Source organism: Kitasatospora sp. NPDC057936, from assembly GCF_042887525.1.
Classification (GTDB): Bacteria; Actinomycetota; Actinomycetes; order Streptomycetales; family Streptomycetaceae; genus Kitasatospora.
This window is the reverse complement of the sequence record NZ_JBHVPD010000059.1, coordinates 1-56,210: the sequence shown is the minus strand read 5'-3', so window position 1 is coordinate 56,210 and position 56,210 is coordinate 1. Positions and strand designations below refer to the sequence as shown.

The window sequence follows — 56,210 nt, the reverse complement described above, 5'->3', positions numbered from 1 at the left end:
GCCAACTCCCGCGCCTCGGCGGCCAGTCCCCACCGTTCCCGGACGTGGGTGGCGAACGGTACGTGGATCAGCCCGCGCAGGCCGTCGCCCTCCCGGACGTACGCGCCCGCCGCCTCGCACTCCCGGGCGAGCACGAGCGCCGGGGGCGCAAGGCCCCACCAGAAGTCGAGCGCCATCCGCAGGCAGGCCACCCCGCACAGGCGCCACGACCACCAGCCGTACTCCTCCGGTGTGGCCGCCCCGGACTGCCCCCACCGCGGATCGTCGGCGGCGTCCAGTGCCCCGCCGACGATCTCCCGCACGAGCTCCGCCGACTCCCACTGCGCGTAGTACGGCACGTCGTGCACAACCGCCTCGTCACCCATCCCCCGACGCTCTCACGCCCCACCGCCCCACGCGAGCGCCACACGCGACGCCACACCGTCCCGCCCCGGCCGCCACGACCGGGGCGGGACCGCGCCGAGCACCTACCAGGCGTAGTCCTCCGGGGCCGGGCGGTGGCCCGGGAAGAGGTCGTCGAGGCGGTCGAGGGTCTTGCGGTCGAGTTCGACGTCCAGGGCCCGGATCGCCGAGTCGAGGTGCTCCGGGGTGCGCGGGCCGATGATCGGGGCGGTGACGGCCGGGCGGCCGAGGAGCCAGGCGAGGGCGAGCTCCGCGGGATCGACGCCGAGTTCGTCGGCGAGGTCCTCGTAGGCCTGGATGCGGTCGCGGTGGGTGGCCAGGAGGTCGTCGGCGTGCGCGAGCGCCGCCCGCACGCGGGTGCCCTCGCGCTCCTTGCGCAGCGCCCCGCCGAGCAGCCCGCTGCGCAGCGGGGACCACGGCAGGAGGCCGAGGCCGTAGTGCTGGAGGGCCGGCACGACCTCCAGTTCGACGGTGCGGTCGAGCAGGTTGTACAGGGACTGCTCGCTGACCAGGCCGAGGAAGTGGCGGTTGCGGGCGGCCTCCTGGGCCTGGGCGACGTGCCAGCCGGCGAAGTTGCTGGAGCCGACGTAGATGATCTTTCCCTGGGCGACCAGGACCTCCATCGCCTGCCAGATCTCCTCCCAGGGCGTGTCCCGGTCGATGTGGTGCATCTGGTAGAGGTCGATGTGGTCGGTGTTCAGGCGCCGCAGGCTCGCCTCGACGGCCCGCCGGACGGCGAGCGCGGAGAGCTTGCCCTCGTTGGGCCAGTCCCCCATCGCGGCGTAGGCCTTGGTGGCGAGGACGGTCCGCTCCCGGCGCCCGCCGCCCTGCGCGAACCAGCGGCCGATGATCTCCTCGGTGCGGCCCTTGAGGTTGCCCTCGGGGTCGCGGCCGTAGGCGTTGGCGGTGTCGAAGAAGTTGATGCCCCGGTCGTGGGCGGCGTCCATGATGCGGTGGGCGTCGGACTCCTCGGTGTGCGGGCCGAAGTTCATGGTGCCCAGGCAGAGGCGGGAGACGGTCAGGCCGGTGCGGCCGAGGTGGGTGTACTCCATGGCGTCCACCTTCGGTCGCACCGGCACGGGTGTCCAGCACCTTCACCGGACCGGCGGGTCAGCACCCGCCCGTGCTCACACTCTCGGCGCCCGCGCCGCCTCAGCGCCCATGGGTGGCGAACTTCCGTACGGCCAGCGGCATGCAGAGCACGAGCAGGGCCGCGCTCCACAGCAGCGAGGCGAGCACGGCGTGCTGCATCGGCCAGGCGCCGCCGGGCGCCGAGGGGTTGCCGAACAGGCTCCGGCTCGCCTCGACCACCGCGCTGATCGGGTTCCAGTCGGCGACGGTCCGCAGCCAGCCCGGCATGCCGCCGGTGGGCACGTACGCGTTGGTGATCATCGCCAACGGGAAGACGGCGACCGAGAGTTGACCGGCGGCCTCCTCCTTGCCGACGGCGAGTCCGAGGCACGTCCCCACCCACGTCATGACGAATCGGAAGAGCAGCAACAGCCCGAACGCCCCCGCCGCGTCCGCGAATCCGTGCCGGACGCGCCAGCCGGCGGCCAGTCCGACGGCCGCCAGCAGCGCGAGCACGACGGTGCTGACCAGCAGGTCGGCGAGGGTCTGGCCGAGCAGGAGGCCGGTGCGCGAGACGGGCATCGAGCGCAGCCGGTCGGTGACCCCGCGCCCGACGTCGCGGGCGGCGCCGACCATGGTGGGCATGATGCCGTTGGTGGCGACCATGGCGAACAGGCCGGGCATCAGGAACTCCCGGTAGTCGCCCCCGCCCGGCACCTGCATGGCGCTGCCGAAGACGTACCCGAAGACCACCACCATGATCACCGGCACGCCCAGCGAGGCGGCCAACAGGCCCGGCGAGTGGCGGTAGTTGAGCAGGATGCGGAGCATCGACGTCCCGGTGTCGGTGACGAGCCGGGACGGTCCGGCGGCGACCGGGCCCGCGTGCGTGGCGGCCATCAGGCGACCCTCCTCAGGTCGGCGGTGCGGGTGGCGGTGAGCGCGAGGAACACGTCGTCCAGCGAGGGCGCCCGGACCGCGACGTCCTCCGCGACGACGCCCTTCCCGTCCAACTCCCGCACCAGCGCCGGGAGCAGGACGTCGACGCCCGGCGGTGTCACCACCGTGACCAGGCGCTCGGCGACGTCCACCTGCGCGTCCCCGCCGGACAGCCGGGACAGCACGACGGCGGCGGAGCCGAGTTGGGAGGCGTCCGCGATGGTGACGGACACCCGGCTGCCGATCTGCGCCTTGAGCCGGGCCGGCGGGCCGGTGGCGATCGCGGCGCCGTGGTCGACGACGACGATGTCGTCGGCGAGCCGGTCGGCCTCCTCCAGGTACTGGGTGGTGAGCAGCACGGTGGTGCCGTCGTCGGCCAACTCCTTGACGGTGTCCCAGATCTCCTGGCGGCTGCGCGGGTCCAGCCCGGTGGTGGGCTCGTCGAGGAAGAGCACCGGCGGGCTGGTGACGAGGCTGGCGATCAGGTCGAGGCGCCGGCGCATGCCGCCGGAGTAGGTGCGCACGAGCCGGTCGCCGGCCTCGGCGAGGCCGAAGCGGTCGAGCAGTTCGTCGGCCCGGGCGCGCGCCCGGCGGCCGCCGAGGTGGTGCAGCCGGCCGAACAGGTGCAGGTTGTCGCGCCCGGTGATGCCCTCGTCGACGGCGGCGTGCTGCCCGGCCAGGCCGATCGCGCGCCGGACGGCCTCGGACTCGCGGGCGACGTCGAACCCGGCGACCCGGGCGGTGCCGCGGTCGGGGGCGACGAGGGTGGCGAGGACGCGGACGGCGGTGGTCTTGCCGGCGCCGTTGGGGCCGAGGAGGCCGCACACGGTGCCGGCCGGGACGGTGAGGTCGAGGCCGCGCAGGGCCTCGGTGGCGCCGAAGCGTTTCGCCACGCCCGCCATCTCGATGGCGGGCCCACGGTGGTCGGAGCGGTCGGACATGGCTGTCTCCACCCTTCTCTAGGTACAGCGTACGTAGAAGCGCGTGCGGGCTCATCGTACTACGTACGCCGTACGTATCTAAGATGGGTGAGCGAGGTGATCTTCAGTGCCGTCCAGCAACACCCCCGACAACCGCGACACCCCGGGCCGCGGCGAGCCCCCGACGCCCCCCGACGCGCCCGAACTGATCTGGCTGCGCCCCGAGCGCACCGGCCGCGGCCCCCGGCCCGCCCACAGCCGGGCGTCCATCGCCGCCGCCGCGATCGCCATCGCGGACGCCGAGGGCCTGGACGCCGCCTCGATGCGCCGCGTCGCCGCCGCCCTCGGCGCGGGCACGATGTCGCTCTACAACTACGTGCCGAAGAAGGAGCACCTCCTCGACCTGATGCTCGACGCGGCGGCCGGCGAGTACGACTTCGCCACCCTCGCCCCCACCGGCGACTGCCGCACCGACCTCGTCCGGCTCGGCCGCCGGCAGCTCGACCTGTGCCGCCGCCACCCCTGGCTGCCCGCCCTGGTCCTCGCCCGCCCCGGCATCGGCCCCAACGCGCTGCGCTACACCGACCACTACCTGGCCATCACCGCCCCGAGCGGCCTCAGCGGCGGCGACCGGATGGAGGCGATGGCCCTGTTCAACGGCTTCGTCTGCCAGTACGCCCAGTACGAGCGGACCGCGGCGGCCGGCGCCAAGTGGCAGGCAGAGCTGGCCGGTTACCTCACCCAGGCGGCGATGAGCGGCGAATACCCGCACCTGGCACAGGCCTTCACCACCCCCGGCCCGCCCTCGGACCCGTCCACCGCCTTCGAGCGCTCACTGGATCGGGTGATCACCGCCATCCTGGCGCCGCCGTCGTAAGACGCTCGTAGCCCCCGCAGCCGCCGTACCTGCCGCGCCCACCACGGCGACAACGGCCCCGGGGCGCCCGCAAGGCCGGGTCGATCCGGGTACACAGTGTCGGCGACCCGTCAACCGGTTCGGCGGAAGTCCCTCGCCCCGCCCGGTTCCCCCATAGTCTGCACGGGTGCGGTCACGCCCGGCGCCGGTGCGGGCGTCCTCCGTGACGGCCGCCCCCGGAGGGAGAACACGTCATGAGCGAGCTGGTGCACCCGTCCGACCCCGGTCTCGACGGACGGGCCGTCGGCGCCGCCGAGCGGACCTACGCGCGGAACGGATTCGACCCGGCGACGACCGACGGCCGCCTGTCCCACACCCCCTGCCGGGTGGCCAAACCGGTGTTCAACTCCTACCGCCGCAACGGCTCCCAGACCGTGTCCGGGTTCCTGGACACCTCGTGGGCCTACGACGCCCGCCTGACCGAAGCCCCCGACGACCCGGAAGGCCGTGCGGTCCAGGACGGCGGTCCGGGCGCCGACCTCGCCCGGCTCGACGCGGCACCCGGTGCGTTCGACGAGATCGTCCTCGGCCTCGTCGGGCTCGTCGGCGACCAGGGCGGCCTGGCCGCCGCCACCGCCCAGGCCGCCCAGGACTTCGGGATCCCCGACGCCGAGCGCGGCGCGGTGGTCTTCGTCGACCCGTGGAGCGCGGTCGCCGCCTACCAGGGGTACGGCTTCGCGGGCTGGGTCTCCAACGGCTACCGGGACCTCTTCGACGAGCGGAAGGCGCAGGGACTGCTGGGTGCCGCACGGCGCCTCAAGGACCGCGACCCGGCCCTCGCCGTCGGCCTGCACGTCGGCGGCTGGGAGCTGGGCGAGGCGTTCCGCCGCCTCACGCCCGACCCCGCCGCGCGGAAGCGGTTCGCCCGGTCCGTGGTCGAACTCCTGGAACAGTTCCCCATGTTCTCCACCCTCCACCTCGACTGGCGCTGGCCCGGCCTCGGCAAGGAGGCCACCGACTACGCCGCGCTCGTCGGCGAGACCAGGTCGGCCCTGTCCGCCGCCGGCCTGCCCGCGACGATCGCCGTCGCGGTGCCCGCCGCCGTCGCCCAGCTCAAGGCGATGAACGTCCCCGTCCTGGTCGAGGAGGGCGCCGAGCGCTTCGACGTGATGTCCTTCGACGCCTTCGGCAGCCCCTGGTCCCCCGGCCTCGGACACCACGCGGCCCTGCACCACGACCCGGCGGGCCCCCTGGCGGACAGCATCGACGGGGCCGTCACGTACCTCCTCGACGAGGCCCGCGTGCGGTCCACCCGCGTCCACCTCGGCTACGCCACCACCACGCGCAACGCCCGCCGGGCCCGGATCGACCGCGTCTCGCCCCTGAAGGGCCGGTACGACGCGGGCCCGGGCGAGGTCGTCGGGTCCTTCCGGCCCGGCGTGAGCCACTTCGCCGACGTGCTGCGCAACTTCCTGGACCTCGAACGCGGCCGGGGGCGCAACGGCTTCGAGCTGTACACGGACACCACCGCCGACGCCGACTACCTCCACAGCGCCGACAGCGGCGTCTACGTCTCCCTCGACACCCCGCGCTCCGTCCGCGCCAAGGCCGAGTACGCCCGCGCGCGCAACCTCGGCGGCCTGTTCGCCGAGCACGCCGAGGCCGACCCCGGCCTGCTCACCAACGCCGCCCACGAGGGGCTGGGGCACATCGCGACCTCGACCGTCATCGACATGAAACCGCTCTACGTCACCGGCCGCACCGCCTAGCACCGCACCGCCTGGCACCGCTGCCCAGCGGCGCCCGCCCCACGCACCGAGCCCCCCATCCGCCCCGCGCGCCCCACTCCCGACAAACCCGTCGCACCCGCACGCCGCCTCCCGTACGGTGGATCCGTAGACGATCTTGGCCGTACGACGAGGGGCACCATGCAGCAGTACGAGGGTTGGGCCGACGAACGCTTCGGCCCCGTCGCGGACGAGTTCGCCCGCAACTTCGCCGAGTTCCCCGAGCTCGGTGCCGCCGTCACGGTCTACTCGGGCGGGCGCAAGGTCGTCGAGCTGTGGGGCGGCACCGCCGACGAGCGCACCGGCCGGGCCTGGACGCGGGACACGGTCGTCCCGGTCTTCTCCGTCGCCAAGGGCGCCGTGAGCATCGCCGCGCACCTCCTCGCGCAGCGCGGCCGGCTCGACCTCGACGCCCCGATCGCCCGCTACTGGCCGGAGTTCGCGCGGAACGGCAAGCAGGACATCACCACCCGCATGGTCCTCGGCCACCGGGCCGGTGTGCCCGCGCTCGACGCCGTGCTCCCGTTCGAGGAGATCGCCGCGTGGGCGCCGGTCGTCCGGGCGATCGAGGAACAGCCGCCACTGTGGGAGCCGGGCACCACGTACGAGTACCACGGCCACGTGCTCGGCTTCGCGGTCGGCGAGGTGATCCGCCGGATCACCGGCCTCACCCCGGGCGCCTTCCTGCGCGAGGAGATCGCCGGGCCGCTCGGCGGCCTGCCGGTCTGGATCGGCCTGCCGCAGGAGCAACTCCCGCACCTGGCAAGGCTGGTGGAGGCCGACGGCCGCCGCCCGATGCCCGGCCCTGAGCACCTGCTCACCCGGATCGTGACGATGAACGGCGCCCTCGTCTTCCCCGGCCTCGACGCGCCGCACGGCTGGAACGACCCGGCCCTGCACGCGATCGAGCTGCCGGGCGCGGGCGCCGTCGCCTCCGCGACCGGCCTCGCGGCCCTGTACGCGGCGGCCGTCACCGGCCTCGACGGCGGCAAGCGCCTGCTGTCGCACGACACCGTGACCGACGCGGTGCGCGAAGTCTCCTCCGGCGCGGGCTTCCTGGGCTTCGACATGGGCGCCCGCTGGGGCTCCGGCGTCCTGCTGGACTCCCCCGCGTTCCGCCCGCTGTACGGCCCGCGGAGCTTCGGCAACGACGGCGCCGGCGGCCAGTTCGCCTTCGGCGACGACGAGTTCGGCATCGGCTTCGGGTACGTGGCGAACCGGATGATCGGCCACGGCGACGCCCGCGCCACCCGGCTGATCCAGGCGGTCCGCGGGTGCCTGGGGTGACGGCGTTCCTCGCCGGGCTCACCGAGCTGGCCGCCACCGGCGGCCTCGGCCCGCTGCGCTACGACGCCCCGCTGCCCGAACTCGCCGCCCGCTACGGCGATCCGTACGACTGCGGGCGCGTCCACAAGGACACCCGCTGGCCGCACGCCTTCGGCTGGGGCGACGCGTGGACGGTGTTCTGCAGCTGCCGCCGGCTCCGCTCGCTCTCGCTCCCGGCCTGGCACGGCGAGCTCGAACTCCCGCTGCCTGATGGCGGGTTGCGCACGATCGACACGCACGTCACGGAATCCGCGCTGGTCGCCGCGCTCACCGCGGCCGGCTGCACGTGGGAGACGGTGACGTACGAGAACATCCCCGGCCAGCGCACCCTGGAGGTGGCGCCGGCCGAGGACGTCCGCGTCGCGTTCGTCCTCACGGAGGGCGGAGGCTCCGATCGCGCCGGCGAACCGCCGTCCGAGGACTGGCTGTTGAACAAGGTCGGCCTGTGGGGCTACGACCACCCCGACTGCCCCGGACCCGACCGCACCGCGCCGGACGACGGCTGGGGCGCGTAGGGCGCGTCTTTCGGCTCGGGGCCCGACGACCGGCCCGGACCGTTCCGCCCCCGCGCGGAACGGTCCGGGATCCCCTGCCCCTGCGGCTCAGCCGCCGAGCAGGAAGTCGTACACCGCCTGCCGCCCGATGTCGCTGGGCGCCCGGGTCTGGACCCCGTGCGCCGCCCCGGGGACGACCACGACGCGCGCGTCGTGCGCCATCTCCGCCTCCCGGTACGTCCAGGCGAGCGGCGTGGACAGGTCGCGGTCGCCGCCGAGCAGCAGCACCGGCACGTTCGGCAGCCTGTGGTGCTCCGACGGCGTCGCCGGCACCTCCTCCTGCGGCCAGTCCAGGCAGGTGAGCAGGGTGCCCGTCCCGGTCGCGGTGGCCGGGTCGAACGGCCAGGTCTCCTCGGGGGTCAGCTCGTCCCTCGCCTCGGCCAGTGCGGCCGCCCGTCCCTCGACCGGGGTGTCCGAGGTGCCCCACGGGAAGTGCCCGTCGGCGCACAGGGTGCTCGCGTGCAGGCCCTGGCTCAGGAACTCGGCGGGCGCCGCGTTGCCCTGGTGCGCGCCGTCGATGTAGCGCTGGAGCATGGCGGGCCGCCCGGCGGCGGCCTCGTGCAGCGCCTCCGGGACCCCGTGGTAGTCCGGGTCGACGAACTCGAAGCTGGTGATCGCGTCGAGCACGTCGGGCCCGTCGTGGTAGCGGCGGACCGTCTCCGCGAGGTCGGCGGCCGGGTCGGTGGTGCACCCGGTGGCCGCGCAGGCGGCGGTGAGCACCCGGGCGGTGGCCTTCAGTGGGACGGGGTCGAGCGGGTCGTAGCCCTGCTGCGGCACCACGGAGTCCAGCACCAGCCGGGCGACGTGCGCGGGGTGCGCCATCGCGTACCGCTCGGCGGTGAAGGTGCCGTACGAGACGCCGTCCAGCGTGAGGCGCTTGTCGCCGAGGACGCGGCGCAGCTGGTCGATGTCGGCGACGGTGTCGGCGGTGCCGTAGAACCGCCGGTCCGGGCCGAGCGCGGCCGCGCAGTCGGTGACGGCCTTCGGGGTGGGCGGGGCGAGGTCGGAGGCGCCCATCTGCTCCTGGAGCTCCGGGCACCGGAGGGCGTTGCCGCCGGTGCCGCGCTGGTCGAACATCACCAGGCGGTAGTCCTTGAGGACCGGTGCCAGCCGGCCCACGATCCGGTTGACCAGCGGGACGCCGGGCTGGCCGGGACCGCCGGTGAGGAACAGCAGGTCGCCCTTGGGCGCGTCGGTGTTGCCGCCGACGGCGACCCGGAGGTCGAGGGTGCCCGGGGTGTCGCCGCCGTGGTCGAGCGGGACGGTGAGCGTGCCGCAGGTGAAGCCGGGGCTGCCCGCACAGGGCGCCTGCCCGGTGAGCCCGCCGCCCGCACCGCCCGGGGCGGCGACCGCCGGGGAGCCCAGCGTCGTCCCGGCGACCACCGCGACGGCGCCCAGCAGGGCGGCGACGCGGCCGCGCGTTCTCGTCATGTTCGTTCGTCCTTCCCCGTACCGGTTGTCGAGGACGAGCTTGTGCCGCGGGGGCACCGCGGCGCGACGATTCCTGCAAGGATTCGAGCAGGTTCGAAACGTCGGCCCCCGGAAGCGGCCCCGGACGGCGGCGATTCGATCGAGGCCGACGCCGCCCGAGCCGCTGCCGCCCGGAGCCGGCGGAACCGTCCGACGGGGGAAGGACACCGATGATCACGCTCACCATCGACTCGACCGGCCTGGCCCGCTCGCGGTTCGTCGTCTCGCCGCTGCACGAGGCGGTCAACACGCTGATGTCCTCCGGGCTGACGTCCCGCACCGGCCCGTACGCCTGGGTGAGCCGCACCCGCCGGGTGCTGCGCCGGGAGCGGCTGGACCTGCTCGCCGGGCTGGCCCTGGACACGGACGGCGGCTACCTGCCCGACTTCCTGTCACCGCACCCGAGCGGCCCGGCGCCCGAGGTCGCGGAGCAGCTGGCGGCCGTCCGCGCCACGCCGCCGGAGCGCGTCCTCGGCGAGCTGCTCACCGTCCGGTACGGCCGCCCGGAGGCCGGTCTGACGGGCCGTCCGCTGCCGGAGGCCGTCGAGCGGGCGATCGACCGCGGCGCGAAGTACTTCGCGCACCGGGCGGCGGACGAACTGGGCCGCTACTGGGAGCTCGCGATCGCGCCGTACTGGCCGGACGCCCGCGCGGTCATCGACGCCGAGATCGACCGGCGGGGCCGCTTCCTCGCCCGGTACGGCACCGGGGCCCTGATCAACTCCCTGGCCCCGCAGCTCTCCTGGGCGCAGGGGCGGATCCGGCTGGAGAGCCGGCTCACGGTGGCGCTGCCGGCCCGGATGGTGCTGCTGATGCCGACGCTGGTGACCCGCGAGATCCACGTCATCCTGGATCCGATCGACGGCGTGCACCGCGCGCCGACGCTGATGTACCCGGTCGCGGACCGCCGGACGGCCCGCCTGGAGCCCAGCCCGGCCCTGGCCCAGCTGCTCGGCCCGACCCGGGCGGACCTGCTCGCCGCGCTGGTCGGCCCGGCCACGACGGCGGTGCTGGCGGACCGGCACTACCTGAGCCCGGGCACGGTCTCCTACCACCTGGGCGTGCTGCACCGGTCGGGGCTGGTGAGCCGGGTGCGCAGCGGCCGGGAGGTGCTGTACCGGCGCACGCCGCGCGGCGAGGAGCTGGCGGGGGCGCGCCCGTAGCACCTCGCCGTCCCCCGTGTCCCGTCCCCCGTGTCCCGTCCCCCGTCCCCCGTCCCCCGTCCCCCGTCCCCCGCAACAGGTGTGTCACAGCAGCGCCCGCGGGAGCACCATCCGCACCCACTCCTCCGGCTGCGACAGGTGCGGAGCGTGACCGGCGCCCTCGTACAGGTGGCGCTCCGCCTTCGACAGGGTGAGGTCGATCAGGTCCAGCACCTCGCCGAACATCGGCGCGCTGTCGTCGCTCTGCGTGAGCAGCGCCGGGTCGCCGTAGCGGGCGAGGCCGGTGAGGTCGAGGTCCAGGGCGTCCGGGTCGCGCAGCTCGTCCAGGTAGGTGGGCGCGTTGCGGATGTAGGTGTGCCGCACGGGCGCCGGCAGCTGCGACCACGCGCCGGGGCCGAAGGCGAGGGTGTCGACGTACAGTTCGGCCGCCGCGGCCGACTCGGCCTGCTCCAGCAGCTCGCGGACGGCGGCGATCCGGTCCGCGAAGGCCGTCCCGATCGGGCGCAGGTCCGGGTCGGCGAGCAGGATGCCGGTGCCGGGCGGCTCGTGGACGGCGATGCCCCGCAGGAGGTCGGGGCGGGCGGCGGCCAGCCGCAGGGTGACCAGCGCGCCGTAGGAGTCCCCGCCGACGAACGCCGGGGCGAGGCCGAGGCCCTGGATCAGGCCGGCCAGGTCGGCCGCGTCCTCGTGCACCGAGCCCTGGGTGAGCAGGTCCTCGCTGCGGCTGTGGCCCCGGCGGTCGTAGGTGACGACGGTGGTCGACCCGACCAGCCCGGGCACGACGTGCGCCCAGGTGTCGCCGTCGCTCCAGGAGCCGTGCACCAGGACGACGCCCGGCCCCTCGCCACGGGCCTCGTAGTGCAGCGAGACCCCGTTGACCCTGATCTCGGCCATCACGAGCCTCCCGGTTTCGGCGGTGCTCCCCCACCAGCCTGACACAACCGGCCTGCGGGGTCAGATCAGCGTTCCGGGACCGCTGCCGTCACCCGGCGTGACGACCGGCGGGCGGCCGCGGTCGTCGCGCTGGGTGACGGCCGACGGTCCGGGGAACTTCCGGCGCCGCCGCCGTCACCGTCCGCGCCATGCGCTACCTTGATCGACTGTCAGTCGGCCGACTGACCACTCCCTGCACACGCGTATTCGGGGGAATACCTGCCATGCGTTCTCTGCGCATATCCGTCGCCGCCGGCGTCCTCGTCCCGCTCGCCCTGCTCTCCGCCGCCTGCGGGCCCAACGACGACAAGCCCGGCGGCACCACCGCCACCACGGCGGCCGCGTCCGCCTCCGCCGCGTCGACCACCGCCGCGTCGACCGCGGCCGCCACCGGCACCAAGGCCCCGGCCGCCGGCAAGGCCCTGACGCAGGAGCAGCTCGTCAAGGCCCTGCTCACCACCGCCGACCTCAAGGCCGACGCACAGCGCTCGTCCCTCGGCCCGACCCGGCCCGACCACCGGCTCACCGCCGGGAAGCCCGCCTGCCAGCCCCTGCTCGACCTCGTCGACGACGGCAGCGCGGCCACCCCGTCGCCGTCCGCCACCGGCGTGTACTACGCGACCAACGGCCGCGAGTTCACCTTCGTCCAGCTCACCCAGCTCGGCGCCGGCCAGGCCGCGAAGGCGCTGACCGCCGCCGACGGCGCGCTCGCCGGGTGCGCGTCGTTCACCGCGACCGGCGCGGGCGGGGCCCCGGTGAAGGTCACCTTCGCCAAGGCCACCGCCCCGGCGGCCGGCGAGGCGACGCTCGCCCTCAACGCCACGTTCACCGCCGACGACTGCGCCAAGGTGCTCTGCGAGGCGCGCGGCTACGTCGTCACGCACACCGGGGACGTGCTGACCCTGGTCTCCGACTCCGCGCTCGCCGACCCGGGCCTGCCGGAGCAGGCGCTGGTCAAGAAGCAGCTCGACAAGGTGCAGGCCGCCGCCAAGTAGCGCCCGTGCCGCGTGCTGCGCGGGAAGTCGGCCGGCCCGACGTCCTGCGCAGCACGCCGGCTACCGCCGCTGCCCCGCCGTCTCCTCCCACCTGCGCCCGATCGACCGCACGAGCGCCGGGTACACCCCGATGTACCGGAACGGCTTGATGCCCAGCATGTACGCGGCACCGAGCCGGCCGTTGGGCTTCACCAGCACGGCCATCTGCCCGCGGTACCCGCCCGCGCCGTCCGGGACCCAGCCCAGGTGCAGCACGGCGTGCACCGTCCGGTTCGCCAGTTCGGCCGCCCACTCGTCGTGCAGCAGGTAGACGGACCGGAACGGCAGCGAGTCCGAGTCCGGCCCGCGCGGCGCCGCGAGCAGGTCCTCGGGCAGCCGGTCGCGGAGCGACCGCACCCGGCCGCCCACGCCACCTTCGGCGTCGTCCAGGTGCAGCAGGCGCCCGAGCTGCCACCGGATCGCGAAGAGCGCGCGGTACACCCGCGAGGAGCCGGCCTTCCCGGGCTCCTCCCCCTCGGTGAACTGGCCCACCAGGTACGGGAGGTCGTCGGGCCCGCCCGGCGTGGGCAGCGCCCACACGTCCTCGACCCGGAAGTCCCCGGCGATCTCGTGGATCCGCCACGGGCGCGAGGTGTGCGCCGTGTTGGGGAGTCTCATGCGTCCGCCCCTTCGTCCGGGCGCCCGGTGCGGACGCCCTGTCTATACGATGCCGTATACAAGCAGGCTAGACCCGTTTATACGGCAACGTATAGACCGGGGTCGCGAGACGTCGCGTGATCGGAGACACCCGTGGCCAACCCCCGCACACCGCGCGAGGCGTGGATCGCCGAAGGCCTCAGGGCGCTCGCCGCGGGCGGACCCGACGCCGTGCGCGTCGAGGTCCTCGCCCAGTCGCTGGGCGTCACCAAGGGCGGGTTCTACGGCTACTTCCGCAACCGGGACGGCCTCCTCACCGAGATGCTCGACACCTGGGAGCACGCCGTCGCCGGTGACGTGATCGACGGGATCGAGCGCGACGGCGGCGACGCCCGCGCCAAGCTCACCCGCCTCCACGCGATCGCCTCCGCCCCCGGCGACCCGCTGACCGACATCTCCACCGAACTCGCCGTCCGCGACTGGGCCCGCCGCGACGACGCCGTCGCCGAACGCCTCCGCCGCATCGACAACCGGCGCATGGCCTACATGCGCACGCTCTACCGGGAGTTCTGCCCGGACGAGGCCGAGGTCGAGATGCGCTGCTTCATCACCCTCTCCCTCCGCATCGGCCGGCACTTCATCGCCGCCGACGAGGGCCCGCGCAGCCGTGAAGAGGTCTCCGCCCTGACCCGCGCGTGGCTCCTGAGCTGAGCGACGGCCCTACCACCTCGCCGCCACGCCCCGGGCACCCGGCGCCATACTGGACGATCACCGCACCCCCGCCCGACAGCGAAGCGAGGACGACCCGTGGACAGTCACCCCATCGAGGAGCCGCTGGTGCGCGCCCTCCTCCGCGCCCAGCACCCGGACCTCGCCGGCCTGCCGCTGCAGCGCGTCCCGGGCGGCTGGAGCAACCAAGTGTGGCGCCTCGGGGAGCAGTTGGCCGTACGGATGCCGCGCACCCCGGACGCTCCCGCACTGCTGCGCAAGGAGTGGCGGTGGCTGCCCGCGCTGACCGACCGGCTGCCGCTGCCGGTGCCCCGCCCGGTGCGGGCCGGGGAACCCTCCGAACGCTTCCCGCACCCGTGGACGGTCGTCGAATGGGTCCCCGGCGAACCGCTCGACCGCGCCCCGATCGACCGCCCGGCCGACGCCGCCGCACGGCTGGCCGCGTTCCTCCGGGCGCTGCACCGGCCGGCGCCCGCCGACGCCCCGGCCAACCCGCTGCGGGGAGTCGATCTCGCCGTGGTGGAAGGGGAGTTCGAGGAGCGCTTCCGCGCCATTGCCCCGACCGGCCTGGCCACCGCCGAGGTCCGGGCCGCCTGGGAGGACGCCCTCGCGGCCCCGGCCTGGGCCGGCCCGGCAGTGTGGCTGCACGGCGACCTCCACCCGGCCAACGCGGTCACCGCCGACGGCACGCTCGCCGGGGTGATCGACTTCGGCGACCTGTGCGCGGGCGACCCGGCCACCGACCTCTCCGCCGCCTGGCTCCTCCTGCCCGACGGCGCCCTCCCCGACTTCCTCCGCGGTTACCCCGACACCGACCCGGCGACGCTCCGCCGGGCCCGCGGCTGGGCGCTCCTGCGCGGCCTCTCCCTCGTCGACATCGGCCGCGCCGGCGAACGCGGCCTCCCCGGCGGCAAGGCGACGTGGGGCCCGGCCGGGCGCGCCGCCCTCCGCCGCGTCCTCGCGACCGGCTGACCCAACTGCGGTACGACGCAAGCGGCTTGTCCGCCGCATGGCCGGACGCCACACCCCGGCCGTTCCGCCGACCGGGTGGGCGTCGCGCCGGATCAGTGTGCACGCGAAGGGTCTGCTCGTTCTGCTGTACATGCCCCCCTGCTTCTTCACGTGCTCCCCTCCGCCCGCACGCGCCGCCGCGCCGGGGCTCCCGTGGCCCTGATCGGCCGGGCCACGGCGGCCGTCCTCTCCCTGACGATCCTGCTCGTCCCCGCCGCCGTGACCGGCGGCCCGCACCCGCCCGAGGTCGGGAGCGGGTGGTGGGAGGTCTCCGCGAACGCCGCAAACGTACGGCTCGACCACTCCGGCGGCGACACCGTGCTGGGCCTCGCCCACCACGGGGACCGCGTCGAGGTCGTGGACACCTGGACGTCGCCGCTCGGCGCCCGCTGGGCCCAGGTCATGGTCGTGCGCACGCGGGTCACCGGCTGGGTGCTGTGGTCGCTGCTCACCCACCACGACCCCGCCGCGGAACCGTAGAATCCGCCGACAGGCACCAGGAGGGATGCGCGTGTTCCGTATGCAGCGGGGGCTTCGTTCCGCACAGTTGACGTCATGGCAGGGCGAGGGCTTCACCGGGTCCGTGAACGAGTCCGCGGCTTCCGCAGGCGGCGCCGGGGACGCGCCCGAAGGCCCGGTGCGCGGGGTCGCGCTGCTGCTGCCGGGCGGGTTCGTCCGCGGGCACGGCGGTCCGCTGCGGATCGCCGAACTCGGCCTGCGCGACCTGGCGGCCGGACTCGCCGAGCGCGGACGCGCCCACGGCGTCGCCGTGCACCTGCTGCGCTACCGCCACAGCGGCTGGAACGGCGCGGACGCCGACACCGCCGTGGACACCCGCTGGGCGCTCGACGAGCTCGAACGCCGGTACGGGCCGGTCCCGGTGGTCCTGATCGGCAACTCGCTGGGCGGGCGCGCCGCGTTCTGGTGCGCCGGGCACCCGAACGTCACCGGCGTGGCCGGCATCGCGCCCTGGCTGCCCAGCGGGGACGGCGTCGCCCAGCTCGCCGGGCGGCGCGTGCTGATCGTCCACGGCACCCGCGACCACAGCGAGGCGAGTGCGGCCGGGTCCCTGGAGTACGCCCTGCGGGCCCGCGAGGTGGTGCCGGACCTCGCCCGCTACGAGGTCCCGGGCGGCAGCCACTACCTCGTCCGGCAGGCCGCCGACGTCGGCGCGCTGACCGCGGACTTCACACTGGCGGCGCTCGACGCCGAGCCGGCCGCGATCGCCACCGGCAGGGTCTGCACCCCGCTGCCCTCGCGGGCCTGAGGGGCTGCCGGCCGCCTACTCCAACCCTGCCGACCGGCAGGGATGATGACGGATATTCGGGCCGAGGATGTGCCGATCGGCACATGTCCCGGAGGGGGTGCGGCGGCCAGGCTTGGGGACATCGAAGCGGCGGCCGCCGGGGCCGCCGCAGGAGAGGAGCCCGCCATGTCCCGCACCCGCCTCCGCCCCCGCGTACGCGTCCGTACCGCGATCACCGCAGCCGCCGCGGCGCTCGCCGTCACCACCGTGACCGCCGCGGTCCCCGCCCAGGGCGCCGACGCGGCCCCGCACGCCCGTCCGGCGAGCGTCAGCGGATCCGGCCGCATCGTGTTCGACTACGCGCCCGACGACGAGATCCGGTTCACCGTCGACGCCCGGGCCGTCCCGTTCAGCCGCCCGTTCCCCGACGTCCCCGCGCTGGCGCACGGGCTGCCCACCGACGCCCGGGGCACCGTCACGATCTCCCACCGGGTCGCCGCCACCGGCCAGGTCGGCCACGCCGAGGCAGCGGTGGACTGCCTGGTCACCGGCGGCCCCGTCGCCACCCTGACGGCGATCGTCACCAGGTCCGACGTCCGGCCCGTCGGCGAGCGGATCGGCCTGAGCGTCTACGACAGCCACGGCAAGGGCAAGGACCGCCTCGGCTTCTCCTGGGGCGTGGTCAACACGGACCTGGATTCCGAGGGCCGCCCCCGGCCCGGCATAACCGGCACGTGCATGGCCCCGGCCCCGTTCAACCCGGTCGTCGAGGGCGGCTACCACGTCCACCACACCGAGCTGCCGACCCCGTGACCGGCCCGGTGCGCCACGGGCGGCGGCCACCGGAATCCTGTGGCCGCCGACCGCCCGTCCTGCCTATCGTCGGAGGATGACCACTCGAACCTTTCGCATCATGGTGCGCGGCGTCTTCGACGGCCTGAGCCCCGAACAGCGCGCGGAGCTCCTCGCCGACGCCGCCCGGCACGACGTCCTGCACGCGGCCTTCACCCGCGAGGGCCACCTCGCCTACGACCTCACCGCACGGGCGGCCTTCACCTTCCGGTTCCTGGACTCCGGCGAGGAGGAAGCGGACATCCTCGCCGCGACCGAGCGCGCCGAGCAGGCCGCCGAGGCCTGGCTCAGCGAGCGCGGCTACGGCTTCAAGAACCTCCGCGCCCAGGCCGAGGACCTCTCCCAGGCCCCCCTCGGCAAGCGCCGGCGCCGCGCCGCCACCACCACCAACTAGCCCCCCTCCCCCTCCGCCATCTCCTTGACCGCTCAGCACCGGTATATACTTGAGCGCTCAAGGAGGTGGCAATGACAACCCCGCAGTCCGACACGGCGCAGTCCGACACGCCGAACGCCGACGCCCAGCAGCCCGCCGCACCGAACGCCGGCACCCCGACGCCCGACCCCCTGGACACGGCCCTGCGCCTGGTCCGCGCGCAGGCCACGCTGGTCAAGCGCTTCGACGCGAGCCTCAGCGGCCTGCACGGCGTGAGCCTCTCCGACTTCACGATGCTCCTGCGCCTCGGCGAGGCCCCCGGCGGCCGCATGCGCCGCGTCGACCTCGCCGAGGCCCTCGGCCTGACCGCCTCCGGCGTCACCCGCGGCCTCGCCCCGCTCGAACGCATCGGCCTGGTCACCCGCGAGCCCGCCCCGCGCGACGCCCGCGTCGCCTACGCAGCCCTCACCCCGACCGGCCGTGAACGCCTCGCCGAGATGCGGACCACCGCCCGCCAGGTCGCCGCCGACGTCTTCGCCCAGTGGCCCGCGGGCGACCTCACCACCCTCGCCACCCTCCTCGGCCCCCTCACGGGCTCCCTCAGGTAGCGCCCGCACGGAACCAACAGAGGAACCACGCCCACGCGGAAACCCGAGTGCACCGCCCGACGCGGCTCTGGGATCATGCCCGAATGGCGCAGCACCTCGAACCCCTCGTGGTCCGGCACACGCACCGGATCCCCGTCCCCGCCGGCACCCCCGTCCCCGCCGGGGGCCAAGGGGCCGACGCGGCACGGCAGTTCGACGCCGCGCTGATGTCCGTGGGCTTCAAGCTGTCGGCGGGCCTGCTGGAGCACCTGTCCGAGCTGCCCGCGGCCGCCGTCGTCGACACGGCCGCCCGCACGCTGGACACCGTCCGTGCGATGGTCGGCGACCACGTCACGCACAACGCCTACTTCATCGACTTCCCCGCCAACGTCCCGGACACCTTCGACTTCTGGACGCGGTGCATAGCCGAGGCGCTCGCCGACGACGCCACCCGCGAGAACACGATCGCCCAGCTGCGGACCGGCGTGGTCGACCTCCTGACCCTCCCCACCTATGGCAACTACCGCCACACCTACGCCGAGTTGCTCGCCGCCCACGACGAGCTGATCGCCGCCGCGGGCGACCGCCTCACCGTCCTGCACCCGGGCAACCCCCTGGCCGACGAGGTCACCGCCCTCTACCTGGCCCTGGCCGGCAGCACCACCCCGCTCGGCGAGGAGGCCCTGGCCGACCTGCGCACGCTCGCCGCACACTGCGTCAACGGCCCCCAGCCCGAGGCGATCCCGGTCCGCGAGAACCGCGCCGTCGTCAACCTCGCCCGCCTCGACGCCGGCGCGGAGCTCCTCGTCGACACGGCCACCGACGTGCTGCGCCTCGCCTGCGCGCTGTCCGACGGCGACGTGACGCTCGCCGAGCCCACCCGCTTCCGCTCGTTCTCCCGGCGCGTCCGCCGCACCCTGCTCACCGGCCTCGACGCGGTCATCGCCGGGAACCCGGCCAAGCTGGCCGACATCACCGCCCACCGCGAGCAGTTCAAGCGCCTCGGCGAGCGCCTCCATCCCCACGAGTACCCGCGACTCCCACACGCCGCCGACGCATTCGCCGTAGCCCGCGGCGAGCAGGAGGCCCGCTCCTTCGAGAGCCGCGTCGAGGAGCTCCTCCGCGCCGACGACGTGACGGGGGCCGTGCGAGTGCTCGCGTCCGCCCCCGGCAAGCTGTTCCGCGCCCTGGACCGGCTGCTGTGCGCGTGCCGCACCCAGGACGAGCTCGACACCGTCGTGTCCGCCGCCGAATGGGCCGCCCCGGACACCGCCGGCCGCGTCCTGCTCTCCGTCCGCGAGCACCTCCACAACCGCGCCGACGACGGCCGCACCGACGACGACCGCGCCGACCACAACCACACCGACCACAACCACGCCGACGACAACGCCCGCGGGAGCACCGACCCCACACCCCCCGCCCGCCGCGTCTTCGCCAACCGCCTGGGCCGGGCGTGGGTCACCGGCGACACCCGCCCGCCCCTGCCCGCCGCCGTGCGCAAGCACCTGATCGACGTCCTCGACGCCGAGCTGCGCCGCCGCCTGCCCACCCCCGGCCACCTGCTGATCGACCCGGCCGTCCTCGACGTCGCCCTGCCCCTCAGCGGCAAGGCGACCGCCTCCGGCCTCGGCGTGCTCCCGCGCGGCTCCCTCTCCCCCGTCGACGGCGAGCTCCTGCGCTTCTTCGTCCACTGGAAGCAGACCAGCCGCACCACCGACTTCGACCTGTCCGCGCTGCTCCTGGACGACGCCTACCAGACGATCACCTGGCTCTCCTACACCCAGCTCCGCGAGATCGAGGGCGAGCACTCCGGCGACATCACGGACGCCCCCGACGGCGCCTCCGAGTTCATCAACCTGCGCCTGGGCGCGGTCCGCGGCAGCTACGTCGTGCCGCAGGTGAACGTCTACTCCGGCGAGGGCTTCGAGCAGGTCGAGGAGTCGTTCTTCGGCTACATGCTGCGCGAGGCCGAGCAGCAGGGCCTCCCCTTCGAACCGCGCACCGTCCGCATGAAGTCCGACCTGCGCGGTCCCGGCAAGGTCGCCCTCCCCCTCGCCTTCCTGCGCACCCCGGACGGCCTCTGGCACGCCAAGTGGCTGCACCTGTACCTCCAGGGCGACCCGGACGCCAACCGGGTCGAGGGCAACCGGGTCTCCGTCGCGACCCTGCTGCGCGGCATCGTCGAGCGCGACCACCTCACCGTCCGCTACCTCGCCGACCTCATGGGCGCCCCCACCACGACCCTGTGGAACACCGCTTCCGGCGCGACGCCCCCGCCCGGCCCGGTCACCTACATCGGCCTGGAACGCCCCGAGGGCCTGCACCCGGACTCGGTCGTCATCACCCCGGAAAACCTGCGCGACCTGATCCCCGCCTGACTGCTACGGTGATCCCCGGCGAGGCCATGGACGGGCTTCCTTCTCACTTCCCTGACCCTAGCCCGTCCGCTTTCCTCGCTCTCGACCTCACCGATGCCGGGGTGCCCACCACAGCACCCCGGCATCGTCGTTCCCCCACTCCTCGCCGCACACCCCACCCCCCGGCCCTCCCCGCGCGACGACCTAGGCTGGACACGCACCACCGACCCGGACCAGCGCGAGGGGCGCCCCATGACGCACGGCAGCGACGACGGCGAGGCGCTCGACCTCGCCGCCGCCCAACGCGAGCACTGGCAGCGGACGTACGGCACCCACCCGGGCATGTACGGCGAGCAGCCGTCCGACCCCGCGCGGCACGCCGCCCGTGTCTTCGCCGCCGCCGGGGCGCAGGAGGTACTGGAGCTCGGCGCGGGCCACGGACGGGACGCGCTGTTCTTCGCCCGCGAGGGCTTCACCGTCCTCGCCGCCGACTTCAGCCCGACCGGCCTGGAGCAGCTCCGGGCCACGGCCGCCGCACGGCAGCTCGCCGACCGCGTCACCACCGCCGTCCACGACGTCCGCCGCCCGCTGCCGTTCCCCGACGCCTCCGTCGACGCCGTGTTCGCCCACATGCTGCTCTGCATGGCGCTGTCCACCGAGGAGATCCACGCGCTCGTCGCGGAGGTCCGCCGCGTGCTGCGCCCGGGCGGGACGTTCGTCTACACCGTCCGCCACACCGGCGACGCCCACTACGGCGCGGGCACCGGCCACGGCGACGACATCTGGGAACACGGCGGCTTCGCCGTGCACTACTTCCCGCGCGTCCTCGTCGACGCCCTCGCCAAGGGCTGGCACCTCGCCGAGGTGCACCCGTTCGACGAGGGGGACCTGCCCCGCCGCCTCTGGCGCGTCACCCAGCACAGGGCCGCCACACCGAACACCCCCGTCTGACCACCCCGCCAAAGCAGCCATCCCAAGCCCCCAACCCTCCGGAGACCACCCGATGACCACCGCCCAGCACCCCGCCCCCGACCTGAGCATCGACGGCACCGGCCTGCTCTGCGTACAGCTGCTGCTGCGCCTGCGCGGCCGGATCTCGGGCCACCCGGCCGGCACGGTGGTCCACATCCACACCACGGACCCGGCGGCCCCGCTCGACCTCCCGGCCTGGTGCCACCTCACCGGTCACGAGTACCTCGGCCCGGTCCCGCACCCGGCCACCGACCGCGAGGTGTACGCCATCCGCCTCACCGCCGCCGCCCTCCCCACGCGCCCCGACCGCCCCTGGCACCCCGCGCCCGCCGACAGCGGGACGACTGGCTGACGACCGACGGTCGCGGCCCGCCCGCCATGCCGCCGACCCGGCCGGTGTGCCACCATGGGGAAATCGAACGACCAAGCGCCATAGGGAGGTTGACCACCTTGGACGCGAATCCGGGCCCGATCCTCGACTGCCAGTGGCACGATCCTCAGGGCGACTGGCACCTGAGCGTCATCCGCAACGGGTCGGCGTGGGAGCTGTTCGCCGCCGCGCCCGTCCACTCGGAAACGATCCCCTTCGACGGCCCCGACGACGTCCGCCGCCTCGCCCAGGCACTGCTGGACCTTCCGGCCGAGCCCGAGCCGTACGAGTTCGAGTGGCACCTCTCGCGCACCGAGGACACCAGGCCCGGGGACGGGCACACCCTGTTCGCGACCTTCACGGTCGGGCTCGACCCGGCGGACGACCACCGCCCGTACCTCGCCTACCAGTCGTACTACCACCGGGGCCACTCGACCGCCCTCGGGCTGGAGGTGATCTGCGAGGACCCGCCGATCGACCGCCTCCGGGCCCAGGCGCACGCCCTCCTCACGAGCCTCCCGCAGCCGCAGCCGCTCCCGCCGCACCACACCCGCCGGACACCCTGAGCCGACGGCCGCGAACAGGGCCCACCGGCCGGGAAAACGCGAGCGCCGCACGCCCGCCGAAGCGGTCGTGCGGCGCCGGAGGCTCGCGCGGGAGAGCGCGGGAGAGCGCGGAAGAGACAGGGTCAGGCCGTCCGCCGCAGCAGCGCCAGGTACATCGCGTCCGTCCCGTGCAGGTGCGGCCAGAGCTGCACGTCCGGGCCGTCCCCGAGCGCGGGCACGCCGGGCAGCAGCGGCCGGGCGTCGATCCACTCGACGCGGCCGCCCTCCGCGCGCAGCACGTCGTCGACGACGGCCCGCGTCTCGGCGAGGTGCGGCGAGCACGTCGCGTACCCGACGACGCCGCCCACCCGGGTGGCCTCGATGGCGGAGCGCAGCAGGTCCCGCTGGAGCGGCCCGAACGCGGCGACGTCCGCGGGGCGCCGCCGCCACCGCGCCTCCGGCCGGCGGCGCAGCGCGCCGAGCCCGGAGCAGGGCACGTCCACGAGGACGCGGTCGAAGCCGCCGGAGCGCCAGGCCGGCCGCGTCCCGTCCGCCGCGATCACGGTGTACGGGCCGGGGTTGCCCTCCAGCGCCCGCGCCACCAGCCGGGCCCGGTGCGGCTGCTTCTCGCTGGCGACGAGGGCCGCGCCGCGCTCGGCGGCGAGGGCGCCGAGCAGTGCGGCCTTGCCGCCGGGGCCGGCGCAGCCGTCGAGCCACAGCCGGTCGGGGCCGTCCAGCGGAGCGGCGGCGAGGGCGAGGGCGACCAGCTGGCTGCCCTCGTCCTGCACACCGGCCCGGTTCTCCCGGACGGCGTCCAGCGAGCCCGGGTCGCCGCCCTCGGCGAGCCGCAGCGCGAACGGGGACCAGCGGCCGGGCTCGGCCTCCGGCAGGGCGTCGGCGAGTTCGCCGACGGCGACCCGTCCGGGCCGGGCGACGAGCGTGACCTCGGGCCGCTCGTTGTCGGCGCGCAGCAGGTCCTCGATCGCGGCGCGCCCGGAGGCGTCCGGCTGCCAGCGGCCGAGGGAGTCCCAGAGCGCGGAGACGACCCAGCGCGGGTGCGAGTGGACGACGGCGAGGTGGTCCTCGGCGTCCTGGTCGTACGGCGGGGCGACCTGCTCGATCCAGGCATCGAGGTCGCGGGCGCTGATCCGGCGCAGGACGGCGTTGACGAACTTCGCCTTGCCGTCGCCGAGCACGACGCGGGCGAGCTCGACGGTGGCCGAGACGGCCGCGTGGCTCGGGATGCGGGTGGCGAGCAACTGGTGGGCGCCGAGCGAGAGCACGTCGAGCACCGGCGGGTCGACCTTGCTCAGCGGCCGGTCGATGCAGGCGGCGATGATCGCGTCGTAGGTGCCCTGGAGGCGCAGGGTGCCGTAGACGAGCTCGGTGGCGAGGGCGGCGTCGCGCCGCTCCATGCCCTTCTGCTCGGCCTCGCGCAGCAGCGACGGCAGGATCAGGTTGGCGTAGGCGTCGCGCTCGTCGACGGCACGCAGGGCGCGGAAGGCGACGATCCGCGCCGGGTCCTTCTTGGGCCGGCGGTGCGGACGGGGGGCGCGGTTGGCGCTGGGGGTGCTCACAGGTGCCTCAAAGTGCTGCGGTGGTTATCAGCTGCGGTCGTTGTCAGCTGCGGTGGTTGTCGGACGAACAGTCGAACAGTAACGCCAAACCGGGTACCCCGGCCTCTTAGCCCCCGAAGCGCTCCCCGGCCTCCAGGCGCGCCCCGCGCGCCCAGTCCGCGGCCCGCATCTCCTTCTTGCCCTGCGGACGGACCTCGCCGAGCTCGATGTCGTGGCTGCCGGTGCCGACCCGGACGCTGTTCTTGCCCACCATGGCGACCTCGCCCGGCGCGAGCCCGGTCTCCCCGGGCAGGAGCTTGACCGGCCCGGTCACCTTGAGGCGCTCGCCGCGGAACTCCGTCCAGGCGCCGGGCGCCGGGGCGCAGCCGCGCACGACGCGGTCGATGCGCAGGGCGGGGTGAGTCCAGTCGATGCGGGCGTCCTCGACGGAGATCTTCGGGGCGAGCGTGACGCCCTCGGCCGGCTGCGGCACGGCGTGCAGGGAGCCGTCCGCGATGCCGTCCATGGTGGCGGCGAGCAGGCGCGCGCCGGACAGCGACAGCCGGGTGAGGAGCTCGCCGCTGGTGTCGGCCGGGCGGACCTCCTCGGTGATCACGCCGAAGACCGGGCCGGAGTCAAGGCCCTGCTCGATCAGGAAGGTGGACGCGCCGGTGACCTCGTCGCCGGCGAGCACCGCGTGCTGGACCGGGGCGGCGCCGCGCCACGCGGGCAGCAGCGAGAAGTGCAGGTTGACCCACCCGTGCTTGGGGATCTCCAGGGTGCCGGGGCGCAGCAGGGCGCCGTAGGCGACCACCGGGCAGCAGTCGGGGGCGAGTTCGGTGAGCCGGGCGACGAAGTCCGGGTCACTGGGCTTCGCCGGCTTGAGGACCTCGATCCCGGCCTCCTCGGCGCGCTGGGCGACGGGGCTGGCGACCAGCTTGCGGCCGCGCCCGGCGGGGGCGTCGGGGCGGGTAACCACCGCGACGACCTCGTGCCGGTCGGAGGCGAGCAGGGCGTCCAGGGCGGGAACGGCGACCTCGGGGGTGCCGGCGAAGACGAGACGCATCAAGTGCCTTTCTGAAAACGGGGATTCAGGCCAGTGGGGAGCTCAGCGCGCCGCGCCGAAGGTGCTGTGCGGGGAGACCTTGACGACCGGCGCCGGCCCGGTGCCCCACTCCGCCTCCCGGATCGCCCTGAGCGCGGCCTTGCGCTGCTCGGTGTCGAGCCGGTCGATGAAGATGATCCCGTCGAGGTGGTCGGTCTCGTGCTGGATGCAGCGGGCGAGCAGCTGGGTGCCCTCCAGGGTGACCGGGTCGCCGTACATGTTGAAGCCCTTGGCGACGACGCCGTACGCGCGCTTGGTGTCGTAGCGCAGGCCCGGCAGGGAGAGGCAGCCCTCGGGGCCGTCCTGCTCGTCCTCGCTCAGCGACAGGTCCGGGTTGATCAGGTGCCCGGTGACGCCGTCCACGTGGTAGGTGAACACCCGCAGGGAGACGCCGAGTTGGGGCGCGGCGAGGCCGGCCCCGGGGGCGTCGAGCATGGTGTCGGTGAGGTCCCCGACGAGCTTGCGCAGCTCCTTGTCGAAGGTGGTCACCGGCTGGGCGGTGGCGCGCAGGACGGGGTCTCCGAAGAGACGGATCGGCTGGATCGCCACGGGGCGCGGACTCCTGTCCGTAGGGGCGCGGGGCTGGGACAACGGCTGGTTCACCGGCAAGTCTATGCAACCCCTCCGTGCGGCCCGGCCGGCCACCCGTCCCCCGTCCTCCGCCGTCCCGCCCCACGCACCCCGCAGGCCTCACGCACCTCATCAGGCGCTCCCGCACCGCCCGCCGGGCCCGTCCCGTGCCACCCACACCCGTGACTGGCATATCCCGAGTCCGCTCGGCGGCGTTACCCCGGCCCCCGCTTCGGCGTTGGTCAAGTGAGATTGACCGGGGCCGGGGCGCACGGGACACGGCGCTCCGGCCGAGCTGACCGTACGGAAGGTGGCACGTAGGCCATGGCCGAGCAGATCAACCACGACGCCCGGGCGCGGGCGAGCCTGCACCTGCTGGTGCGGGACATCGAGCGGGTGAGGCGCCAGGTCGACGCGCTGCGGACCCTCACCGCCCAGCTGGGCAACGTCTACCGCCCGCGCCGCCCCAGCACCTCGGCCGGGTTCGTGGTGTACGGCCGGGCGCCCGCGCCGACCGTGCGCCTGGCACAGGAGCTGCGGGAGAGCGTGGAGACGCTGGTGGCGGCGGCGGTCGAGTTCGACCGGGCACTGGGCTTCTCCTGGGACTCGGTCGGGTCGGCCCTCGGCGTCACCAAGCAGGCGGTGCACCGGCGGTACGGGATGCGCCGGCCGACCAGCGAACTGCTGGCCGCGAGCGGCGCCGTCCCGGGCCCGAGCCGCCCGGACCGCTCCGAGGAGCTGCCCGCACCCGCCGAGCGCAGCGGCCTGGCCGCGACCGTCCCGGCGGCCCGCCAGGGCGGCCTGGACCGCAGTGCACTGGAGCGCGCCGGCACGGACCGCCCCACCGTGGACCGCAGCGCCATCGACCGGACGCCCCTGGACCGGACGTCGATCGATCGCGGCGTCCCCGACCGTTCCCCCGCCGAGCGCTCCCCGATCGACCGCACCGGCATCCCCCTGCGCGGCTGACCCCTCCCCTCCCGAGGGCCCCCGGGGCGGGGTGGCCCACTCACCCCGCCCCCGCACGAGACGGAGCCGGGCCGCCCCCGGCGCCCGAGCAGGGAACCGCCGCCACCACCCGGCGCCCGAACTGAGCACCACCGCCACCCGCCCGTCACCCGATGTCCAGCGGATCCACCCGCACCCGCACCGCCTCCGGTGTCCGCAGCGCGATCCGCGCGATCTGCGCCGCCTTCAGTGCCGCCGCCAGCGCCGCCCCCTGCCCGGGCGGCACGCGCAGCAGCGCGCGCTCCTGCTCCTCGCCGCGCAGCGCCGGCACGGGCACCGGCCCGAGGACGTCCGCGCCCTCCGGCAGCCGGATCAGTCCGAGCAGGTCGGCGACCGCCGCCGGGCTCCCCGCGACCGAGGCCATCCGGGAGACCGGCGGGAAGTGCAGCTGGGCCCGCTCGTCCCGCTCCAGCCCGGCGTGCCCGAGCGGGTCCCAGCGCACCAGGGCCTGCACCGGCCGCGCGGACGGCTCGGCGACGACGACGACCGTCCCGCCCTCCGTCGACGGCCGGACGAGCGCGGCGGCCGCCAGCCACAGCCGCAGCGTCTCCTCGCCGGCCCGCAGGTCGGGGCGGCTCAGCAGCGCCCAGCCGTCCAGCAGGAGCGCGGCGCCGTAGCCGGTGCCGCCCTCGACCACCGGTTCGGCGCCGGGCGTGGAGATCACCAGCGAGGCCTCGTCGGGCACGGTGGCGAGCACCGCGTCCCGCCCGGAGGTCCGCACCGGGATGCGCGGGAACGCCTTCCCGAGTTCCTCGGCCGTCCGCCGCGCGCCGACCACCTGGGCCCGCAGCCGGAAGGAGCCGCACTCGGTGCAGTGCCAGTCGTTCTCCGGCTCTCCGCACCACGCGCAGCACAGCGCGGCGTCCGCCGACGGCGCCTCCAGCGGCCCCTCGCACCGCCGGCAGCGCGCGGGCGTCCGGCAGCGTCCGCAGGCGAGCCGGGGCACGTAGCCGCGCCGGGGCACCTGGATGAGCACCGGGTGCCCGGCCGCGAGCGCCTCGCGCGCGGCCTCCCAGGCCACCGACGGCAGCCGGGCGGCCTGCGCGGCGGCGTCCCGGTGCTGGTCCTGGTCGGTGACGGTCCGCACGCGCGGCGCGACCTGCCGGACGGTCTCCCGGTCGGCGACCAGCGGCCGCGCCCACCCGGTGCTGACCAGCTGCGCGCCCTCGACCGTCACGGCGTGCCCGCCGAGCAGCACGGCCGCGCCCTCCTCGGCGGCCCGCAGCAGCGCGACCTCGCGGACGTGCGGGTGCGGGGCGCGCGGGTCGCTGTGGCTGCTGTCGCCGTCCGACCAGACCACGACCAGCCCGAGGTCGCGCACCGGCGCGAACATCGTGGCGCGGGTGCCGATGACGGCGTGCACCGAGCCACGGCTCACCGCGAGCCAGCGCCGGTAGCGCTCGCGCGGACCGGCCTCCGCCTCCAGGGCGACGTGCATGCCCTCGCCGAGCAGCTCGGTGAGCGCCCGGTCCACCCGCGCCACCGAGCGGCCGTCCGGCAGGACGACCAGCGCGCCGCGCCCGCCCGCCAGCGTCGCCGCGACGGCCCGGGCGATCTCGTACGGCCAGCCGGGCCCGGGCAGCGCCGACCAGACGGCCCGCGGCGCGCCGCCGCCGGCCAGCGCGGCGAGGAAGTCGGGCCCGGCCGGGTAGCGCTGCCAGCCGCCGGGGGCGGGCGCCGCCGGGCGCGGGCGCGGCGGCGGGGAGTCCTCCGCCTCGGCCTTGGCGTGCCGGGGCGGGATCGCCAGCTGGAGGACGTCCGCCAGCGTGCCCGCGTACCGGTCGGCCACGGTCCGGCACAGGCGCAGGAGCTGCGAGGTGAGGACGGGCTCGGGCGACAGCACCTGGGCGAGCGGCGCGAGCGGGCCGGGGAAGTCGCTCTTCTCCAGCCGCGCCACGATGAACCCGTCGTGCAGCTCCCCGCCCTCGCGCTGCCCCTTGACGACGCGCGCGCCGAACCGGACCCGCACCCGGACGCCGGGAAGGGCCTCCTCGGCCATCGCGGCCGGGACCTCGTAGTCGAAGAACTTGTCGATGGTCAGCACGCCCTTGTCGACCACGACCCGGGCCACCGGCAGGTGCTCGGCCCGCTTCGCGCCGCGCCACGTCCGCGGCTTGGCCTTGCGGACCGTCTCCCGGATGAACGCCAGCTGCTCCGGCTCGGCGCCCCCGTTCTCCCCTGTTGTGCTGCTCATCGCTCCCAAGTACTACCAGGTCACACCGACAGGACGCGCAGAAGCGGGGGGCCCCCCCCCGCCCGGGGGGGGGGCCCCCCCACCCCGGGGCCCCCCCGCCTCCGTAGTTTCCGGCACGGCCCCCGGCCGGCGGCGGCCCGGATCAGAACGGCCGCAGAGCCGGCTCCTTGCGGGCGCCGCCGAGCAACCGCTCCAACGCCACTTCCACATCGCCGCGCCAGGACAGCGTGGTCCGCGCCTCCAGCCGCAGCCGCGGGTAGCGGGCGTGCGGCCGGACCGTCTTGAAGCCCACCGCGAGCAGGTGGTCGGCCGGGAGCACGCAGCTCGTCGGCACCCGTCCCGTCGCACCGAAGGCCTCGATCGCGCGCACGCCGCGCCCCACCAGGTCCTTGGCCACCGTCTGCACGAGCACCCGGCCCAGCCCCTGCCGCTGGTAACCCGGCAGCACCCGGCTGACCATCAGCTGGACCGCGTCCGGCGACACCGGACTGGTCGGGAAGGACTGCGAGCGCGGCACGTAGGCCGGCGGCGCGTAGAGCACGAACCCGGCGGGCTGGTCGTCCACGTAGACGATCCGGCCGCAGGAGCCCCACTCCAGCAGCACCGCGGAGATCCACCCCTCCTTCTCCAGCTCGGGCTTGCCGGACTCCACCGCCGCCTTCCCGCTCACCGGGTCCAGCTCCCAGAACACGCAGGAGCGGCAGGTCGTCGGCAGATCCGCGAGGTTGTCCAGCGTCAGCGGAGCGATCCGGCGTCCCATGCCCCGTACCTCCTCGTCCACTCCACAGTCGAGCATTCCCCCCGAACGCCGATGGGTGCATGTTTCACGTGAAACAGCACTCACGCGGAACATGCACCCATCGGGTCACGCCTCTTCGACCGGCCTCAGCCCTGCGACAGCCGCAGTCCGTCCTCGCCCGGGGCCAGGCTGTCCAGGATCCGGTTCAGGTCCTCGACCGAACCGAACTCCAGCACCACCTTGCCCTTGCCGAGCTTGCCGCCGCGCTGCGTCACCTCGACCTTGACCCGGGTGTCGAAGCGGTCCGACAGCCGGCTCGCCAGGTCGTTGAAGGCCGGGGAGTTCAGCTTGCCCGCCTTCGGCGCCTGGCGCTTCGGCTTCTCCTCCAGGCCCATCAGCTTGACGATCTCCTCGGTGGTCCGCACCGAGAGGCCCTCGCGGTTGATCCGCGCGGCCAGCTCCTCCTGCCGCTCCGGGTCCGCCAGGCTCACCAGCGCCTTGGCGTGCCCGGCCGACAGCACCCCGGCGGCCACCCGGCTCTGGACCGCGGGCGGGAGCTTCAGCAGCCGCAGCGTGTTGGTGACGTGCGGACGCGAGCGGCCGATCCGGTCCGCGAGCTCGTCATGGGTGCAGGAGAAGTCCCCCAGCAGCTGGTCGTAGGCGGCCGCCTCCTCCAGCGGGTTCAGCTCCGCCCGGTGCAGGTTCTCCAGGAGGGCGTCCAGCAGCAGCTTGTCGTCCTCGGTGGCCCGGACGATCGCCGGGATCCGGTCCAGCCCCGCCTCCCGGGAGGCGCGCCAACGGCGCTCGCCCATGATCAGCTCGTAGCGCTCCGGCCCGACCTGGCGCACCACGACCGGCTGGAGCAGACCCACCTCCTTGATGGAGGCGACCAGCTCGGCCAGCTTGTCCGGGTCGAAGACATCACGCGGCTGACGCGGGTTGGGCGTGATCCCGTCGATCGGCAGCTCGGCGAAGAATGCCCCGGGCACCGGCGCCGGCTGCTCCCGCAGGCTCTCCACGGCCACCCTGGCGGCCACCGTTCCGCGACCGCCCGGCAGCACCGGCACGGCCGTCGGCGAGACGGCTCCGGTCGCCACCACCGAGGCCGGCCCGGGCACGGCCGTGGCGGGCTGCCCCGCAGCCCCGCCGTCCGTCGGCGCCGCGGGGCCGATCAGCGCCCCGAGCCCCTTACCCAGACCCCTGCGACCACCACTCACTGCTGACCCTCCGTCGTACCGTGCTGTGCCACCGGGGCGCCGTGCCCCGTACCGCTGCCGCTGCGCTGCTGGCCCACCAGTGAGCCCCCGGCCTGGCCCACCGCACGCAGCGCGAGCTCCCGGGCGGCCTCCAGGTAGGAGAGCGCACCGGTGGAACCCGGGTCGTAGGTGAGCACCGTCTGACCGTAGCTGGGCGCCTCCGAGATGCGCACCGAACGCGGGATCGCCGTGCTCAGCACCTCCTGCGGGAAGTGGGTCCGGACCTCGTCGGCCACCTGGGCGGCCAGCCTGGTCCGGGCGTCGTACATGGTGAGCAGGATGGTCGAGACGTGCAGCGAGGGGTTGAGGTGCGCGCGCACCAGCTCGACGTTGCGCAGCAGCTGGCCGAGGCCCTCCAGCGCGTAGTACTCGCACTGGATCGGGATCAGCACCTCCTGCCCGGCCACCAGGGCGTTGACCGTCAGCAGGCCCAGCGAGGGCGGACAGTCGATCAGGATGTAGTCCAGCGGCTGCTCGTAGGCGGCGATGGCGCGCTGGAGGCGGCTCTCCCGGGCCACCAGCGACACCAGCTCGATCTCCGCGCCGGCCAGGTCGATGGTGGCGGGGACGCAGAAGAGCCCCTCGACGTCCAGCACCGGCTGCACCACGTCGGCGAGCGGCTTGCCCTCCACGAGGACGTCGTAGATCGACGGCACCTCGGCGTGGTGGTCGATGCCGAGGGCGGTGGAGGCGTTCCCCTGCGGGTCGAGGTCGACGACCAGGACGCGCAGTCCGTGCATCGCGAGCGAGGCGGCCATGTTGACGGTGGTCGTCGTCTTGCCGACCCCGCCCTTCTGGTTGGCGACCACGATCACCCGGGTCGCGGCGGGCCTGGGAAGGCCCTCACCCGCCCGGCCGATCGCCTGGACCGCAGCCTGGGCAGCACGCGCGATGGGCGTGTCATCGATCTGGTCGATGGTCTCCGAGTCCTGCATGGGGGTCAGTGTTTCACGTGAAACCGGAGCGGCAACAGTCGCAGCCCGGCCGCGACTCAGGATTCCGGAGAGCAAGGAGCGACGTTTCACGTGAAACACCATGCCCGCTATGTCGGAAATCTGACGTTGCGACACTCCGGTGACCGTACAGCGGCCCGCTCTTCACCTCAATGACGACGGGCGGGTGGCCCTCCCGAACAGGGAGGGCCACCCGCCCGTCGTGGCGAGTGTCGAGCGTCACCCGGGGTCAGCGGCCCCGGCGGCGCCCGCCCCGGCCGCGCTCACCGGTGCGGGGGGCCGCGGTCCGGCCCGCCCGGGCCGCCTTGGCCCGCCGGGTCGCCGCCTTCACCCCGCCGGGGCTCTCCCCCGCCTTGACCTGGACCACCCGGGTCGAGGTCTCCAGGGTGCCCTCACCGACCGAGATGACGCTCCACTCGACCGCGCCGAGCTTGGTCAGCCCGGCCCGCGAGTCGGCCAGCTCCTGCTCGGCGCTGTCGCCCTTGAGCGCCAGCATCTGCCCGTGCGGGCGGAGCAGGGGCATGCCCCAGCCGGCCAGCCGGTCCAGCGGGGCCACCGCCCGGGCGGTCACCACGTCCACCGCGAGCTTGCCGACCATCTCCTCGGCCCGGCCGCGGAGCACGGTGACGTTCTCCAGGGCCAGCTCGCGGACGACCTCCTCCAGGAAGGTGGTCCGCCGCAGCAGCGGCTCCAGCAGCGTCACCGAGACGTCCGGACGGGCCAGCGCCACCGGGATGCCCGGCAGACCGGCGCCGGAGCCGACGTCGCACAGGGTGGTGCCGGCCGGCAGCAGCTCGGCGAGCACCGCGCAGTTCAGCACGTGCCGGTCCCAGAGCCGGGGCACCTCGCGCGGCCCGATCAGCCCGCGCTGGACGCCCGCGGTGGCCAGCAGCTCGGTGTAGCGGACCGCGGCGTCGAAGCGCTCGCCGAAGACCTCCCGGGCGGCGGCCGGCGCCTCGCCGGGCCCGCCCGCGGCGGGCGGCGCGGCGCCCTCACCCTCAGCGGCCGGATTGACGGCACCCGCCCCCGGCTGGCCGTCAGCCGTGCTCTCCGTGTCCATCTCGACCTCTCCGATCCCCGGATCCACCGACCCGCTCTCCCGCACAGTTCCACGTGAAACATCTGTCGCCGGGCCACCGCCCCGCGAAGGGACGACGACCCCGCCCGCACGAGGCGGACGGGGTCGCGTCCTGTGAAGCGCACCGGTCGCCGGGGCGACCGGTCGTCGACCTGTCGGCCTCAGGCCGGCAGCACGACCACGCACCGCTGGGGCTCTTCGCCCTCGGACTCGCTGCGCAGACCCGCCGCGGCGACCGCGTCGTGGACCACCTTGCGCTCGAAGGGCGTCATCGGCCGCAGCTTGACCTGCTCGCCCGTGCGCTTGGCCTGCTCGGCCGCCTTGGCACCGAGCGCGGCCAGCTCCTCCCGCTTGCGGGCCCGGAAGCCGGCAATGTCCAGCATGAGGCGGCTGCGCTCACCGGTCTCCCGGTGGACGGCCAACCGGGTCAGCTCCTGCAGGGCCTCCAGCACCTCACCGTCCTGGCCGACCAGGCGCTGGATCGCCCGGTCGTTGCCGTCGCTGACGATGGAGACCAGGGCGCGGTCGCCCTCGACGTCCATGTCGATGTCACCGTCGAGGTCGGCGATGTCGAGCAGACCCTCCAGGTAGTCCGCCGCGATGTCGCCCTCCTGCTCCAGACGGGAGATGAGGCTCTCGTCGGCGCTGGCGGCGGCCTCGGCCTCGACGGCGGAGGTGGTGCCTTCCGTCACTGATGGACTCCTTCGGAGATGAGGCCCAGGTTGGGTGGGCCGGGAACGAAGCTCTGGACGAAGCCGGTCAGGACTTCTTCTTCGGCCGCTGGCCGCCGCGCTTCGGCTGCTGACGGGCGGTGCCGGGCTTGGCGCCGCCGGGTCGGGAGGTGCCGGGCTTGGCGGCGGCCGGCGTGGCGCTGCCGGCGTCGGCCGGAACGGCGTCCGCGGGCTCCTCCTCCGCCGGGGCGTCCTTGGTCAGGCTCGCGGTCTGGCCGCCGGTGTGCTGGCGCTGGGCCTTGGTCTGCTTGCGCGGCTGCTGGCGACGCGCCTGCACCGACTCCTCGACCGTCGCGGAGGCCTCGGCGGCCGCGGTGAGGGCCGCCTTCGACGGGGGCAGCATGCCCCACAGGGCACCCTTGATCTCCGAGCCGTCCGGGTTCAGGCGACCGGCCTTCTTGAGGCGCACCTGCCGCTCGTCCCAGGCCTTGCTGCCCGGAGTCGGGTTGTTGCGGATGACGATCAGCTGCTGGCCCATCGACCAGACGTTGGTGGTCAGCCAGTAGACCAGGACACCGACCGGGAAGTTGATGCCCATGACGGCGAACATGAGCGGGAAGACGTACATCAGCATCTTCTGCTGCTGCATGAACGGCGTCTTCACCGTGAGGTCGACGTTCTTGGTCATCAGCTGGCGCTGGGTGATGAACTGCGACGCCGACATCATGATGATCATCACCGCGGTGACGATCTTGACGCTGGTCTCACCGCTGCTGACGAAGGTCGCGGAGAGCGGGGCACCGAAGATGTGCGCCTTGCCGGCGCTCAGCAGCAGGTCGCCGTGGATGACGCCGATGTCGTGGCCCTTGGCCACGTTGGCGAGCACACCGTAGAGAGCGGTGAAGAACGGCGCCTGGACGATGATGGGAAGGCAGCTGGAGAACGGGTTGGTACCCGCATCCTTGTACAGCTTCATCATCTCTTCGGACTGGCGCTGCCGGTCGTTCTTGTAGCGCTCCTGGATGGCCTTCATCTTCGGCTGGATCGCCTGCATGGCCCGGGTCGCCTTGATCTGCTTCACGAAGAGCGGGATCAGGCAGATCCGGATGACGACCACCATCGAGGCGATGGACAGACCCCAGGCCCAGCCACCGTCCGGGTCGAAGACGTTGCTGTACAGCGTGTGGAACTGGACGATGATCCAGGACACCGCTGTGTACAAGGGGTTCAGGAAGGAGAAGGTCACCGGTCAGGCTCCTTGGACATGAGGATCGGCCGCTCGGGGCCAATGGTCGCCGGGCCCTCGGGGGCCGGACCGGCGGGGTTGGTGGCCACCGGCGCCCCGGTGGCGGACCGGCTGCTCAGCCGGTCTCGCAACCGGCGGTGCCACACCGGGTGCTTGCGCGGCGGGACGTGATCGACCCCGCCGGGGCTCCACGGATTGCAGCGCAGGATGCGCCAGACGGTCAGCCCGCCGCCCTTGACCGCCCCGTGCACCTTCACGGCCTCGAAGCCGTAGTGCGAACAGGAGGGGTAGTAGCGGCAGACCGGACCGAGCAGTGGGCTGATCGTCCACTGGTAGACCCTGATCAGACCCATCAGCAGGTACTTCATCGCCCTGCTCCCGTCGGCGCCGTCGTGGCGGGCTCCGCCTTCAGCAACCGCTTGAGCGCCGCGTCCAGGTCGCGTTCGAGGTCCTGGTACGAGGCGGACGCGGCCTGGGGCAGCGCACGCACCACTATCAGGCTACCGGCGGGCAGCCTGGACAGACGATCACGTACGAGGTGACGCAACCGGCGCTTGACCAGGTTGCGAACGACCGCCGGGCCAACGGCCTTGCTCACGACGAAACCCGCACGCGCCGAAGGAGTCCCCTCGGCGACGTGCGGGCGGGAGTCGCTGGTCCGGTCGGCCTGGCCCTTGGGGTCACCGTCTCTGCTGAGATGGACGACCAACAGGGGCCGGCCGGCCCGACGACCGCGTTTCACCGCGGTCGCGAAGTCCTGGCGCCGCCGCAGCCGATTCTCGGAGGGCAGCACAACAGACTCTGTCGTGGATCAGGCGGACAGACTGGCGCGGCCCTTGCCACGGCGGGCGGCCAGGATGGCGCGGCCGGCGCGGGTACGCATACGCAGCCGGAAGCCGTGGGTCTTCGCGCGACGACGGTTGTTCGGCTGGAAGGTGCGCTTGCTCACTCGGGGGCTCCTGAGGTGAATCGTAGGATGACGGGAAGTCGCTTGGCCGTCACCGTGCGTCCGCGTGATCTCCCCTGATTCGGAAATCCGGCCCGTTTCCCCAGTTCGGCTGGGGTTTGAGGCAATCCACGGCGCCCGTGCTGCGCGCCTTATGGAGCGGGTGGACCCGCGGACATGCGGCAGCGGCCATCGACAACTCGACCTGGTTACGGTACGCGGGACGGGGCACGAGGGTCAAACCAGCCGTCCCGGACGGCCCGGCTCGTCCGGTTTGCCCACAGCCTGTGGACAACGACTTGATCCGGCTCTGTTCGCTGACTACCGTTGCAGGACTTGTCTGGTTTGTTCTTGGAAAGCGTGCACCAGTGGCTGATGTCAACAGCGACCTCGTCCCGGTCTGGGCGAGGGTCGTCGAGCGGCTGGTCAACGACCCGGACGTCGGCGAGATGGACAAGCAGTGGGTGCAGCGCACCCAGCCGATGTGGATGATGCACGACACCGCCCTGCTGGCGACCCCGAACGAACGGGCCAAGCAGGTGCTGGAGGGCCGGCTGCTGCCGCAGCTGACCGAGGCCCTCAGCCGTGAACTCAGCCGCCCGGTGCGCATCGCCGTGATGGTCGATGCCAACGCCGTCCCCACGACCCCCGCGCCGGCCCCCCACGCCCCCGTGGAGCCCTACCCGGGCCCCGTCCAGGACGACGGCTACGGCGGCCAGGGCTACCAGCAGCCGTACGAGCAGGACTACGACCGCCCCCGGTACGACACCGGCGGCTACGAGCAGCGCCCCGCGCCCTACGGCGGTCCGGCGGCGCCCCACTCCTGGTCCGGCTACCAGGACCACGACAGCCAGTACCACGACATCGAGGACGAGCCCGCGCCCCGTGCGGTGCAGCGCCCGATGCCCGGCCCGCCCGCGACCACCCAGGGCGACCTCTTCGGCGGCGCCTACGGCCCCGGCCCGAACGAGCAGCCCCGCACCACCGGCGGCCGCCGCTCGCCCGGCGCACGCCCCGGTGGCGGGCGCCCGTCCGACAAGCCCGCGCCGGAGCGCGCCCTCGAGCGCCCCGCGGTGCCCGGCGTGCCCGCGCCCCCCGGGGCTCCCCCGGCCGGCGGCTCGCGCAAGGACGAGCCGGCCGCCCGGCTGAACCCCAAGTACCTCTTCGACACCTTCGTCATCGGCGCGAGCAACCGCTTCGCGCACGCGGCGGCGGTCGCGGTCGCCGAGGCCCCGGCCAAGGCGTACAACCCGCTCTTCATCTACGGCGAGTCCGGACTGGGCAAGACCCACCTGCTGCACGCCATCGGGCACTACTCGCGCAGCCTCTTCCCGGGCACCCGCGTGCGGTACGTGTCCTCGGAGGAGTTCACCAACGAGTTCATCAACTCGATCCGGGACGGCAAGGCGGACACCTTCCGCAAGCGCTACCGGGACATGGACATCCTGCTCGTGGACGACGTGCAGTTCCTCGCGCAGAAGGAGTCCACGCAGGAGGAGTTCTTCCACACCTTCAACACCCTGCACAACGCGAACAAGCAGATCGTCCTCTCGTCGGACCGGCCGCCCAAGCTGCTGACCACGCTGGAGGACCGGCTGCGCAACCGCTTCGAGTGGGGTCTGATCACCGACGTCACCCCGCCGGAGCTGGAGACCCGGATCGCGATCCTCCGCAAGAAGGCGATCCAGGAGCAACTCAACGCCCCGGCCGACGTGTTGGAGTTCATCGCGTCCCGGATCACCCGCAACATCCGGGAGTTGGAGGGCGCCCTCATCCGGGTCACCGCCTTCGCCAACCTCAACCGGGCGCCGGTGGACCTGGAGCTGGCCGGCATCGTCCTCAAGGACCTGATCCCGGGCGGGGACGAGGACGCGGGCCCCGAGATCACCGCGCAGGTCATCATGCAGCAGACCGCGGCCTACTTCGGGCTGGGCGTGGACGACCTCTGCGGATCCTCGCGCAGCCGCGTGCTGGTGACCGCGCGTCAGATCGCGATGTACCTGTGCCGGGAGCTCACCGACCTGTCGCTGCCGAAGATCGGCGCGCAGTTCGGCGGCCGCGACCACACCACGGTGATGCACGCGGACCGCAAGATCCGCTCGCTGATGGCGGAGCGGCGCTCGATCTACAACCAGGTCACCGAGCTCACCAACCGCATCAAGAGCTAGTACTCCCAGGGCCGTTGGGGCCGCCGCCGGCACTTCTGCGGAAGGCCGGCCGCGGCACGACCCGCCGAGGGCGTCAGGGGCGATCCTGACGCCCTCTCGGCATATCCACAGGTGTGCATCACCCGAATGCGGGGCAGGGATGCCTCGACGGATGCTCCGCCAGTCCACAGTCGGCGTCGAACATCTGACCGGTGATTCGAAAACCGGCAGCGCAGGGGGCGCTCGTCCACAGGTGACGGGCTTTCTCCACCGTCCACAGGGTGCGACGCCCGAAGTTATCCAGAATTCCTCCACAGGCGGGCCGCCGCTACGCTCTTCCGCGCAGGTCAGGTGCCTGTGGACTTGTGCACAACCGTTATCCACAGGGTGTGGACAATTGACGGGCCACCAGTGGGCCGTTCGGGTTATCCACCGCTCGTCCCCAGGATCGGGGCGGTTATCCCCAGGTTGTCCACAGCGGCGTCCACAGTTCGACAACTTTGGGGTACCGTTCATGCCCTGGTGTGAAAGGCGTCACGAAAAGTTGACCGGGCCCCGTGGATAACCGGGCCCGGATCTGGGGACGGCGCTGGGGAAAACCTGTGGATACGTTCGGTGCCCTGTGGGTAACGCTCCGCCGTCCACAGCGGGCCCTGTCCGTCCACAGCCGCCATCCACACCCACTGTGGACAAAATTCGGGGGCTGACCTGCGGAAACGGGGTTATCCACGGTTTCCACAGGCCCTACTACTACCACTACACAGTTAGACCCATCGATGCGTTTCAAAGCAGGTGGGCCCGAAATCTGTGGACAACCGTCGCCCGACATCTGTTCGGGTTGCTTCCGCCCGTCTGCCCCGTCTGTCGGCGGAGTACGTCAGACTGTCCTCGGCAACTGGAAGCGGAGTGGCAGAGCTCGGCGGACAGCCAGACCGACGATCAAGATCAGACGAACCAGAGTGCGAGCGGGAGCGCTCGATCCAGGAGGCGGTTACCGGTGAAGTTCCGGGTGGAGCGTGACGTCCTCGCGGAGGCGGTGGCCTGGGCTGCCCGCAGCCTCCCGGCACGGCCGCCGGTGCCGGTGCTGGCCGGCCTGCTGCTGACGGCACAGGACGGCAGCCTGGCCCTGTCCGGCTTCGACTACGAGGTCTCGGCCCGGGTCGAGCTGGAGGCCGACATCGAGGAGGCCGGCACCGTCCTGGTCTCCGGTCGCCTGCTGAACGACATCTCGCGCAACCTCCCCAACAGGCCTGTGGAGATCTCCACCGACGGCCAGCGGGTCAGCGTGGTCTGCGGCAGCTCCCGGTTCACCCTCCCCACCCTCCCGGTGGACGAGTACCCGGCACTGCCCCAGATGCCCACCGCCACCGGCACCGTCTCGGGCGACGTCTTCGCCTCCGCGGTCAGCCAGGCCGCCGTGGCCGCCGGCCGTGACGACACCCTCCCGGTGCTGACCGGCGTCCGGGTCGAGATCGAGGGCGACCGGATCACCCTGGCCGCCACCGACCGCTACCGCTTCGCCGTGCGCGAGCTGCTGTGGAAGCCCGAGCAGTCGGACATCTCCGCCGTCGCGCTGGTCCCGGCCAAGACCCTGCAGGACATCGCCAAGTCCCTGGGCAGCGGCGACAACGTCTCGATCGCGCTGTCCTCGGGCGGCGCGGGCGAGGGCCTGATCGGTTTCGAGGGCGCCGGCCGCCGCACCACCACGCGGCTGCTGGAGGGCGAGTTCCCCAAGTTCCGCAGCCTCTTCCCGACCGAGTTCAGCGCCGTCGCCGCGATCCAGACCCAGCCGTTCCTGGAGGCGCTCAAGCGCGTCTCACTGGTCGCCGAGCGCAACACCCCGGTCCGGCTCAGCTTCGAGCAGGGCGTGCTGACCCTGGAGGCCGGCTCGGGCGACGACGCCCAGGCCACCGAGCGGGTCGACGCCGACCTGGAGGGCGACGACATCTCGATCGCCTTCAACCCGGGCTACCTGGAGGAGGGCCTCAAGGCCATCGACTCTGCCTACGCCCAGCTGAGCTTCACCACCCCGACCAAGCCCGCCCTCCTGAGCGGCAAGGCCTCGGTGGACGCCGAGGAGGACAAGGCGTACCAGTACCTGATCATGCCGGTCCGCCTCTCCGGCTGATGCTGGTGACCGGCATGATCCCGGGGGTGTGGGGGTCGTCCCCCACAGGACTCCGCATGCCGGTCCGCCTCTCCGGCTGACCCGCACGAGCGATACCCACAGCCTGTGGACGGCCTCCCCCGGTCGGCCCGGACCGGGGGAGGCCCTGTGCGTTCAGCGCGTAGGCTCAGGGAGTGTGCGGCAACGGCGCCGCCGGCAGGCACGTCACCACAGGTAAGGACTTGGTCATGGAGCTCGGCCTCATCGGTCTCGGCAAGATGGGCGGCAACATGCGCGAGCGGATCCGCCGCGCCGGCCACACCGTCATCGGCTACGACCGCAACCCGGACGTCTCCGACGTCGAGAGCCTGCAGGAACTCGTCACCAAGCTCCAGGGCCCGCGCGTGGTCTGGGTGATGGTCCCGGCCGGCGCCGCGACCCAGGCGACCGTCGACGAGCTCGCCGAGCTGCTGTCCCCCGGTGACGTCGTGGTCGACGGCGGCAACTCCCGCTGGACGGACGACATCAAGCACGCCGAGGCGCTGGCGGCCAAGGGCATCGGCTTCGTCGACTGCGGCGTCTCCGGCGGCGTCTGGGGCCTGGAGAACGGCTACGCCCTGATGTACGGCGGCGACGCCGAGCACGTCGCGCGGGTCCAGCCGGTCTTCGACGCGCTCAAGCCCGAGGGGGACTTCGGCTCGGTGCACGCGGGCGCCGTGGGCGCCGGACACTTCGCCAAGATGGTCCACAACGGCATCGAGTACGCGATGATGCAGGCCTTCGCCGAGGGCTGGGAGCTGCTGGAGGCCGCCCCCGAGGTCACCGACGTGCGCGAGGTCTTCCGCAGCTGGCAGGAGGGCACCGTCATCCGCTCCTGGCTGCTGGACCTGGCCGTCCGCGCCCTGGACGACGACGAGCACCTGGAGAAGCTGCGCGGTTGGGCCGCCGACTCCGGCGAGGGCCGTTGGACCGTCGAGGCCGCGATCGACCACGCCGTGCCGCTGCCGGCGATCACCGCCTCGCTGTTCGCCCGCTTCGCCTCGCGCCAGGACGACTCGCCGCAGATGAAGATGATCGCCGCGCTGCGCAACCAGTTCGGTGGCCACGCGGTCGAGTCCAAGTAGCCCCTCCCCACCAGAAGGCGAGCGCAGTCCACAGCCATGCACGTCGCGCACCTGTCGCTCGCCGACTTCCGGTCGTACGCCCGGGTCGAGGTGCCCCTCGACCCGGGCGTGACGGCCTTCGTCGGTCCCAACGGCCAGGGCAAGACCAACCTGGTCGAGGCGATCGGCTACGTCGCCACCCTGGGCAGCCACCGGGTGGCGACCGACGCGCCGCTGATCCGGCTGGGCGCCGAGCGCGCGGTGATCCGCACCTCCGTGGTGGACCGCGGCCGCTCCACCCTGGTCGAACTGGAGCTCACCCCCGGCAAGGCGAACCGGGCCAGGATCAACCGCTCCGACAACGTCCGCCCGCGCGACGTGCTGGGCCTGCTGCGCACCGTGCTGTTCGCCCCCGAGGACCTCAGCCTGGTCAAGGGCGACCCCGGTGAGCGCCGCCGCTTCCTCGACGAGCTGCTGACCGCCCGCGCCCCCCGCCTGGCCGGCGTGCGGCAGGACTACGAACGGGTGCTCAAACAGCGCAACGCGCTGCTGAAGACCGCCGCGATGGCCCGCCGGGCCGGTGGCGGCAAGGGCGCCGACCTCTCCACCCTGGAGGTGTGGGACGGTCACCTCGCCCGAGCCGGAGCCGAGTTGACGGCCTTCCGGATCCAGCTGGTGGCGGCCCTGCAGCCGCTGGTGACGGCCGCGTACGGGCAACTGGCGCCCGGCGGCGGGGACACCGCGCTGGAGTACCGCAGTTCCTTCGAGGGCGACTTGCCGGCCAGCCGCGAGCAGGCCGAGGAACAGCTCCTCCAGGCCCTGCAGGCGGTGCGCAGGCAGGAGGTCGAACGCGGGATCACCCTGGTCGGCCCGCACCGCGACGAGCTCGGGCTCAAGCTGGGCCCGCTGCCCGCCAAGGGCTACGCGAGCCACGGCGAGTCCTGGTCGTTCGCGCTCGCGCTGCGGCTGGCCTCGTACGAGCTGCTGCGCGCCGACGGCGGTGAGCCGGTGCTGATCCTGGACGACGTCTTCGCCGAGCTCGACGCGGCCCGCCGGGACCGGCTGGCCGAGCTGGTGGCCGACGGCGAGCAGGTCCTGGTGACCGCCGCGGTCGCCGAGGACGTGCCGAAGGCGCTGGCCGGCGCCCGCTTCGCGGTGGCCGACGGCGCCGTGCGCCGCGTCGACGCCTGATCCTCCACGCGATCTCCCCCACGCGATCTTTCTCAGGCGATCCCCCCACGGGCTTCCCGCGCGGGCACGGCTCTGCCGCGCGCCTGACCTTCACGATTCCTCCGTAGAGCCCCCCGGTCGCCCCCGCCGGTGGGCGGATCCCGACCGTCCCACCGCTCCCGTACGCTGGACCGCTCGACCGTTGTCCACAGGCTGGGGAAAGGAGATCGCCGTGAGCGAGTCCGCGGAGACCTCCCCGCAGCCCGGCGCCGACCGGCCGACCGGTGCCGACCTCGCCCGTTCGGCGCTGCGGGCGGCCCGGGCGCAGGCGCGTCAGCGCGGCGAGCAGGTCCAGCAGAAGCGCGAGGCGAAGCGGCACGGCCTGCGCAGCGGGGCCCGTTCGGACGGCCGCGACCCGGTGCCGCTGGGCGCGGCGCTGAACCGGCTGCTGACCGAGCGGGGCTGGGAGTCCTCGGCCGCGGTCGGCGGGGTGATGGGCCGGTGGCCGCAGATCGTCGGCCCGGACATCGCCGCGCACTGCCACCCGTCCTCCTACGACGACCAGGCCGCGGTGCTCACCGTGCAGTGCGACTCGACCGCCTGGGCCACCCAACTGCGCTGGCTGGCCCGGCAGTTGGTGGCCCGTCTGAACCACGAGCTGGGCCACGGCACGGTCCGCACCATCAAGGTGCTCGGCCCGGCCGCACCGGCCCGCGGCTACGGCCGGCTGCGCGCCCCGGGCAGCAAGGGACCGGGCGACACCTGGGGCTGATCGCGGGCGCGGGCCCGTCCTCGGAGGAGGGCGACCGGACCACGATCTTCCGGAACCCCTGACAGCCCTTCCAGGCGCTCTGGGCCCCCCGGTCGAGTATCGGGACATGTGCAGAGGGGATTCAGGGCGGCATATCTGCCCTCAAGGGCTGCCAAAGGCCCATCTCTGTCAGTCGTACCGGTAGACTGAGAGCCAAACACTGTTGCTAGTGGCAACCGAGTCGAAACGCCGTGGTCGCACGCCCGCCCACACGGGGTGGGGATGCGGCCCGCGCTGTGCCAGAGAGGGCGCTTCGTGGCCGATTCCGGCAACCCCAGCCAGACCCCAGACCAGACCGACCAGGCTTCCTACACCGGTAGCAACATCCAGGTGCTGGAAGGCCTCGACGCCGTCCGCAAGCGCCCCGGCATGTACATCGGCTCCACCGGTGAGCGCGGCCTGCACCACCTGGTGCAGGAGGTCGTGGACAACTCCGTCGACGAGGCGATGGCCGGGTACGCCGACACCATCGATGTCACGATCATGGCCGACGGCGCGATCCGCTGCGTCGACAACGGCCGCGGCATCCCGGTCGACATCGTCCCGGGCCAGGACAAGCCGGCCGTCGAGGTCGTGCTCACCGTCCTGCACGCCGGCGGCAAGTTCGGCGGCGGCGGCTACGCGGTCTCCGGCGGTCTGCACGGCGTCGGCGTCTCCGTGGTGAACGCGCTGTCCACCCGGCTGTCGGTGGAGATCCACAAGGACGGCCACCGCTGGACCCAGGACTACAAGATGGGCGCGCCGACCGCCCCCCTGGTCAAGGGCGAGACCACCGACAAGACCGGTACGACCGTCACCTTCTGGGCCGACCCGGACATCTTCGAGACCACCGTCTACTCCTTCGAGACGCTCTCCCGGCGCTTCCAGGAGATGGCGTTCCTCAACAAGGGCCTGTCGATCTCGCTGACCGACGAGCGCCCCGAGCACGTGGACGAGGAGGGCAAGCCGCTCACCGTCACGTACAAGTACGACGGCGGCATCGCCGACTTCGTCGCCCACCTCAACTCCCGCAAGGGCGAGGTCATCCACCCCTCGGTCATCGACTACGAGGCGGAGGACAAGGACAAGGCGATCTCGGTGGAGATCGCGATGCAGTGGAACACCTCCTACACCGAGGGCGTCTACAGCTTCGCGAACACCATCCACACCCACGGCGGCGGCACCCACGAGGAGGGCTTCCGCGCGGCGCTGACCGGCCTGGTCAACCGCTACGCGCGCGACAAGAAGCTGCTCCGCGAGAAGGACGACAACCTCTCCGGCGAGGACATCCGCGAGGGCCTGACCGCGATCATCTCGGTCAAGCTCGGCGAGCCGCAGTTCGAGGGCCAGACCAAGGACAAGCTCGGCAACACCGAGGCCAAGACCTTCGTCCAGAAGGTCGTCCACGAGCACCTGAACGACTGGCTGGACCGCAACCCCAACGAGGCCGCGGACATCATCCGCAAGTCCATCCAGGCCGCCACCGCGCGCGTCGCCGCCCGCAAGGCCCGCGACCTCACGCGCCGCAAGGGCCTGCTGGAGTCCGCCTCGCTGCCGGGCAAGCTGTCGGACTGCCAGTCCAAGGACCCCTCCGAGTGCGAGATCTTCATCGTCGAGGGTGACTCCGCCGGCGGCTCGGCCAAGCAGGGCCGCGACCCGCGCACCCAGGCCATCCTGCCGATCCGCGGCAAGATCCTGAACGTCGAGAAGGCCCGGATCGACAAGGTGCTGCAGAACACCGAGGTCCAGGCGCTGATCTCGGCCTTCGGCTGCGGCATCCAGGAGGACTACGACGAGTCCAAGCTCCGGTACCACAAGATCGTCCTGATGGCCGACGCCGACGTCGACGGTCAGCACATCCGCACCCTGCTGCTGACCCTGCTGTTCCGCTTCATGCGGCCGCTGGTCGAGTCCGGGTACGTCTACCTGGCCATGCCCCCGCTGTACAAGATCAAGTGGGGCAAGGACGACTTCGAGTACGCCTACTCCGACCGCGAGCGCGACGCGCTGATCGCGGCCGGCGTGGAGGCCGGGCGCCGGCTCCCCAAGGACGACGCGATCCAGCGCTTCAAGGGTCTCGGCGAGATGAACGCCGAGGAGCTCCGGGTCACCACCATGGACGCCGAGCACCGGCTGCTGCTCCAGGTCACCCTGGAGGACGCCGCCCGCGCCGACGAGCTGTTCTCCGTGCTGATGGGCGAGGACGTCGAGGCCCGCCGCTCCTTCATCCAGCGAAACGCCAAGGACGTCCGCTTCCTGGACGTGTGACGCCGCCCGACCGGCAGCCGCACGTACCAGTCCGCGTGAAAGGAAACTGACCACCAGTGGTCGACGACAACCGTCCCGACGGCGAACAGCCCGAGACCCCCGTACCCGCCGAGGCCACCGCCCAGGCGACCATGCGGATCGAGCCGGTCGAGCTCGAGACCGAGATGCAGCGCTCCTACCTCGACTACGCCATGAGCGTGATCGTCAGCCGGGCGCTCCCCGAGGTCCGCGACGGCCTCAAGCCGGTGCACCGCCGCGTGCTCTACGCGATGTACGACGGCGGGTACCGGCCCGAGAAGGGCTACTACAAGTGCGCCCGCGTCGTCGGCGACGTCATGGGCAACTACCACCCCCACGGCGACACCTCCATCTACGACACCGTGGTCCGCCTGGCCCAGCCGTGGTCGCTGCGGATGCCGCTGGTGGACGGCAACGGCAACTTCGGCTCCCCGGGCAACGACCCGGCCGCGGCCATGCGCTACACCGAGTGCAAGATGATGCCGCTGGCCATGGAGATGATGCGCGACATCGACGAGGAGACCGTCGACTTCGCCGCCAACTACGACGGCCGCTCGCAGGAGCCCACCGTCCTGCCCGCGCGCATCCCCAACCTGCTGGTCAACGGTGCCACCGGCATCGCGGTCGGCATGGCCACCAACATCCCGCCGCACAACCTCCGCGAGGTCGCCTCCGGCGCGCTCTGGGCGCTGGAGCACCCGGACGCCTCCAACGAGGAGCTGTTGGAGGCCCTGATCGAGCGGATCAAGGGCCCGGACTTCCCGACCGGCGCGCTGATCGTCGGCCACCGCGGGATCGACGACTACTTCCGCACCGGCCGCGGCTCGGTCACCATGCGGGCCGTCGTCGAGGTCGAGGAGATCCAGGGCCGCCAGTGCCTGGTGATCACCGAGCTGCCCTACCAGGTCAACCCGGACAACCTCGCGCTGAAGATCGCCGACCTGGTCAAGGACGGCAAGGTCGCCGGCATCGCCGACGTCCGCGACGAGTCCTCCTCGCGCACCGGAACCCGCCTGGTGGTCGTGCTCAAGCGCGACGCGGTCGCCAAGGTCGTGCTGAACAACCTGTACAAGCACACCGAGCTGCAGACCAACTTCGGCGCCAACATGCTGGCCCTGGTCGACGGCGTGCCGCGCACGCTGTCGCTCGACGCCTTCATCCGGCACTGGGTCAACCACCAGGTCGAGGTCATCGTCCGGCGCACCAGGTTCCGCCTGCGCAAGGCCGAGGAGCGCGCCCACATCCTGCGCGCGCTGCTCCGCGCGCTCGACGTGATCGACGAGGTCATCGCGCTGATCCGGGCCTCGGCCAGCGCCGACGCGGCCCGCACCGGCCTGATGGAGCTGCTGTCCATCGACGAGCTCCAGGCCAACGCGATCCTGGAGATGCAGCTGCGCCGCCTGGCCGCCCTGGAGCGCCAGCGGATCACCGACGAGCACGACGAGCTCCAGCGCAAGATCGACGAGTACAACGCGATCCTGGCCTCGCCGACCCGCCAGCGGGAGATCATCTCCGAGGAGCTCACCGCGATCGTCGAGAAGTACGGCGACGAGCGGCGCTCGACCCTCATCCCGTCCGACGGCGACCTCTCCATCGAGGACCTCATCGCCGAGGAGGACATCGTCGTCACGATCACCCGTGGCGGCTACGTGAAGCGGACCCGCTCCGACCTCTACCGCTCGCAGAAGCGCGGCGGCAAGGGCGTGCGCGGTGCCCAGCTCAAGCAGGACGACATCGTCGACCACTTCTTCGTGACGACGACCCACAACTGGATCCTGTTCTTCACCAACAAGGGCCGGGTCTACCGCGCCAAGGGCTACGAGCTGCCGGACGCCGGGCGCGACGCCCGCGGCCAGCACGTGGCCAACCTGCTGGCCTTCCAGCCGGAGGAGCACATCACCCAGGTGATGGCCGTCCGCACCTACGAGGACAAGCCGTACCTGGTGCTCGCCACCCGGGCCGGCCTGGTCAAGAAGTCCGCGCTGAAGGACTACGACTCCCCGCGCTCCGGCGGCCTGATCGCGATCAACCTGCGCCAGGACGAGGCGGGCCGGGACGACGAGCTGATCGGCGCCGAGCTGGTCTCCTCCGAGGACGACCTGCTGCTGGTCTCCAAGAAGGCCCAGTCGATCCGCTTCACCGCGACCGACGACGCCCTGCGGCCCACCGGCCGCGCCACCTCGGGCGTCAAGGGCATGGCCTTCCGCGAGGACGACGAGCTGCTCTCGATGAACGTCGTCCGCCCGGGCACGTTCGTCTTCACCGCCACCGACGGCGGGTACGCCAAGCGCACGGCGGTGGACGAGTACCGTGTTCAGGGACGCGGCGGCTACGGCACCAAGGCGGCGAAGATCGTCGAGGGCCGGGGTTCGCTGGTCGGCGCGCTGGTGGTCGACGACACCGACGAGATCATGGCGATCACCCTGTCGGGTGGGGTGATCCGCACGAGGGTTTCCGAGGTTCGTGAAACCGGACGTGACACCATGGGCGTCCAACTGATCAACCTCGGAAAGCGCGACGCGGTCGTGGGCATGGCCCGCAACGCGGAGGCCGAGGACGAGGAGACGTCGGAGGACGAGGTCGAGGGCACCGAGTCCACCGAGATGGCCGAGGGTACGGAGACGGCCGCCGGCGGCGAAGCCGGCGTCTGACCGAACCGTTGGCCGGTGCCGTCGCGTCCTCAGTGAGGGGATGCGGCGGCACCGGCCGCCGACCAGTTCCGGGCAATCCCGCCGGGCGCTGGATGTCGAGTGACGAACAGGGCGGTTCCCCCGCCCTGGCGGGAAGTGCGGGAGGACCAGGTGAGTGGAGCCACGGGTGCTGCGGGAGGAGCCTCCGGCGGCCGTCCGGGCGCGCAGGGCGGGGGTGGGTACGGCGTGCCGCAGCCGCCGGCCGAACACCCGGCCGCGTCCACCTCGCTGATGCCACCGGTCGGCGCGGCGGGCCAGAGCGGTGCCACGTACGGCGGTCAGACGCCGGCCCCGGGCGCCCAGGGCGGGGCCGGCGGGTTCTCCCAGCCGACCACCTACGCCAAGGGGCAGCCGACCCCGGCCCGGGGCACCCGGACGGGGAACACCCCGCCCGGCGGCACGCCCGTCCCCGGGGCCGCGCGCCGACCCGGCACCGGAGCCCCGGCCGCCGGCCCGGGCCTGGGCCGCACGCGCAAGGCCCGTCTGCGGGTGACCAAGGTCGACCCGTGGTCCGTGATGAAGGTCAGTTTCCTGCTGTCGCTGGCGGTCGGGATCATCATCATCGTGGCCGCGGCCGTGCTGTGGATGACGCTGGACTCGCTCGGCGTCTTCGACTCGCTGTCCAAGACCCTGAAGGACGTCACGGGGTCGGACAGCAACGGCGGCATCAACATCATGGACTACATCGGCTTCGGCAAGGTGATGACCTTCACCTCGCTGATCGCCGTGGTGGACGTCGTGCTGCTGACCGCGCTGTCCACGCTCTCCGCGTTCATCTACAACGCCGCGGCCGGCTTCACCGGCGGCGTCGAGCTGACCCTCGCCGAGGAGGACTGACCCGGGCGGATCCTGATCCACGGTCAGAACTCCGTCCCCGGACGGAATGGACGGGCCCCGGAGGCTGTTTCAGCCTCCGGGGCCCGTCGGCATTTCGGGTGACAGCCGGCCGCCCACGGCGTGCCGCCCGGATTCGGGCCGGCCGCGGTGGGATTTGCTGGATGCCGCCCGTTCCGCGTCAGGGAGTGCCGCAGGCCGCCCCCGGTCCGCCCGACCGGGTCGTGCAGGACGACTGGACGGAGGCGCGCTCGATGGCACAGCTCGCAGGTCAACTGGTCGAGGCCCTGGAAGGGCTGCTGGGGGTGCAGGTCCCGCTGCGGGTCCAGGCCTGGGACGGCAGCGTCGCCGGCCCGCCCGGCGCCCCCACCATCGTCCTGCGCAACCGCCGCGCGCTGCGCCGCCTGCTCTGGGCCCCGGGCGAGCTCGGCCTGGCCCGCGCCTACGTCTCGGGGGACCTCGACGTCGCCCCCGGCGGCGACCTCTACGAGGTGCTCGACGCCGTCGGCCGGTTCTCCGAGCTGCCGCGGATCCGCACCCTGGAGTTCGGCCCGGCCGACGTGGTCGGCCCGGAGGGCCGCCGGGCGCTCGCCGCCGTCCTGCGGGCCGGCGCGGTCGGCCCCCGGCCCACGCCGCCCCCCGAGGAGGCCCGGACGGCCCGGGGGCGGCTGCACAGCCGCGGCCGGGACCGCGCCGCCATCAGCCACCACTACGACGTCGGCAACGACTTCTACGGGCTCGTCCTGGGCTCCTCGATGGTCTACTCGTGCGCCTACTGGACGCCGGACTCGAAGAGCCTGGAGGACGCCCAGGCGGCCAAGCTCGACCTGATCTGCCGCAAGCTCGGCCTGCGGCCGGGGATGCGCCTGCTGGACGTCGGCTGCGGCTGGGGCTCGCTGCTGCTGCACGCGGTCCGGCACTACGGCGTCACGGCGGTCGGCGTCTCCATCTCGGCGGAGCAGGTCGCGCTGGCCCGCCGGCGGGTCGAGGAGGCCGGGCTGGCCGACCGGGTGGAGGTCCGGCTCCAGGACTACCGGGAGACCGCCGACGGCCCCTTCGACGCGATCTCCAGCGTCGGCATGGCCGAGCACGTCGGCGAGGAGCAGTACCGGGTGTACGCCGAGGGCCTTTACCGGCTGCTGGTGCCCGGTGGCCGGCTGCTCAACCACCAGATCGCGCGCCGCCCCGACCACCCCGGCGAGGAGCACCGCACCAGCCCGTTCATCGACCGCTACGTCTTCCCGGACGGCGAGCTCTCGCCGGTCGGTTCCACCGTGGCCCGGCTGGAGGAGGCCGGCTTCGAGGTCCGCGACGTCGAGTCGCTGCGCGAGCACTACGCGCTGACGCTGCGCGAATGGGTGGCCAACCTGGAGGCGCACTGGACGGAGGCGGTCCGGCTGGTCGGCCGCGGCCGGGCCAGGGTGTGGCGGCTGTACATGGCGGCCTCCGCGCTGGCCTTCGAGCAGAACCGGATCGGGATCAACCAGGTCCTCGCCGTCCGCAGCACCGAGGAGGGCGCGGCCGGCCTGCCGGCGACCCGGGAGGAGTGGCTGCTGCGGCGCTCCGCCGGGGCGCCGCGGCTCGGCGCCGGGGTCCCTGCCGCGACCCCCGCCGGAACGGATTTGGGGGATCGGCGGTCGGTCCGCTAATCTTTCAGTGCGGCAAGGGCCTATAGCTCAGACGGTTAGAGCGCTTCCCTGATAAGGAAGAGGCCACAGGTTCAAGTCCTGTTAGGCCCACCACCGCGAAGGGCCCGGAGTGGATCACTCCGGGCCCTTCGGCGTTTCCCGGTTTTCGTTCCACGGCCAGGTTCCGGTAACCTCTGCGTGTGGCGAGGGCCTATAGCTCAGACGGTTAGAGCGCTTCCCTGATAAGGAAGAGGCCACAGGTTCAAGTCCTGTTAGGCCCACCTCCCCGAAGGGCCCGGAGTGGATCACTCCGGGCCCTTCGGCGTTTCCCGGCGTCAATCCCGCGGTCCGGGCGCGGGGTTGGCGGCAGCGGTGGCTGGTCACGATTGGGACACCGGTGTGTATCATCGGCCGCAAGGGCAGTCTGGCACCCGGCGGCCCCGTAGGCGTTCGAAAAGAACTGGACTCGTCGGCCCGGTCACTCCGGCCGGAACTCGGCTCTTGAGTCCACTTATGCAAGAAGGACGAGGTCCCGCGGTGAAGAAGCTTCTCCTGGTCGCCCTGGTCGCCCTCGGCGGCTTCTTTGTCTACCGTCAGGTCCAGGCGGACCGCGCCGAGCAGGACCTGTGGACCGAGGCCACCGACCCGGTTCCGGCCGGTCGCTGACCTCCGGGCGATCTGACGATCGACGATCTTCGGGGGCGCTCCGCGCGCCTCCTCGGGTCGGGGGGGCGCGGGGGCGGCCCGCCCGGGGGGCAGCCCCAACGGGGGGCGCCCCCGCGGCCGGCGCCCAGCCGCGGACCACGAGCGCCGCGGCCCCCCCGCGGGGGGCTTCCTGCCAATCGCTTTTGGGGGGGGGGGCGCGCCCCCCCCCGGGGGGCCCCCCCCCCGGCCCCGGCCCGGGGCGGCCCGATTCCCTCAGGGGGACGGCACCGGTAGGCCGCCGGAACCCGGTACGCTAGTGCCCGTCGGCACCGGCGGTGCCGTAGAGGGGCATTAGCTCAGTTGGTAGAGCGCTGCCTTTGCAAGGCAGATGTCAGGAGTTCGAGTCTCCTATGCTCCACAGTTCGCAGTACCAGCCGATCGGCCGTTGACCTGAGTCCGGGTCAACGGCCGATCGGCGTTCCGGCGTCAGTGCGGCTTGCGCGGGTCGTGCGGCTTGGGGCGGTCGTCGGCCGGGGGAGCGGGCTCGTCGGCCGCCCCCTCGGGGCCCGTGCCGTTGACCGGTGCGGCGGAGGAGCCGGTCGCGTGGGCGCCGGCCGGCTGCGCGGCCTGCGGCGCCGGGGGCTCGACCAGCCACTCCGGGTTGCTGTGCCGGCGCCACCACTGCCAGGCGAGGACCCCGCCGCCGATCGCCACCGCGCCGGCCACGGCGAGGCCGGCGGCCCAGCCGTTGTGCTGTTCCTTCCTGGCGTTGCGGGCGGCGAGGTCGCTGATCTCGGCGGAGCTGACGTGGCCCTGGAGGGCGGTGAGCGCGGCGGCGCCCCGGGCCTGGGCCTCCTGCGCGACCGGGACGACCGCGGCGCGGGCGTCCCCGACCGCCTGGACGACCCTGGGGGCGACCGTGGAGCGCGCCTGGTCCGCGGCGCGGGCGGCGGAGAGGCGGGCGGCCAGTGCGGCCTCCTGGGCCCGGTGGAAGGCCTTCAGGGCGTTCTCCTGGGCGTCCGGCGGGAGGTTGGCGAAGGCGTGGCCGAACTGGGGGGCGAGGTGCCGGTCGTACTGGACGCGGAGGCTCTGGGCGGCCTGGGAGGCCTTCGGCCCGAGCGCGTCGAGGGCGGGGCCCAGGCGCTGCTTGGCGCCGTCCGCGAGGTGCGCGGCGGTGTCCCGGGTCCTGGCGGCCGTCTCACGAGCTGAGTCCAAACGGGTCACGGGTTCTCTCCTCCTGGGTGGCGTCCTATATGCACATATCCACCTGAATGCTGATCATGCATCCTGATTTGTCCGACGGCACCCCGGGGTGGGCCGTCTGCGGGTGTCGCGGGTGCTTGGGGAGGGGGACCGGCGGGGCAGGATCGAGAGTGGGGACGACGTCCGCCGCCGGGGCGGCCGCAGTAGGCTGGCGGCTCCGGTGGTCCTGTACGGGAAGGGGAAACCGCTGATGCTCCCGGACGAGCCGAGGCCGTCGGCCGATGGGGTCCAGGCGTCCACTCCCGAGGCCGTTCCGCCCGGGTGCTACCGCCATCCGCAGACGCCCACCGGCATCTCGTGCACCCGCTGCGGGCGCCCGGTCTGCCCGTCGTGCATGGTGCCCGCCTCGGTGGGCTTCCAGTGCCCCGAGTGCGTCAGCGGCGCGCACTCCGAGACGCGGCGGCCGACCACCCGCTTCGGCGGGACGCTGACGGCCGACGGCGCGCTCGTCACCAAGGTCCTGATCGGGATCAACCTCGCGGTCTTCGTGCTCGCCGCCTACGTCTTCTCGCCGTGGCTCGCCCAGGACTGGATGCTGTACAGCGCCGGCCGGGCGATCCAGGGCGGTCCCGGGGGCGTGGCCGACGGCCCGAGCCAGTGGTACCGGCTGCTGACGGCGACCTTCCTGCACGTCCAGGTGTGGCACGTCGGCTTGAACATGCTGGCGCTCTGGTGGACCGGACAGGTGCTGGAGGCGGTGCTCGGCCGGGCGCGCTTCCTCGGCCTCTACCTGCTCTCGGGCCTGGCCGGCAGCGCCCTCGCGTTCCTCGTGGCCGGCAACCTGATGAGTTCGCTGGGCGCCTCCGGGGCCGTCTTCGGCCTCTTCGGGGCGACGCTCGTGCTGCAGATCAGGACCCGCAGCCCGATCGGTCCGGTCATGGCGCTGCTGGTCTTCAACCTGATCGTCACCTTCTCGGTCCCCGGGATCGACTGGCGCGCGCACGTGGGCGGCCTGGTGGTGGGGGCGCTGACCGCGGTTGGCCTGATGTTCGCCCCGCGCGAGCGCCGCGGGCCGGTCCAGGCGCTGACGATGGCGGGCGCGCTGGCCGTCGTCCTGGCGATGGTGCTGATCGGGATGGCCCGCTACGGCGCCTGACGCCGGCGGCCGTTGTCCACAACGGGTGCGGGGTTGTGCACAGCCCGTGTGGTGCGCCGGGTGTGGACAGCTGTTCTACGCGTGTCCGCCTGTGCGGTTCGCGCTCTCACGAAGTGCTGTCCACAGCTGTGGACAGTACTTGGCGCCCAAGTTATCCACAGGCTGGGGACACTTTTCCCCAGTGTGGATAACCATGTGGATAAAGGCGACAGTGCGATTGTGGGGATAGCTGCCTGGCCGGTCGCCCGGCTCCGGGCACGCCTCGACGCCGTCCCGGGTCGAGCTGTCCGGAACGGCGGAGGGGCCGTGTCAGGGGGTCGGAAGGGCCGATCGGCGGCGTGATCCGGCCAGGGCGTGGGCCCCGGCCGTCACTTCCACTGGGTGGAGACGCCGAAGCCCGCCGCGATGAAGCCGAAGCCGACCAGGATGTTCCAGTTCCGCCAGCTCTCGACCGGGTAGTTCCCGCTCGTCACGTAGTAGGTGACGATCCACACCAGCCCGATCAGGAACAGTGCCAGCATCAGGGGCGCGACCCAACTGCGGCCCGAACTGATCTTCACCACGGCCGTCGTCGGCGGGGTGTAGTCGGACTTCTTGCGGAGTCGAGACTTCGGCACGAGGAGCTCTCCTGTCGATGCGCTGTGAGACCGCGCAGGGGTGCAGCGGGGGCGGGTCGGCCGGCGTCACTCGTGGAGAACGCTGGGGACGGCTCCCGCACGTGCCACCGGCGTCCGTTAGCGTAGTGGCTCGGCGGGTCTTAAGGAGATAAGGGTACGGTGCCTAATTTGTCGATTCCCCCTCGGCCGACCCGTACCCGTCGATCCGGCATCCGAATTGTCGGCCGTGCCCTGACCTGCGCCGTCTTCGCGCTCGCCGGTCTGCTTTTCTACATCAGCGCACAGACCGCCCGCGGGACCGACCTGCGGACCGACAACTCGCTCCTCAGCCTCGGCGACGTGATACGCCAGCGCAGCGCCCAGAACCAGCAGGCGCAGGCCCAGCTCGCCGACCTCCAGGCCCGCGCCCAGGCGCTCACCGAGCAGCGGAGCCAGAACCCGGCCGACACCGCCCGGCTGGACGGCCTCCGGCTCGGCGCCGCGCTGGAGCCGCTCCAAGGCGGCGGCCTGACCGTCACCCTCAACGACGCCCCGCCGAACGCCACCGCCCGCATCCCCGGCGTCCCCGAGCCGGGCGTCAACGACCTGGTCATCCACCAGCAGGACATCCAGGCCGTGGTCAACGCGCTGTGGCGGGGCGGCGCCGAGGGCGTGCAGGTCATGGACCAGCGGCTGATCTCCACCAGTGCCGTCCGCTGCGTCGGCAACACCCTGCTGCTCCAGGGCCGGGTCTACTCGCCGCCCTACGTCGTCAAGGCCGTGGGGAAGACCGACGACCTGCGCGCGGCCGTGGACGGGGACCCGACGATCCGCAACTACTTGCGCTACGTCCAGGCGTACGGACTCGGCTGGAAGGTCCAGGAGAGCGGCGACCTCGCCCTGCCCGGCTACTCGGGCACCACCGACCTCCGTTCGGCGGGCGGCCAGCAGTAGCGGACCTGCCTGGACGCCGTGGAATGCGGGTCTACTCTTGACCCCAGTCTGCTACGTCGAGGGAGCACCATGTACGGCTGGATCTGGCGTCACCTCCCGGGGAACACCCTGGTCAAGGCCGTCATCTCGCTGCTCCTCATCCTCGGGGTGGTCTACCTCCTGTTCACTTACGTCTTTCCGTGGGCGGAACCGCTACTCCCCTTCGGTGACGTCACAGTGGACGGCGGTGACGGTGCCGCGGCCGGCTGAGCCGGCCGGCCCCGCTCTTCCCCTCCAGTCCCCGCGAGCCACGGAGATAGCGCGCGAATGACCACCCAGCGGACCCAGCCCCGGATCCTGGTCGTCGACAACTACGACAGCTTCGTCTTCAACCTGGTCCAGTACCTGTACCAGCTCGGCGCCACCTGCGAGGTGGTGCGCAACGACGAGGTGACCGTCGAGCACGCCGTCCGCCGCGGCAGCGGCGACGAGGGCTTCGACGGGGTGCTGCTCTCCCCCGGCCCCGGCGCGCCGGAGGAGGCCGGGGTCTGCATCGAGATGGTCCACCACTGTGCGCGGATCGGACTGCCGGTCTTCGGCGTCTGCCTGGGCCTGCAGTCGATCGCCGTCGCGTACGGCGCAGTGGTCGGCCGGGCGCCGGAGCTGCTGCACGGCAAGACCTCACTGGTCGAGCACGAGGACGGCGGGGTGTTCGAGGGCCTGCCCTCGCCGCTCACCGCCACCCGGTACCACTCGCTGGCGGTCGACCCGGCGACGGTGCCGGAGGACCTGGTGGTCACCGCCCGCACCGAGAGCGGCGTGATCATGGGCCTGCGGCACCGCGAACTGCTGGTCGAGGGCGTGCAGTTCCACCCCGAGTCGGTGCTCACCGAGGGCGGGCACCGGATGCTCGCGAACTGGCTGGCGGAGTGCGGCCACCCGCAGGCCGTGGACCGGTCGGCCGGGCTCGCCCCGGTGATCGGCCGGGGCTGAGCGGCGTGACCGCACTGCGTCCCGAGGGGCGTTACCAGCCGGAGGCGGGACCGTACGGGGACGGGCGGCAGCCCGCGGACCAGTACGGCCAGGCCGAGTACGGCGGAGGCCGGCAGGTCGACGGCCAGTACGGCTACGGGCAGTACGGCGGCCAGTACCAGGGCGCCCACCAGTCCCAGCCGGTCCAGCCCGCCCCGCCCGGGCAGGCGGGCGCGGAGGACGGCTGGGGCGTCTACGAGCAGGCCGAGCAGGCCGCCGACGCGCCCGAGTACCCCTGGCTGCCCGACCAGACCGTGCAGCTCCGGCTGCCCGCCGGGGAGGGCCCGGCCGCCGCCGAGGCGGCCCCGCCCACCGGCGGCCGGGCCGAGCGCCGGCGGGCCGCATCAGATGTGTATAAGAGACAGCGGCAAGCATATACGGATGCAGCTATCAAGAAAGAAGCGTAATGGTCAATCAGGCAGCCCGTTACCGGAAAATGACCGGCGCGCCTTATCATATTGGCATGCTCCACGG

The 56,210-nt window shown here is 73.2% G+C and carries 54 protein-coding genes, 3 tRNA genes and 1 pseudogene (1 of these 58 running past the window's edge); 36 read left to right on the top strand and 22 right to left on the bottom strand.

Going from position 1 to position 56,210, the window contains the following annotated elements; genetic code table 11:
• From ACFVU9_RS27580 to ACFVU9_RS27565, 4 genes are all read right to left on the bottom strand, one after another.
• Positions 1-365 carry the 5' portion of a C39 family peptidase gene (locus ACFVU9_RS27580; protein ID WP_387597831.1) on the bottom strand. It extends 319 nt beyond the left edge of the window, so only the first 365 of its 684 coding nucleotides appear in the window; its start codon is at positions 363-365; the stop codon falls past the left edge of the window.
• A gap of 102 nt (positions 366-467) precedes the next feature.
• A complete protein-coding gene (locus ACFVU9_RS27575; protein ID WP_387597829.1) occupies positions 468-1,454 on the bottom strand; it encodes an aldo/keto reductase in 987 nt (328 codons plus the stop codon).
• A 100-nt stretch (positions 1,455-1,554) separates the two neighbouring features.
• Positions 1,555-2,373 carry an ABC transporter permease gene (locus ACFVU9_RS27570; RefSeq protein ID WP_380500107.1) on the bottom strand — a complete coding sequence of 273 codons (819 nt, stop codon included), beginning with the start codon at positions 2,371-2,373 and terminating at the stop codon, positions 1,555-1,557.
• Complete coding sequence (locus tag ACFVU9_RS27565) at positions 2,373-3,353, bottom strand: ATP-binding cassette domain-containing protein (RefSeq protein ID WP_380500108.1); 981 nt, start codon at positions 3,351-3,353, stop codon at positions 2,373-2,375. The genes ACFVU9_RS27570 and ACFVU9_RS27565 overlap by 1 nt, the downstream gene beginning before the upstream one ends.
• A gap of 106 nt (positions 3,354-3,459) precedes the next feature.
• On the opposite strand from ACFVU9_RS27565, the gene ACFVU9_RS27560 reads away from it, so the two are divergent.
• From ACFVU9_RS27560 to ACFVU9_RS27545, 4 genes are all read left to right on the top strand, one after another.
• Complete coding sequence (locus ACFVU9_RS27560) at positions 3,460-4,209, top strand: TetR/AcrR family transcriptional regulator (RefSeq protein WP_387597824.1); 750 nt, start codon at positions 3,460-3,462, stop codon at positions 4,207-4,209.
• A gap of 233 nt (positions 4,210-4,442) precedes the next feature.
• Positions 4,443-5,957 carry a glycosyl hydrolase family 18 protein gene (locus ACFVU9_RS27555; protein WP_387597821.1) on the top strand — a complete coding sequence of 505 codons (1,515 nt, stop codon included), beginning with the start codon at positions 4,443-4,445 and terminating at the stop codon, positions 5,955-5,957.
• Between the two features lie 159 nt (positions 5,958-6,116).
• Entirely contained in the window at positions 6,117-7,262 is a 1,146-nt protein-coding gene (locus tag ACFVU9_RS27550; protein WP_387597819.1) for a serine hydrolase domain-containing protein, read from the top strand.
• Positions 7,259-7,816 (top strand): hypothetical protein, encoded by a 558-nt coding sequence (locus ACFVU9_RS27545; protein WP_387597816.1) that lies wholly within the window; start codon positions 7,259-7,261, stop codon positions 7,814-7,816. Before ACFVU9_RS27550 ends, ACFVU9_RS27545 begins: the two co-directional genes overlap by 4 nt.
• A gap of 87 nt (positions 7,817-7,903) precedes the next feature.
• Here ACFVU9_RS27545 and ACFVU9_RS27540 read toward each other — a convergent pair whose 3' ends face one another.
• Positions 7,904-9,286 carry an alpha/beta fold hydrolase gene (locus ACFVU9_RS27540; RefSeq protein WP_387597813.1) on the bottom strand — a complete coding sequence of 461 codons (1,383 nt, stop codon included), beginning with the start codon at positions 9,284-9,286 and terminating at the stop codon, positions 7,904-7,906.
• Between the two features lie 209 nt (positions 9,287-9,495).
• Here ACFVU9_RS27540 and ACFVU9_RS27535 point away from each other — a divergent pair, with 209 nt between their 5' ends.
• On the top strand, positions 9,496-10,488 hold the full coding sequence (locus ACFVU9_RS27535; protein ID WP_387597811.1) for an ArsR/SmtB family transcription factor: 993 nt from the start codon (positions 9,496-9,498) through the stop codon (positions 10,486-10,488).
• An 84-nt stretch (positions 10,489-10,572) separates the two neighbouring features.
• Here ACFVU9_RS27535 and ACFVU9_RS27530 read toward each other — a convergent pair whose 3' ends face one another.
• Positions 10,573-11,382 (bottom strand): alpha/beta fold hydrolase, encoded by an 810-nt coding sequence (locus ACFVU9_RS27530; RefSeq protein WP_387597808.1) that lies wholly within the window; start codon positions 11,380-11,382, stop codon positions 10,573-10,575.
• Between the two features lie 263 nt (positions 11,383-11,645).
• Here ACFVU9_RS27530 and ACFVU9_RS27525 point away from each other — a divergent pair, with 263 nt between their 5' ends.
• Complete coding sequence (locus tag ACFVU9_RS27525; protein ID WP_387597805.1) at positions 11,646-12,416, top strand: hypothetical protein; 771 nt, start codon at positions 11,646-11,648, stop codon at positions 12,414-12,416.
• 60 nt (positions 12,417-12,476) lie between these two features.
• Here the strand turns inward: ACFVU9_RS27525 and ACFVU9_RS27520 are convergent, their stop codons facing one another.
• Positions 12,477-13,073: a DUF2867 domain-containing protein gene (locus ACFVU9_RS27520; protein WP_380444634.1), complete on the bottom strand. Its 597-nt coding sequence runs from the start codon at positions 13,071-13,073 to the stop codon at positions 12,477-12,479.
• Between the two features lie 132 nt (positions 13,074-13,205).
• On the opposite strand from ACFVU9_RS27520, the gene ACFVU9_RS27515 reads away from it, so the two are divergent.
• The 11 genes from ACFVU9_RS27515 to ACFVU9_RS27465 all read left to right on the top strand — a co-directional run bounded on the left by ACFVU9_RS27515 (position 13,206) and on the right by ACFVU9_RS27465 (position 22,115).
• Positions 13,206-13,763 (top strand): TetR/AcrR family transcriptional regulator, encoded by a 558-nt coding sequence (locus ACFVU9_RS27515; RefSeq protein WP_380500115.1) that lies wholly within the window; start codon positions 13,206-13,208, stop codon positions 13,761-13,763.
• Between the two features lie 96 nt (positions 13,764-13,859).
• Complete coding sequence (locus ACFVU9_RS27510) at positions 13,860-14,753, top strand: aminoglycoside phosphotransferase family protein (RefSeq protein WP_387597801.1); 894 nt, start codon at positions 13,860-13,862, stop codon at positions 14,751-14,753.
• 150 nt (positions 14,754-14,903) lie between these two features.
• Entirely contained in the window at positions 14,904-15,272 is a 369-nt protein-coding gene (locus ACFVU9_RS27505; protein WP_380500117.1) for a hypothetical protein, read from the top strand.
• Positions 15,273-15,375: 103 nt separating this feature from the next.
• Entirely contained in the window at positions 15,376-16,059 is a 684-nt protein-coding gene (locus ACFVU9_RS27500) for an alpha/beta hydrolase (protein WP_387597798.1), read from the top strand.
• Between the two features lie 165 nt (positions 16,060-16,224).
• The gene (locus ACFVU9_RS27495; RefSeq protein WP_387597795.1) at positions 16,225-16,851 is read left to right on the top strand and encodes a hypothetical protein; all 627 of its coding nucleotides are present in this window, start codon (positions 16,225-16,227) and stop codon (positions 16,849-16,851) included.
• A 76-nt stretch (positions 16,852-16,927) separates the two neighbouring features.
• Positions 16,928-17,284, top strand: a complete 357-nt coding sequence (locus ACFVU9_RS27490; protein WP_380500119.1) for a DUF6204 family protein — start codon at positions 16,928-16,930, stop codon at positions 17,282-17,284.
• A 71-nt stretch (positions 17,285-17,355) separates the two neighbouring features.
• The gene (locus tag ACFVU9_RS27485) at positions 17,356-17,871 is read left to right on the top strand and encodes a MarR family winged helix-turn-helix transcriptional regulator (RefSeq protein ID WP_387597791.1); all 516 of its coding nucleotides are present in this window, start codon (positions 17,356-17,358) and stop codon (positions 17,869-17,871) included.
• Positions 17,872-17,954: 83 nt separating this feature from the next.
• Positions 17,955-20,228, top strand: a complete 2,274-nt coding sequence (locus tag ACFVU9_RS27480) for a hypothetical protein (protein WP_387597788.1) — start codon at positions 17,955-17,957, stop codon at positions 20,226-20,228.
• Positions 20,229-20,459: 231 nt separating this feature from the next.
• Entirely contained in the window at positions 20,460-21,158 is a 699-nt protein-coding gene (locus ACFVU9_RS27475; protein ID WP_387597785.1) for a class I SAM-dependent methyltransferase, read from the top strand.
• A gap of 52 nt (positions 21,159-21,210) precedes the next feature.
• On the top strand, positions 21,211-21,531 hold the full coding sequence (locus ACFVU9_RS27470; RefSeq protein ID WP_380444650.1) for a sulfurtransferase TusA family protein: 321 nt from the start codon (positions 21,211-21,213) through the stop codon (positions 21,529-21,531).
• A 98-nt stretch (positions 21,532-21,629) separates the two neighbouring features.
• Positions 21,630-22,115 (top strand): hypothetical protein, encoded by a 486-nt coding sequence (locus ACFVU9_RS27465; protein ID WP_380493052.1) that lies wholly within the window; start codon positions 21,630-21,632, stop codon positions 22,113-22,115.
• A gap of 122 nt (positions 22,116-22,237) precedes the next feature.
• Here the strand turns inward: ACFVU9_RS27465 and ACFVU9_RS27460 are convergent, their stop codons facing one another.
• From ACFVU9_RS27460 to def, 3 genes are all read right to left on the bottom strand, one after another.
• Positions 22,238-23,671, bottom strand: a complete 1,434-nt coding sequence (locus ACFVU9_RS27460; protein ID WP_380444654.1) for an RsmB/NOP family class I SAM-dependent RNA methyltransferase — start codon at positions 23,669-23,671, stop codon at positions 22,238-22,240.
• Positions 23,672-23,777: 106 nt separating this feature from the next.
• Positions 23,778-24,716, bottom strand: coding sequence for a methionyl-tRNA formyltransferase (gene fmt, locus ACFVU9_RS27455; RefSeq protein WP_380444656.1), 939 nt, complete (start codon positions 24,714-24,716; stop codon positions 23,778-23,780).
• 42 nt (positions 24,717-24,758) lie between these two features.
• A complete protein-coding gene (gene def, locus ACFVU9_RS27450; RefSeq protein ID WP_380444658.1) occupies positions 24,759-25,304 on the bottom strand; it encodes a peptide deformylase in 546 nt (181 codons plus the stop codon).
• A gap of 345 nt (positions 25,305-25,649) precedes the next feature.
• Between def and ACFVU9_RS27445 the strand changes: the two are divergent.
• Positions 25,650-26,120 (top strand): annotated as a pseudogene (locus ACFVU9_RS27445) (hypothetical protein); the annotation flags it as partial.
• A gap of 319 nt (positions 26,121-26,439) precedes the next feature.
• Here ACFVU9_RS27445 and ACFVU9_RS27440 read toward each other — a convergent pair.
• The 10 genes from ACFVU9_RS27440 to rpmH form a co-directional block, all read right to left on the bottom strand.
• Positions 26,440-28,527, bottom strand: coding sequence for a primosomal protein N' (locus ACFVU9_RS27440; protein ID WP_387597781.1), 2,088 nt, complete (start codon positions 28,525-28,527; stop codon positions 26,440-26,442).
• A 142-nt stretch (positions 28,528-28,669) separates the two neighbouring features.
• Positions 28,670-29,287 (bottom strand): GNAT family N-acetyltransferase, encoded by a 618-nt coding sequence (locus ACFVU9_RS27435; RefSeq protein WP_380441733.1) that lies wholly within the window; start codon positions 29,285-29,287, stop codon positions 28,670-28,672.
• A 125-nt stretch (positions 29,288-29,412) separates the two neighbouring features.
• Positions 29,413-30,483, bottom strand: coding sequence for a ParB/RepB/Spo0J family partition protein (locus tag ACFVU9_RS27430; protein ID WP_380441735.1), 1,071 nt, complete (start codon positions 30,481-30,483; stop codon positions 29,413-29,415).
• Positions 30,480-31,430, bottom strand: a complete 951-nt coding sequence (locus tag ACFVU9_RS27425) for a ParA family protein (RefSeq protein ID WP_380441759.1) — start codon at positions 31,428-31,430, stop codon at positions 30,480-30,482. Before ACFVU9_RS27425 ends, ACFVU9_RS27430 begins: the two co-directional genes overlap by 4 nt.
• A gap of 274 nt (positions 31,431-31,704) precedes the next feature.
• Positions 31,705-32,535: a 16S rRNA (guanine(527)-N(7))-methyltransferase RsmG gene (gene rsmG, locus ACFVU9_RS27420; RefSeq protein ID WP_380498766.1), complete on the bottom strand. Its 831-nt coding sequence runs from the start codon at positions 32,533-32,535 to the stop codon at positions 31,705-31,707.
• 179 nt (positions 32,536-32,714) lie between these two features.
• Positions 32,715-33,245 carry a R3H domain-containing nucleic acid-binding protein gene (locus ACFVU9_RS27415; RefSeq protein ID WP_359964154.1) on the bottom strand — a complete coding sequence of 177 codons (531 nt, stop codon included), beginning with the start codon at positions 33,243-33,245 and terminating at the stop codon, positions 32,715-32,717.
• 67 nt (positions 33,246-33,312) lie between these two features.
• Positions 33,313-34,470 carry a membrane protein insertase YidC gene (gene yidC, locus ACFVU9_RS27410; protein ID WP_380441737.1) on the bottom strand — a complete coding sequence of 386 codons (1,158 nt, stop codon included), beginning with the start codon at positions 34,468-34,470 and terminating at the stop codon, positions 33,313-33,315.
• Positions 34,467-34,838 (bottom strand): membrane protein insertion efficiency factor YidD, encoded by a 372-nt coding sequence (gene yidD, locus ACFVU9_RS27405; RefSeq protein ID WP_380441739.1) that lies wholly within the window; start codon positions 34,836-34,838, stop codon positions 34,467-34,469. Before yidD ends, yidC begins: the two co-directional genes overlap by 4 nt.
• The gene (gene rnpA, locus ACFVU9_RS27400) at positions 34,835-35,263 is read right to left on the bottom strand and encodes a ribonuclease P protein component (RefSeq protein ID WP_359964159.1); all 429 of its coding nucleotides are present in this window, start codon (positions 35,261-35,263) and stop codon (positions 34,835-34,837) included. Before rnpA ends, yidD begins: the two co-directional genes overlap by 4 nt.
• Before the next feature lie 18 nt (positions 35,264-35,281).
• Entirely contained in the window at positions 35,282-35,419 is a 138-nt protein-coding gene (gene rpmH / locus ACFVU9_RS27395) for a 50S ribosomal protein L34 (RefSeq protein WP_030059672.1), read from the bottom strand.
• Positions 35,420-35,784: 365 nt separating this feature from the next.
• On the opposite strand from rpmH, the gene dnaA reads away from it, so the two are divergent.
• The 13 genes from dnaA to ACFVU9_RS27330 all read left to right on the top strand — a co-directional run bounded on the left by dnaA (position 35,785) and on the right by ACFVU9_RS27330 (position 51,234).
• Positions 35,785-37,584 (top strand): chromosomal replication initiator protein DnaA, encoded by a 1,800-nt coding sequence (gene dnaA / locus ACFVU9_RS27390; RefSeq protein ID WP_380441743.1) that lies wholly within the window; start codon positions 35,785-35,787, stop codon positions 37,582-37,584.
• A gap of 976 nt (positions 37,585-38,560) precedes the next feature.
• Positions 38,561-39,691 carry a DNA polymerase III subunit beta gene (gene dnaN, locus ACFVU9_RS27385; RefSeq protein ID WP_359964163.1) on the top strand — a complete coding sequence of 377 codons (1,131 nt, stop codon included), beginning with the start codon at positions 38,561-38,563 and terminating at the stop codon, positions 39,689-39,691.
• Positions 39,692-39,918: 227 nt separating this feature from the next.
• Positions 39,919-40,794: a phosphogluconate dehydrogenase (NAD(+)-dependent, decarboxylating) gene (gene gnd / locus ACFVU9_RS27380; RefSeq protein ID WP_380498764.1), complete on the top strand. Its 876-nt coding sequence runs from the start codon at positions 39,919-39,921 to the stop codon at positions 40,792-40,794.
• Between the two features lie 36 nt (positions 40,795-40,830).
• Positions 40,831-41,964: a DNA replication/repair protein RecF gene (gene recF, locus ACFVU9_RS27375; protein WP_387597772.1), complete on the top strand. Its 1,134-nt coding sequence runs from the start codon at positions 40,831-40,833 to the stop codon at positions 41,962-41,964.
• A gap of 211 nt (positions 41,965-42,175) precedes the next feature.
• The gene (locus tag ACFVU9_RS27370) at positions 42,176-42,715 is read left to right on the top strand and encodes a DUF721 domain-containing protein (RefSeq protein WP_380441749.1); all 540 of its coding nucleotides are present in this window, start codon (positions 42,176-42,178) and stop codon (positions 42,713-42,715) included.
• Positions 42,716-42,976: 261 nt separating this feature from the next.
• A complete protein-coding gene (gene gyrB, locus ACFVU9_RS27365) occupies positions 42,977-45,001 on the top strand; it encodes a DNA topoisomerase (ATP-hydrolyzing) subunit B (protein ID WP_380441751.1) in 2,025 nt (674 codons plus the stop codon).
• 131 nt (positions 45,002-45,132) lie between these two features.
• Positions 45,133-47,670 (top strand): DNA gyrase subunit A, encoded by a 2,538-nt coding sequence (gyrA, locus tag ACFVU9_RS27360; protein WP_380441763.1) that lies wholly within the window; start codon positions 45,133-45,135, stop codon positions 47,668-47,670.
• A 225-nt stretch (positions 47,671-47,895) separates the two neighbouring features.
• Positions 47,896-48,546, top strand: a complete 651-nt coding sequence (locus tag ACFVU9_RS27355; RefSeq protein WP_380441753.1) for a DUF3566 domain-containing protein — start codon at positions 47,896-47,898, stop codon at positions 48,544-48,546.
• A 251-nt stretch (positions 48,547-48,797) separates the two neighbouring features.
• On the top strand, positions 48,798-50,192 hold the full coding sequence (locus ACFVU9_RS27350; protein WP_387597844.1) for a class I SAM-dependent methyltransferase: 1,395 nt from the start codon (positions 48,798-48,800) through the stop codon (positions 50,190-50,192).
• 16 nt (positions 50,193-50,208) lie between these two features.
• Positions 50,209-50,285: transfer RNA gene (locus ACFVU9_RS27345), tRNA-Ile, on the top strand.
• A 93-nt stretch (positions 50,286-50,378) separates the two neighbouring features.
• Positions 50,379-50,452, top strand: a tRNA-Ile gene (locus ACFVU9_RS27340).
• A 256-nt stretch (positions 50,453-50,708) separates the two neighbouring features.
• Positions 50,709-50,837 carry a DLW-39 family protein gene (locus ACFVU9_RS27335; RefSeq protein WP_014137031.1) on the top strand — a complete coding sequence of 43 codons (129 nt, stop codon included), beginning with the start codon at positions 50,709-50,711 and terminating at the stop codon, positions 50,835-50,837.
• Between the two features lie 324 nt (positions 50,838-51,161).
• Positions 51,162-51,234: transfer RNA gene (locus tag ACFVU9_RS27330), tRNA-Ala, on the top strand.
• 68 nt (positions 51,235-51,302) lie between these two features.
• Here the strand turns inward: ACFVU9_RS27330 and ACFVU9_RS27325 are convergent.
• Positions 51,303-52,040 (bottom strand): DUF5324 family protein, encoded by a 738-nt coding sequence (locus ACFVU9_RS27325; protein WP_380440804.1) that lies wholly within the window; start codon positions 52,038-52,040, stop codon positions 51,303-51,305.
• A gap of 229 nt (positions 52,041-52,269) precedes the next feature.
• On the opposite strand from ACFVU9_RS27325, the gene ACFVU9_RS27320 reads away from it, so the two are divergent.
• Entirely contained in the window at positions 52,270-53,175 is a 906-nt protein-coding gene (locus ACFVU9_RS27320; RefSeq protein ID WP_387597767.1) for a rhomboid family intramembrane serine protease, read from the top strand.
• A 368-nt stretch (positions 53,176-53,543) separates the two neighbouring features.
• Here ACFVU9_RS27320 and crgA read toward each other — a convergent pair whose 3' ends face one another.
• The gene (gene crgA, locus ACFVU9_RS27315) at positions 53,544-53,792 is read right to left on the bottom strand and encodes a cell division protein CrgA (RefSeq protein WP_380440808.1); all 249 of its coding nucleotides are present in this window, start codon (positions 53,790-53,792) and stop codon (positions 53,544-53,546) included.
• 168 nt (positions 53,793-53,960) lie between these two features.
• On the opposite strand from crgA, the gene ACFVU9_RS27310 reads away from it, so the two are divergent.
• From ACFVU9_RS27310 to ACFVU9_RS27295, 4 genes are all read left to right on the top strand, one after another.
• Positions 53,961-54,725, top strand: coding sequence for a DUF881 domain-containing protein (locus tag ACFVU9_RS27310; RefSeq protein ID WP_380440810.1), 765 nt, complete (start codon positions 53,961-53,963; stop codon positions 54,723-54,725).
• 69 nt (positions 54,726-54,794) lie between these two features.
• The gene (locus ACFVU9_RS27305; protein WP_363647589.1) at positions 54,795-54,974 is read left to right on the top strand and encodes a hypothetical protein; all 180 of its coding nucleotides are present in this window, start codon (positions 54,795-54,797) and stop codon (positions 54,972-54,974) included.
• A gap of 57 nt (positions 54,975-55,031) precedes the next feature.
• A complete protein-coding gene (locus tag ACFVU9_RS27300; protein ID WP_380440812.1) occupies positions 55,032-55,697 on the top strand; it encodes an aminodeoxychorismate/anthranilate synthase component II in 666 nt (221 codons plus the stop codon).
• Positions 55,698-55,702: 5 nt separating this feature from the next.
• Positions 55,703-56,143: a hypothetical protein gene (locus ACFVU9_RS27295; RefSeq protein ID WP_387597763.1), complete on the top strand. Its 441-nt coding sequence runs from the start codon at positions 55,703-55,705 to the stop codon at positions 56,141-56,143.
• Positions 56,144-56,210: the final 67 nt, after the last annotated feature.

What these genes read in the sequence shown, in the direction of transcription:
- ACFVU9_RS27525 (WP_387597805.1), top strand. Translation starts at nt 11,646, where the DNA reads ATGCGTTCTCTGCGCATATCCGTCGCCGCCGGCGTCCTCGTCCCGCTC.
- ACFVU9_RS27555 (WP_387597821.1), top strand. Translation starts at nt 4,443, where the DNA reads ATGAGCGAGCTGGTGCACCCGTCCGACCCCGGTCTCGACGGACGGGCC.
- ACFVU9_RS27570 (WP_380500107.1), bottom strand. Translation starts at nt 2,373, where the DNA reads ATGGCCGCCACGCACGCGGGCCCGGTCGCCGCCGGACCGTCCCGGCTC.
- ACFVU9_RS27540 (WP_387597813.1), bottom strand. Translation starts at nt 9,286, where the DNA reads ATGACGAGAACGCGCGGCCGCGTCGCCGCCCTGCTGGGCGCCGTCGCG.
- ACFVU9_RS27300 (WP_380440812.1), top strand. Translation starts at nt 55,032, where the DNA reads ATGACCACCCAGCGGACCCAGCCCCGGATCCTGGTCGTCGACAACTAC.
- ACFVU9_RS27535 (WP_387597811.1), top strand. Translation starts at nt 9,496, where the DNA reads ATGATCACGCTCACCATCGACTCGACCGGCCTGGCCCGCTCGCGGTTC.
- ACFVU9_RS27565 (WP_380500108.1), bottom strand. Translation starts at nt 3,353, where the DNA reads ATGTCCGACCGCTCCGACCACCGTGGGCCCGCCATCGAGATGGCGGGC.
- ACFVU9_RS27530 (WP_387597808.1), bottom strand. Translation starts at nt 11,382, where the DNA reads ATGGCCGAGATCAGGGTCAACGGGGTCTCGCTGCACTACGAGGCCCGT.
- recF (WP_387597772.1), top strand. Translation starts at nt 40,831, where the DNA reads ATGCACGTCGCGCACCTGTCGCTCGCCGACTTCCGGTCGTACGCCCGG.
- ACFVU9_RS27435 (WP_380441733.1), bottom strand. Translation starts at nt 29,287, where the DNA reads ATGGGACGCCGGATCGCTCCGCTGACGCTGGACAACCTCGCGGATCTG.
- ACFVU9_RS27350 (WP_387597844.1), top strand. Translation starts at nt 48,798, where the DNA reads ATGGCACAGCTCGCAGGTCAACTGGTCGAGGCCCTGGAAGGGCTGCTG.
- ACFVU9_RS27440 (WP_387597781.1), bottom strand. Translation starts at nt 28,527, where the DNA reads ATGAGCAGCACAACAGGGGAGAACGGGGGCGCCGAGCCGGAGCAGCTG.
- rsmG (WP_380498766.1), bottom strand. Translation starts at nt 32,535, where the DNA reads ATGGACACGGAGAGCACGGCTGACGGCCAGCCGGGGGCGGGTGCCGTC.
- ACFVU9_RS27520 (WP_380444634.1), bottom strand. Translation starts at nt 13,073, where the DNA reads ATGAGACTCCCCAACACGGCGCACACCTCGCGCCCGTGGCGGATCCAC.
- ACFVU9_RS27305 (WP_363647589.1), top strand. Translation starts at nt 54,795, where the DNA reads ATGTACGGCTGGATCTGGCGTCACCTCCCGGGGAACACCCTGGTCAAG.
- gyrA (WP_380441763.1), top strand. Translation starts at nt 45,133, where the DNA reads ATGCGGATCGAGCCGGTCGAGCTCGAGACCGAGATGCAGCGCTCCTAC.
- gyrB (WP_380441751.1), top strand. Translation starts at nt 42,977, where the DNA reads ATGCGGCCCGCGCTGTGCCAGAGAGGGCGCTTCGTGGCCGATTCCGGC.
- ACFVU9_RS27575 (WP_387597829.1), bottom strand. Translation starts at nt 1,454, where the DNA reads ATGGAGTACACCCACCTCGGCCGCACCGGCCTGACCGTCTCCCGCCTC.
- gnd (WP_380498764.1), top strand. Translation starts at nt 39,919, where the DNA reads ATGGAGCTCGGCCTCATCGGTCTCGGCAAGATGGGCGGCAACATGCGC.
- ACFVU9_RS27480 (WP_387597788.1), top strand. Translation starts at nt 17,955, where the DNA reads ATGGCGCAGCACCTCGAACCCCTCGTGGTCCGGCACACGCACCGGATC.
- fmt (WP_380444656.1), bottom strand. Translation starts at nt 24,716, where the DNA reads ATGCGTCTCGTCTTCGCCGGCACCCCCGAGGTCGCCGTTCCCGCCCTG.
- yidD (WP_380441739.1), bottom strand. Translation starts at nt 34,838, where the DNA reads ATGAAGTACCTGCTGATGGGTCTGATCAGGGTCTACCAGTGGACGATC.
- ACFVU9_RS27485 (WP_387597791.1), top strand. Translation starts at nt 17,356, where the DNA reads ATGACAACCCCGCAGTCCGACACGGCGCAGTCCGACACGCCGAACGCC.
- ACFVU9_RS27490 (WP_380500119.1), top strand. Translation starts at nt 16,928, where the DNA reads ATGACCACTCGAACCTTTCGCATCATGGTGCGCGGCGTCTTCGACGGC.
- ACFVU9_RS27550 (WP_387597819.1), top strand. Translation starts at nt 6,117, where the DNA reads ATGCAGCAGTACGAGGGTTGGGCCGACGAACGCTTCGGCCCCGTCGCG.
- ACFVU9_RS27470 (WP_380444650.1), top strand. Translation starts at nt 21,211, where the DNA reads ATGACCACCGCCCAGCACCCCGCCCCCGACCTGAGCATCGACGGCACC.
- ACFVU9_RS27475 (WP_387597785.1), top strand. Translation starts at nt 20,460, where the DNA reads ATGACGCACGGCAGCGACGACGGCGAGGCGCTCGACCTCGCCGCCGCC.
- ACFVU9_RS27320 (WP_387597767.1), top strand. Translation starts at nt 52,270, where the DNA reads ATGCTCCCGGACGAGCCGAGGCCGTCGGCCGATGGGGTCCAGGCGTCC.
- ACFVU9_RS27495 (WP_387597795.1), top strand. Translation starts at nt 16,225, where the DNA reads ATGTCCCGCACCCGCCTCCGCCCCCGCGTACGCGTCCGTACCGCGATC.